Here is a 57,671-nt window from a genome sequence, read left to right on the forward strand (position 1 = left end):
GCAGTGATTCGCACGGGTGAAGCCACCCCATACGCAAACTGCATTCTTCATGCCGGTGTCATCTTTTAAAAGGAGGAGCCACTTATGAACATTGAAATGCATAACATCCATAAGGCCTTTGGAAAAAACACCGTTCTCGCCGGGGTCTCCTTTGACCTCGTCACAGGTGAAGTCCATGCACTTATGGGTGAAAACGGGGCAGGAAAATCAACGTTAATGAATCTGCTGACAGGACTCTATTCCCTGGATCAAGGAACGATTCAAATCGACGGAAAAGAAACCGCTTTCAAAAATCCGAAAGAAGCCGAGCAGAACGGGATTGCCTTCATTCATCAAGAACTGAATATATGGCCTGATATGACGGTACTCGAGAATTTATTTATCGGGAAAGAAATCTATACAAAACTTGGTCTCCTAGACACCAAGAAAATGAAAGCCCTCGCCCAAGCGCAGCTCGACCGATTGTCTGTCAACCTCTCGCTCGATCAAGAGGCAGGAAGCTGTTCTGTCGGACAAAAGCAGATGATTGAGATTGCGAAAGCGTTAATGACCGATGCAAAGGTCATTATTATGGATGAACCAACAGCTGCTCTCACAGACCGTGAGATTGAAAAGCTATTTCAGGTCATTGAATCACTCAAAAAAGAAGGCGTTTCCATCGTCTACATTTCTCACCGGATGGAAGAAATCTTTGCCATCTGTGACCGGATTACGATCATGCGTGACGGAAAAACGGTCGATACGAAAGCGATACCAGACACGAATTTCCATGAAGTCGTCAAAAAAATGGTCGGCCGCGAATTAACCGATCGTTACCCTGAGCGCACACCTTCTACTGGTGATATCGTCCTAGAGGTGAAGCAAGCAACGAGGAAAGGCCGCTTTCAAGATGTCAGTTTTTCCGTCAAAGCTGGGGAAATTGTCGGTGTTGCAGGCTTAATGGGCGCTGGCCGGACGGAAATGATGCGGTCGCTCTTTGGACTCGATCCCCTGGATCAAGGAGAAATTTGGGTTCATGGGAAAAAGGCTGTCATTAAAAAACCAAGTGATGCAGTCAAACTTGGCATCGGTTTTATCACGGAGGATCGCAAAGATGAAGGACTGATGCTGGATGCATCCATTCGGGAAAACATCGGCTTGCCTAACTTAGACAGCTTCTCACCAAAGGGGCTGATCGATAAGAAAAACGAGCAGGACTTTGTTGACCTTCTCATCAAACGACTCACGATCAAAACCGCTTCATCTGAAATCTCTGCACGCAGCCTGTCCGGTGGAAATCAGCAAAAGGTCGTCATCGCCAAATGGATCGGCATTCAACCGAAGGTACTCATTCTAGATGAACCGACAAGAGGTGTCGACGTCGGGGCGAAACGAGAAATTTATCAGCTTATGAACGAGCTGACGGATCGAGGCGTTGCGATTTTGATGGTCTCCTCTGAACTCCCAGAAGTTCTTGGGATGAGCGATCGAGTGCTTGTCATCCATGAAGGAACCATCAGCGGCGAATTAAGTAAAACAGAAGCTACACAAGAACGAATTATGACATTAGCTACAGGAGGGAAGTAACATGAAACCACTTACTTCAAATGGACGATTTGACAACATCATGCAAAAGCTTGGGCCATTCTTAGGACTCATCATCCTTGTTGCCATTGTTTCTATTTTAAATCCGGCCTTTTTAGAACCATTAAACATTTTAAACTTACTCAGACAGATCTCCATTAACGCCCTCATTGCCTTTGGCATGACGTTTGTTATTTTAACCGGAGGAATTGATTTGTCTGTCGGTGCCATTCTAGCGCTGTCTAGTGCTCTGACTGCCGGCTTTATTGTATCTGGTTTGGACCCAATTCTTGCCATCATCGTTGGATGTATCATCGGTGCCATCCTTGGAATGATCAACGGTCTTTTAATCACAAAAGGAAAAATGGCTCCTTTTATCGCAACACTTGCGACGATGACGATTTTCAGAGGATTGACGCTTGTTTATACAGACGGAAATCCAATTACAGGGCTTGGCTCTAACTATGCATTTCAGCTATTTGGCCGTGGATATTTCTTAGGAATTCCTGTTCCAGCGATCACCATGCTTCTCACCTTTATCGTACTTTGGGTCTTGCTTCATAAAACACCTTTTGGCAGAAGAACGTATGCCATTGGCGGAAATGAAAAAGCAGCCCTCATCTCAGGCATTAAAGTACCACGCGTCAAAATCATGATTTACTCATTAGCCGGCTTTATGTCTGCTTTAGCAGGTGCGATCTTAACATCTCGTCTCAACTCAGCCCAGCCAACAGCTGGTACGTCGTATGAACTTGATGCAATTGCTGCCGTTGTACTTGGCGGGACAAGCCTATCCGGCGGAAGAGGACGAATTGTCGGCACACTCATCGGGGTGCTCATTATTGGTGTCTTGAACAATGGTATGAACTTACTTGGTGTTTCATCATTTTATCAATCTGTTGTGAAAGGGATTGTCATCTTGATTGCAGTCCTACTCGACAGAAAGAAATCTGCTTAAGGAGGCAGCTGCTATGAAAAAATATGTAATCCTGATCGTGACTCTCTCATTATTCATGCTCTCTGCCTGCTCGCTTGAACCGCCAGAGTGGGCCAAATCAACAAAGGATGGCAAGAAAAAAGACATTAAAATCGGACTGTCGATCTCGACTTTAAATAACCCATTCTTCGTTTCTCTTAAAAACGGCGTGACAAAAGAAGCGAAAAAGCTTGGCATCGAAGTTGTCATTGCCGATGCACAAAATGATTCAGCGAAACAAACGAGTGATGTAGAAGATTTAATTCAACAAGGGGTTGATGCATTACTCATTAACCCAGCCGATTCCTCTGCCATATCAACGGCTGTCGAATCTGCGAATGCTTCAGACATACCGGTCATCACATTAGACCGCTCCGCAGAAAGCGGAAAGGTTGAAGCGCTCGTTGCTTCCGATAACATCAAAGGCGGCGAAATGGCCGCTAACTTTATCATCGACAAGGTTGGTAAAGGCGCAAAAGTGGCTGAACTAGAAGGTGTACCAGGTGCTTCTGCGACACGTGAACGAGGAAAAGGTTTCCATCAAATTGCAGACAAAAAGTTAGATGTCACAGCAAAACAAGCCGCTGACTTCGACCGGACAAAAGGGCTCAACGTGATGGAAAACCTTCTTCAAGGAAACCCTGACATCAAAGCCGTTTTTGCCCACAATGATGAAATGGCGCTTGGCGCACTAGAGGCCATCCAAAGCTCTGGAAAAGACATTCTTGTCGTCGGTTTCGACGGTAACGAAGATGCACTCAACTCGATCAAAGCAGGAAAACTATCTGCAACAGTCGCGCAGCAGCCAGAGCTGATCGGTCAACTGGCAGTCGGCGCTGCTGACGATGTATTAAAAGGCAAAAAGGTAGAAAAAAATATCGCCGCACCATTGAAACTAGAACAAAAGAAATAAACACTAAACCCCCGATAGCCTCGGGGGTTTTAGATGTTATTCCGGTCTCTTCAGTACAAATGGCGTGCCTAAATGGGCATAATCATTACCTGCTAGGCGCGCGACTGGCTTTAATTCATTCGTAAAAATATATCCTTTTTCCGCATCATAGACAGACTCATCTAAATGCGCACACACCACCCGGCCAATGATATGATCGACTGTGACCTCCCCTTCATCATTTTGAAAGGTCAGATGTCTTTCCAGCTGACATTCAAAGCGAATGCGTGCTTCCTTGATTCCTGGCACTGACACCACGCTGCTCTTCACTTGATGAAGACCGGTACGAGTCAGCTCACTCTCTTCCTCTGGCAAAGTAGCAGCTGTTTCATTAATATCTTCAATCATCGCTTCATCACTCACATGGACAACAAATTCTTCCCTGTCGATGATATGTTTTGCTGTATCTTTCATCTCTCCTTGACGACGTCCAATAGAAACAGCGATCAGCGGAGGATGACCGCTGATGACATTAAAGAAACTAAATGGTGCAGCATTGACGACTTCTTCTTTAGAAAGGCTTGTAATAAATGCAATGGGTCTTGGAACGACGGAACCAGATAATACTTTATATGCTTCTTTTCGTGACAACTGATCCATTTGTAATGTAATCACTTCAGACATGCCTCCTCTTGTATGTAACGACATCATACCATACCCCGTTCTCTCTTCCCTTATTCCGGCTCAGCGCGATGGAGAATATGATGGACAAGATGAAACAATGCCGGATTATGATTTTCTCGTCTATAAGAAATGGTCCATTCCGCGAGTAGCTGCTCACCTTCAATTGACCGATACACCACATCTAAATTAAATAAACGCCGGGCCGATGTTGGAATGATAGCAATTCCGATTCCCGCTGTGACAAGCCCAATGACCATTTGATATTCTGCTGCTTCCTGCACGATATTAGGTGAAAATCCATACTTTTCACAAAGTAGGACAAAATACTGATAAAGGGACGGCCATGATTCCTTTGATAAAGAAATAATCGGCTCATCACGAATATCTTCAATCGTGACCGCTTCTTTTTCCGCCAGCGGATGGTTTTTCGGAATCGCAAAAATACATTCACTTTGCTTCATTAAACGACTGACCAATTCTTCTTGCGGTGATGTAGGATGCAAAAAACCAATATCAATCTCACCATTCAAAAGCGCCTCAAGCTGCTGCGGGACAGAGAGCTGTTGCAGCTCAATACTGACAGAGGGGTACAGCTCTCTGAATTCACGGACAACTGGCGGCAGAATATCATATGTCGCTGTACCAACGAAACCGATGATAATCTTCCCAAGCTCCCCTCTTGCCGTATGCCGGGCATGATCAACGGCTTTATCAAGCTGATGCAGCACCCCCCGGACCTCATGTAAAAAAACCTTTCCAGCAGCTGTTAACTCCACCACCCGTTTAGACCGGTGAAACAAAGGAAATCCCAATTCTTCCTCAAACTGCTTAATTTGCTGACTAAGTGGAGGCTGTGTCATGTTCAATCGTGCGGCCGCTCTACCGAAATGCAGCTCCTCCGCGACTGTGACAAAATACTGCAAATGTCTCAGTTCCATCCTTTCACTCCTCAAACACTTATTCGTGAAACATATTAAAACTACGTTAAACATATATTGGAAAATTTATTTTGTGAAATGTATAGTAAATCATATCATGAAAATATATTTTCATAAAAAATTTTACTTGCCGAAAGGAGTGCGGGGTATATGAATTCTCAAACACAACCCCTAACAAAACGAGGAGCAGAGTTGATTGTCGATACGCTCATTGCCCAAGGTGTGACCCATGTTTTTGCGATTCCAGGTGCAAAAATTGATGCAGTATTTGATGTATTAAAAGACAGAGGTCCAGAGCTTGTGCTATGCAGACACGAACAAAATGCGGCATTCATGGCAGCAGCTGTCGGTCGTTTAACTGGCAAACCAGGCGTTTGTCTCGTCACATCAGGTCCTGGCGCATCCAATTTAGCGACAGGTCTATTAACAGCCAATACAGAAGGTGACCCTGTTGTTGCAATCGCTGGAAACGTCATCCGTGCGGATCGACTCAAACGAACACATCAATCACTCGACAATGCGGCATTATTCAAACCAGTGACAAAATATAGCGTTGAAGTACAAGACGTAAACAATATACCAGAAGCATTAACAAATGCTTTTCGCGCGGCACAAAGAGGTCAAGCTGGAGCAGCATTTATCAGCTTTCCACAAGATGTCGTGACCGAACACACCACACAAACACCAGTGTCTGCTCACCCTTCTCCAGAACTAGGTCCTGCACCGGATGCTCTCATCAGTTCGGCCATCGCCAAAATTCAAAATGCGCACTTACCTGTTGCAATTGTGGGAATGAAAGCTAGCCGTCCAGCTGCGGCAAATGCGACAAGAACATTATTAAAAACACTTGGTATCCCATTTGTCGAAACGTACCAAGGAGCCGGCGTTCTCTCAAGAGAGCTTGAGCCTCAATATGTGGGCAGAATCGGCTTATTCCGTAATCAGCCAGGGGACCTTCTCATTGAGAAAGCGGATGTGATTTTAACTATTGGATTTGATCCAATCGAATACGATCCGAAGCATTGGAATTTGAAACCGCAGCAGCGTCAAATCATTCATGTGGATGACATGCAGGCAGATATTGACCATTTCTATGAACCGACGCTTGAGCTTGTGGGCAATATATCTGAAACGGTGCAACATCTAGCCCACGACAGCGTTCCACTTTCATTATGCAAAAAGAACATAGATCTGGTCACAGAATTACAAGAGCTGTTAAGTGATATCGAAAAAGCACCAGAAAGAGAAAGTCATTTATCACACCCGCTGGATGTCATTCATACGTTGAGACGTATCATCCCAGATGACACGAAAGTGACATGTGATATCGGATCTCATGCCATTTGGATCTCTCGCCACTTCCGTGTTTATGAACCGAACACGTTCCTAGTGAGTAACGGAATGCAAACACTTGGCGTGGCTTTACCATGGGCAATTGCAGCCTCCATATTGAATCCAGATGAAAAGATCATTTCAGTCTCAGGTGATGGCGGTTTTCTCTTCTCCGCCATGGAATTAGAAACAGCCGTGCGCATGAAAACAAATCTCGTTCATCTCGTTTGGAACGACAGCACATACGATATGGTGGCATTCCAGCAGGAAATGAAGTATGACCGTACGTCTTGTGTTGAGTTCGGTCAGATCGACTTAGTGAAATATGCAGAAAGCTTTGGAGCAACTGGATTACGTGTCAACTCACCTGAAGAGCTTTCAACTGTCCTTCAAAAGGGTATAAACATAGAAGGACCCGTTATTATTGATATTCCGATAGACTATCAAGACAACCCAGACCTCGCCAGTCAAAAATGGCCAGAAGTCTTTCGTGAAAAACACACAACGAACGTCAGATAAGACTTCGATACATTACGTTAAAGGAGTGAGCGGATATGGGTATGATGCACCCAATGAATCAACAAAACAACACAATACCGCAGGACAAAAAGCAAGAGGTCTATCAAGTATCAACCATGACCTCCTTGCTGGAAGCCGTATACGATGGAGATTTCTCCCTATCACATATTCCCGAGCACGGTGATTTTGGCATTGGCACATTCAATCAATTAGATGGGGAACTAATCGGCTTTGATGGCGCTTTTTATCGACTGCGCTCTGATGGAACAGCCACACCAGTAACCGATCAAGATTATTCACCATTCTGCTCTCTAGCATTCTTTGAAACGGACATCGTTCATCGAATTGATGCACCGATGACGTCCAAAGAGCTAGAGGAAGAAATCGACCGAATCTTACCGAGCAAAAATGTCTTTTATGCGATCCGCATCGATGGGTCATTCAAAAAGGTTCAAACCCGTACGGTTGAAAAACAGGAAAAACCTTACGTTCCGATGGTAGAAGCAGTTAAGTCACAGCCTATTTTCGATTTCGAGGATATTCGCGGAACTATTGCAGGATTCCGAACACCGCAGTACGCACATGGCATTGCGGTAAGCGGATATCATCTCCACTTTATTGATGATGATCGCAGTGTCGGCGGGCACGTATTTGATTACACTGTGGATCAAGTGACCATCCGAATTTCCCAAAAACGTCACATGAATTTACACCTTCCAAATACGCAAGAGTTCTTCCAAGCAGACATTGATCGTGCTGACCTTGCACAACAAATTGCCAGTGCGGAAAGCAGCCCAGAAAATTAAAATGAACACACCCCGGTGATGCCGGGGTGTTTTTTTATGCAAAAAGATGTTTTATATTCCTTTACCATTTCATTTCGTTACTCAATTGAAAATCAAACATTCTATTCGCAATAAAATATGATAGAATATCAACAGAAGAAAGGTGGTTATACGATGGCACATGAATATCGCATTCCAAACTTAACATTAGATGAAAGAGATAAACAAATTCTTTCCTTATTACACGAGGACGGGCGTATGTCCTATACAGATTTAGGGAAACAAGTCGGCCTTTCCCGTGTTGCAGTACAAGCCCGTATTCAGCAGCTTATTGAAGCAGGTGTCATTGAACGATTCACCGCTGTCATTAATCCAGCAAAGATCGGCATTCATGTCTCTGTCTTTTTTAACGTAGAGGTTGAGCCGAAATGTTTAGAAACAGTCGCCCTTCAGCTTGAGCAGGAAACAGCCGTCACAAGCCTTTATCATATGACAGGACCAAGCAAACTGCATATGCATGGCATTTTTCAAAATGAACAGGAAATGGAGACGTTCCTGACAAAGAAGCTGTACCCACTTGAAGGCGTCGTCAGTGTGGACTGTCAAATGCTCATTAAACGATACAAAAGCCGAATGGGCATGAAATTGTAGATAGGAGTTGAACCACTTGCAATCATATCTTGAACTCATGATCGCCATGGTGCGAACCGGTATTCTGGGATTTGGCGGAGGACCTTCTGTGATCCCGCTCATTCGCCATGAAGCGGTCGTCAAATACAAATGGATCAATGATGACGAATTTGGAGAAACACTCGCCATCGCCAACGCATTACCCGGACCGATTGCTACGAAAATGTCGGCATACCTCGGCTATCGATTAAAAGGTGTATCTGGCGCCATTGTTGCAACAGCTGCACATATTTTACCGACATGTCTCGCTATGGTGGCACTTGTTACACTTGTCAGCGTCTTAAGCTCTTCAGTCATCATTCAAAATATGATCGGTGCTGTGACACCAGTGATTGCCGTTCTGTTAGGAATGATGGCATATGAATTTGGACAAAAAGCGTTGAAGGGCTTCGGCATGATCTTCGGAATCGCCCTATTCCTTTTGGCATTTGTCGGTCTTCAAGTACTCTCGATTCATCCAGGAATCATTGTCATCATCTTTTTATGTTATGGTGCCTTTCATTTTAGACTGAAAGATCGCTGGAATCGAACAAATAAAGAGAAAGGAGTGTCTTCATGATGCTGATTCTCTTTTTATTCTGGGCATTCTTCTTATCCAATCTGTTAGGGTATGGCGGAGGACCTGCCTCCATTCCGCTCAATTATGAAGAAATCGTCAATCATTTTCATTGGATGACGAACGAAGGGTTCTCCAATATGCTCGCATTAGCCAACGCACTTCCAGGTCCAATCGCTACGAAAATTGCGGCTTATGTAGGCTATGATGTCATGGGATGGCCAGGCTTTATCGTTGCACTGCTTGCGACGGTACTGCCGTCTGCGATCGGATTGATCTTACTGCTAAAACTCATTGATCGTTTTCGCCAATCTTCTGTCGTCAAAGGCATGACCCTATCTGTACAGCCTGTCATTGCCATGATGATGCTTTTATTAACATGGGAAATTGGCGGAGATGCCGTGAAAGCCATTGGCTGGACACAATCACTTGCCATTGCTGCCATTTCATTTTTCTTTATGACCAAATTCAAATTGCACCCTGCCTTTCTGATTGTGGCTGCATTTTTATATGGCGGATTCATTCTTCCGCATTAACGCAAAAACCGATAACACGTGAAGTTATCGGTTTTTCTCATTACATATAAATAGGAGAGACAGGCCTGCGCCCAATAGAATGATACTCGACACCAGCTACTTCTGCCGCTTCAAGCGTATGACAATTCCGGCCATCAAAAATGATCGGCTGCCTCATGAAATCTTTATAAGCTGAAAGTGGAAATGACTGAATATCCGCCCACTCAGTTAATATACAGACCGCATCAGCATCCTTGATCGCCTCTTCAATCGTTTGAGCAAAAAGGACTTGATCAGGCAGTTCTTGAGCTGCATTGCGAGCGGCAGCAGGATCATAGGCTACGATCTCCGCTCCTAATTGATGGAGCTGATGAGCGATCGGGATTGACGGCGCCTCTCTCATATCATCTGTATTCGGCTTAAAGGAAAGGCCAAGGAGAGCCATTCTCTTCCCTTCCAAGTTTTCTCCCATCCGCTCCTTCACACTTCGAATAAAACTTGCTCGCTGCTCATTGTTGACTTTGATGACAGCCTTCAATAGCTCAAAATCATGGGACACATGCCCTGCAATTTGGACAAGGGCATTAGTATCCTTCGGAAAACAGGAACCTCCGTAACCAATGCCTGCCCTAAGAAACGAAGTACCAATCCGCTGATCGAGTCCCATCCCTTCTGCAACTCTCTCAACATCAGCTCCTGTTTTTCCACAAATCGAAGCAATTTCATTCATGAAGCTGATTTTTGTGGCAAGAAATGCATTTGATGCGTATTTGATCATCTCTGCGCTTTTCCGATCTGTTCTCACGAATGGAATGTGGAAATCCGCATACATAGACTCTAGCTGATCTAATCCGTTCTTTGTTTCGGCTCCAATCACCAGCCGATCCGCTCGCAACGTATCTGAGATGGCAGAGCCTTCTCGTAAAAATTCTGGATTCGATGCGATAGATAATGGCTCCTTACGACCTAACACGTGATGAATCAAATGATCAATTTGATCGCCCGTTCCGACAGGCACTGTACTTTTCACGACAAGCACTGCGCCTGGCTTTGCTTGTAAGCCCATCTCCTTTGCCGCTTGAAAGACATACTGCAAATCAGCTTGACCGTCTGCCTGCTGCGGGGTACCGACAGCAATCATTAACACGTCAGCCTGCGAATAGGCTGACGCTCCATTAATATGAAAACGAATGCGTCCTTGCTCCATATTCCGTTTGAGCAGTTCTTTTAATCCCGGCTCGTACATCGGAGGATTCCCTTGCTTCAGCTGCATGACCTTCCGCCGGTCAATATCCATACATGTCACATCATGTCCCGCCTCTGCTAAACACACCCCTGTGACAAGCCCTACATACCCACAGCCTGCAATCGCAACCTTCATGACACATCAGCTCCCCATACTCCTTATGCTTGTAATGTCATCGTATGCCGGGGATTTTCGTTCCATTCATAAAAGCATACAAAAACCCCCTGCTGAGAGAGCAGGGGGTTACTTTTATGAAACAAGGCCATTTCGAATATGAGCAATCAGATTTTCAAGCATTTCTTTTGTTGTGACATCATTGGAATTTTCACCAATATCATGAGCGTACATCAAAATCTTTAAAAACTCTTCTTGATTTAAACCCTTATTATCCATGTCTGTATCCTTTCGATTCCACTAATTTCATTATTATATGCTGTATGGTTGGTTTATGCAATACTCTAATACATCATTCGACAGCTTTTGAAATTTATGACCATTTTCATGAAAAACTTTTTTATAAATCACCATTGAGCTATAATAAAAGAATTGGAATCTTTTACTTGGTTAGGAGCGGATCAAATGCTTCAGCACAACATCAACGAAGAAGAAATCAAACAAACAGCCGAACAGATCAAAGAACTTCTTCCTGCAACAGATGAAAACAAGCAACTCATCAAAAAAGCATTGATTACTTATAGACAGGACAGCGTATATCGGCTCAAGCAAGAGTCTGATACCGAATGGTCAGCTTATGTACATGATGTCGTGGCAGCAAGAGTCCACCTTCATGTGCTGTTTCCAGTGAGAAGCAGCTGCTCATGTCCAGCTGATGGACTATGTAAACACATCCTCGCTGTCTTCTTTTCGCTATACGCTCAAGTAGAGAGTGTGACCGGCTTTACAGAAAATTGGTCAGAGAAGGATGAATTACAGCGCAGCAAAGAACTCATTCGTCAGCACTTCCAAGTGAAGCGCCCAGATGAACAATCACTTCAGAGCTGGCTGAATTTTTTCCAGGAGGAATTTCACCTCTGGCTGAAACGGACACCGAAGCACCAGCAAACACCACAGCATTTGTATTACGGCTATTTATCGATCCTGAAAAAACACGCACCCACTTCACCTGAATTCAAGAGTTTATATGCGATTCATACGTCCATCGATGTGTGGTTAAGGCTCCATGAGCTAATCGATCTCGGCCGTCTTGATGCCGAAAAAGACTTTTATTCGATGAATCCATATGTAGAACAGCTCATGAACACCATTTTTGATTCAGTGGATCATTTGAGGACATACGCCCTTTCCTTTTCCCTCGATCCGTTTCTTGAAAACACACCAACTGCCGTTCGGACACTTCTTCAAATCAGCGGACCTTTCCAGCATGAACGAGTTGCGGTCTTTATGGAAATGTGGGGAACTATATTAAATAGAGGGAAATGGGTCAAAAAAGAAACAGAACTACTCAAGAGCGCCCAACAGCAGGAGCAAACGGTTGAGCGCACCATTGGGCTGATGCATATGGATTATTTGCTAAAAGAAGACGAAAGACTCTTCCAGCAATTAAAATTGCTCAATGCAGATATGCTGCCGAATGTGCTCAATTGGCTAAAGGATCTCACAAACCGCAAGGACTGGAAGCGTCTCAAACTTTGGTATCAAGAGATCACATATGTATTAGAAGAATATTGCCAGCTTGACCTATCTTATAGAGAACTGCGTGGAGCCGTCAGCGATTTCTTCTTTTATTTAGACGCGTACTTTAAACAGACGAAAGATCATTTCTTGTATGAACGCTATCTCCAAATCTGTATGCCTTATGCATTTACTGAATATAGTCAGCTCTTATATGCACAAGAACGCTATGCAGAATGGATTGAAATACACAGCCTCGTTGGTTTCTCTATCAGTGAGTTGGAGAAAGAATTAATAAAACAGATTGCAAAGGAAGAGCCTGAAGCACTCATTCCTTCATACCACCGGGAAATCTCACTGCTTCTCGATCAAAAGAATCGAAGTGCTTACCGGGAATCTGTGAAAATGCTCAAGAAACTGCGTACGCTTTATCATAAAACGAAGAAAAACGCGGTGTGGGAAAGATATGTACAGCAGCTGCAAGATTCAACAAAGCGGCTGCGTGCGTTCCAAGAGGAAATGAAGAAAGGAAAATTAATTGATGACACGCCATAAACAAATTGTCATTCATGCAGAACAAACCGAAGATTTCTCTTTCACCATTTCAGCGCAAGCAGAGGACGGACAGCCTGTACCGCTAAATGAAATGAAGAGGCAGCTTTTCCAATGGCACGAATCATCTTTTTACGGAACATTCTTAGAAGATGTGAGCTTTATTGGCACACCTGCCTTCCTGTTAAGTCCTTGGATGACCGTTGAATTGCTAGGGAAAAATTCATTCAATACTTTCAGCCATGTGACGTTAACGGATGAAACAGAGCCGCTTATGAAAACAGCCTCAACCATTTACGAATTCATCGAGGATGAAGATTTTGTCCCAGATTTCGAGGCATGGACAAAAGGAATGCTTCGCTTTAAAGACAAAGAAGGTCTGTTAGATGGCTACACAGCTGATTGGTTCTCCTTTGCCGTACAGGATTACATTCAATATGATGATGCCTTGCAGCACAAATGGAACCGAATGACTGCACAATCGCCTGCTCTTTCCTCCTTCCAAGGTCATTTTTTAGATGAACAGGATTTCTTGGAAACGATCGGCTGGATTGATGATGAGACGCCTTTCACTGTCGGCTTGCGTTTAAATGAGCCTGATTTCGACGGAGATGATTGGAAAATTGAACTGTTTTTGCGTGATAAGAAAAACAGTGATCTGCATTTCTTTGAAGGCATCCGTTCTTTAAAAAAATCATGGCGTCCGTTTCAAGAAAAAATCACCAGAGAGCTGGAGCGGTTCGGTCAGATTGTCCCTTGGCTCTCATTTACATCTGGTACCACCCTCATGTCAGAAGAAGAAGCGTGGCTCTTCCTGTCTGAAGCGAGTGAAACACTTGTGAACATGGGGATTGAGATCCTGCTCCCATCATGGTGGCAAATCGTCAAAGAAAGCACCATGATGCTAAAAGCACGGATTTCCTCCACACCACGAGGCGAATCGCACGTTGGAATGGATGCCCTTATGGACTTTAATTGGCGCTTTGCCACAAACGGGATTGAGCTGACAGAAGATGAATTCAACGAGCTTGTTCAAAGTAAACGTCGTCTTGTCAATATTCGTGGACAATGGATTAAAATCGATCCGACCTTTATCCAGCAAATGAAGAAATGGATGGAGCGCGCTGAGAACGAAGGACTTCATATGTCGGATATTTTGTCACGTGAACTCGCAGACCAAGAGGCCTCTTCTGAGTCGATTCCTGAGCTGCTAGACAGTTCGGCCTTTGCCCATATTCAATTTGAACTTTCGTCTCAATTACGAGGGCTTGTTCATCAGTTAAATGATACACAAGAGCTGCCATCCTACGAGATGAGTGAGTCCTTTAAGGGCACACTGCGCCCGTATCAGCAGCACGGTGTCAACTGGCTTCTGTTCTTAAGGTCTCATGGATTCGGGGCTTGTTTAGCAGATGATATGGGTCTTGGAAAAACGATTCAAATGATCGCTTATTTCACCTATTTGAAGGAGCATCAACAAGACGCCGCTCCATCTCTCATCATTGCACCGACTTCCGTATTAGGGAACTGGCAAAGAGAGCTAGAAACATTCGCACCACATTTGAATGTCGCTCTGCATTATGGACCATCACGTCCACAAGGTGAGAACTTTACAAAAGCGTACGAATCAACAGATATCGTCCTCACTTCGTATGGTCTCTCACATTCTGACCGTGATGAATTAACAGCAGCCAAATGGAATACCATTTGCTTAGACGAAGCCCAGAACATTAAAAATGCCCATACGAAACAATCGAGAGCCATTAGGCAATTAAAAGGACAGCACCACATTGCCCTCAGCGGGACACCGATGGAGAACCGTTTGACAGAGCTTTGGTCTATTTTCGACTTCGTGAACAAAGGATATCTCGGCAGCCTGACCAGTTTTCATAAAAAATTCGTCCTTCCGATTGAAAAAGACCGTGAAGAAAAAAGAATCCAACAGCTGCAGCAGCTGATCAAGCCATTCTTATTAAGACGGACAAAACAAGATGAAGAAGTCGCACTCAATCTGCCAGAGAAACTAGAAGAAAAAGAATTCATCCCGTTATCTGCAGAGCAGGCATCTTTATATGAACAGCTGGTCAAAGATACATTCGAACATATGGCCTCATTAACAGGGATGCAGCGGAAAGCCATCATTTTAAGTATGCTTGGCAGACTCAAACAAATTTGCGATCACCCTGCTCTTTATTTAAAAGAGAGCGGAACAGATGTAAAATTGTTGAAGCGTTCATTAAAAATGGATAAATTAGCAGAGCTGTTAAAAGCCATACACGAACAAGGAGAAAGCTGCCTCATTTTTACGCAGTATATTGAAATGGGCAACATGATCAAACAGCTCGCCGAAAAGATGTTTGGAGAACCAGTTCAATTTTTAAATGGGAGCTTATCCAAACATGATCGGGACAAAATGGTGGAACGCTTCCAGAAAAAAGAGTTCAACATCTTAATTCTTTCTTTAAAAGCAGGAGGAACCGGACTAAACTTAACCGCCGCCAATCATGTCATTCACTACGATAGATGGTGGAATCCTGCTGTAGAAAACCAAGCAACAGACCGTGCTTACCGCATCGGGCAAAAGCGGTTTGTTCATGTCCATAAGATGATCACAACCGGCACGATAGAGGAAAAAATTGATCAAATGCTCGAAACAAAACAAACGTTAAATGATCAAATTATCCAAAGTGAAAGCTGGATTACAGAGCTGTCAACGAACGAACTAGAAGATTTATTCACGTTAAGTGCAGCCGCTCAATCATCTTAATGACAGCAAAAAGAGGACTTTTCTCAAACTTGATGAAAAGTCCTCTTTTTTTAATCTCATATAAAGGAATGCTTAAATTTGTAGCTTTTTCAATGCAGATTTCACATTCATATACGTATTCAACTCACGGAAGTCCTCTCTCATTTCTCCCATTTTCATCGCAAGATTTGGTTTAATACCTGTCACGATCAGTTCAGTGCCAGTCATTAAAATCAAATCGTTCAGCTTAAAGATCGCATCCGCCACAAATGAATCCACCTCTAATAAACCAGACAGATCCACAATGAAGTAATCGTCTTTGGATTGAGAGATATAAGTGGAGACCGTTGAGATGATTTTATCAAATCTTGGCGCTGTTAACGTACCAATGATCGGCAGTACAGAAATACCATCCTTCACCGGAACAATCGGGACAGAAATATTCAATACTTCATCAATAGATTGCTCAAGAAGCTCTTGCTGTTCCTTCTCTTTCGTAACATCCTTTTGCAGACCGACGAAATAAAGGCGTTTCCCTTCATTTTCATCAATCCATAGAGGCGCCACACTTAACTCGTTCCAAAACATTTGACCAGATTTTTTATAGTTTTTCAACTGTACAGTGACAGCCTCTTTGTTTTCAATGGCTGCCCTAATTTGTTTGAGAGCAATCTGTTCAGTTTCATCTCCTTGAAGGAAACGACAGTTCTTTCCTAATACTTCGGTTTCTTGATAGCCTGTCATATCTAAAAAGCCCTTGTTCACATATATTAAAGGATTATCAGGTAAAGACGGGTCCGTCACCGTCAGGCCAACCTGAGTATAGTCTAAGGCTTCCTTGATTAAATGCAGATTGTCGGACTTATAAGATTCCAGCGCCATTCGTTTACTCTCCTTAACTTCCTTACAAGCGGGTTATATTCATAATTAAATTATATGATGTTCCATAGCAGGTGTAAATAGAAGTAGTTCTGAATTCCTCTTTTGTAGAATGCGCTTCATCCTATGTCATTTATACAAATACATACGATTCAATTATTTCAAAAGATGTTGAATCATATGTGCCACACCATGTTCATCATTTGTTAACGTGACGTGATCAGCTAATTCTTTTATATCCTTTCTCGCATTCCCCATTGCAATTCCAACCCCAGCTGCCCGAATCATCGATTCATCATTTAAACTGTCTCCTACAGCCGCTGTTTGGCTTAATGGAATACCGAGCTTTTCCGCCAGCCTGGTTAACGCCTGCCCTTTCGACGCTTCCTTTGCACCAATTTCAAAGTTATGATCAGCCGAACTGACCAATGTTAATTCAGAATCATGTCCAAACGCATCCCATCCGGCTTTCAATCTGTCTTGAAAAAATGAGAAACCTAAGATGTTATAAAATGAAAGCTTCTGATCCTCACGAAACAATTCTTGATATGTATCAATATAAGCAAAACCTGACTGGCTGTATTGAACTTCAGCCGCTTGCTCAAGAACACGCTGATCCGTTTCTGGATTTGCACTCTTTAAGCGGTCCATTTCTATCGCCAGAAGCTCTCTGCCGCGGTTTGGTGTGTAAATGGCTTCATTCGTAAACACTTCATAATAATAATCACGCTCCTCAAGCCATGATAAGATGTGTTTTGCTTTTTCTTCTTCTAGAACAGCCGAATGATATACCTGACCTTCTGGATCATGAATCACAGCTCCATTTGCACTGATGACCCACGTATTCATCCCAAGCTGATCAAAAATAGATTTCACATCAAAATACGCTCTTCCTGTTGAAACGACAACCTCAATCCCGCTCGCTGCTGCTTCCTTTAACGCCTGCTCGTTTTCCTGACTCACTTTGTGCTCACTGTTCAATAAAGTTCCGTCTAAATCCGTTGCGATTAATTGAATGTTTGTCATCGGTCTCTCCTTTTTTGCCTGCATTTTCAGTTGACCTTCCGTTTATCAAATCCATCATCATTATGAAATGAGTATCCACTATTTGCAAGGGATGATCGGCTTATCAATGAATATAAGAGTACCCGGTCACTCTACATGACCGGATACGCATAAGGGGATTCACAGGGGACACATGACTGATACAAATAAACCTTGGTTCTACTATTACGCAGTGAATATGTGTACAAGGCAAAGTCTATCAGCTATAGCTAGAGGGGGGCCGCGAGATGCTAGACCTTTGCCTTTTGCCTCCTTTCCTTTCAGCTAACCCTAGTCTACTGAGAAATAGCACAAGAGACAAAAAACGAAAATGACAAAATCGTTCTTCAAATTCTTTATTTCCTCAATCATTTTTACTTTTTACCGCTTGCGTATAAAACATCATCTTATTTTGTTTGACGAAATACTTATTTTTCATAAATTGATAAAAAACATCTGAATGAATCCAATTACTAGAAGGCATGTGAATATAGTCAGACCCGTCCCACGCAAACCAATAAAAACAAAGCCTTCCATCATGAATGGACAATTGAAATTCAAAACAGTCCATTTGATCGTCTGTCACGTATTGAAAAGTGAGGGACTCCCCTTCTTCCATATACACATCACAAAATGAGAGAATGTCTCCCCATGTATAGACCCTCACATTGCTTTCCTTTTCCTCACCAATATGTATGTTTCGAAGTTGATAGGACTCCATAAAACATCTCCTTTCACTTATATGCAGCTAGTTCTGAGTAGGTAGCGGTTTCATTTATACAGATGTTGTATGCTATAATGATACTTACGAATAATGAACGCTTGTGAGGTGATAAATATGAAAACCTTTAGGCTGATTGATTTAAAAATCGAACTTGATCCAAAGCAAGATAAAATGTCCAGCATTCCCCTTCGTGACGGCTTAATCATTAATAAAGAAGATGGCGAAAATCACTGGATGATCGAGGCACTGATTCCAAAGAAGCATAGACAAGTGTTTGAGGTGCTCTTCCAGCAGCATACAGAAGTAAAGATTCTCGTGACGATTACAAAAGAAAACAACCGCCCTGTTCATCTATCGGTCCAAGTCAAAAACATCGTTGCCTTAGAAGAAAACATATCTGTATTACTCGACGGTAAAATGATCACAAATCGTTACAGAACAGAAACCGAAGAAGTATTAAAAGACCTCGTCAAAGAGGGGCTATCAGGAGAAAAACTGCTGGATGCTTTTAAACAGAACACATAAAAAAAGAGCGGGATGAGCCGCTCTTAGATGGTTGACAAAGGGCTAAAATGAACTTTATTTTAGCCCTTTGTCTTCCTTTTCAGCGTGATAGAAAACCTTTGAAGTCTAGGAAGGGCGAGCACCGGAGCACAGCCCTGACAAAGAATGCGAGGGTTTGTCTACACGCTGAGAGCGGGATGAGCCGCTCTTTTTCTATTGCACATCTTTCGATTGGCTTTGATTTTTCAATAAATCTCTAATCTCGGTTAACAACACTTCCGTTTGATCTGGCGTTTCAACCACTTCCTCTTCCTCTACCTTTTTCCGTTTTAATTTATTTAAATAACGAATAAAGATAAAAATGGAAAAGGAGATAATCAAGAAATCGACCACTGTTTGAATGAAACTTCCATACAAAATTTGAGCAGAACCGATTTTAATAGACAATCCACTAAAATCATGCCCCCCAACAATAATACCAACAAGCGGCATAATTAAATCATTCACAAGAGAAGTGACAATTTTGCCAAATGCTCCCCCGATGATGACACCGACAGCAAGGTCAATCACATTCCCCTTGACGGCAAACTCTCTAAATTCTTTCAGCATTGTTTATCACCTTCATCTTTTTTGTCTAATATGACGTTTTTTTGTCAAAAAAGCAAGTCCTCATCCGCTTTGGCTGAATGTTTCCATATAAAAAACGGTTCATACAAGATGAACCGTCAGACACATTACGATACTTTCGGACCGATAGAAAATGTCAGTTCTGCTTCACATGCCACTTCGCCATCTACTGTTGCAACTGCTTTTCCTTTGGCAACTGGACCGCGAAGACGTGTGACTTCAACCTCTAAACGTAGCTGATCGCCTGGCTTGACCTGTCTTTTGAATCGGCAGCTGTCAATCCCTGCAAACAAACCAATTTTCCCTTTGTTCTCTTCTTTACCTAACATGATGACCCCAAAAACTTGAGCAAGCGCTTCTACAATAAGCACACCCGGCATGACGGGGTATCCTGGGAAATGGCCATTAAAAAATTCTTCATTTACTGTGACATTTTTGATTCCAACCGCTCTTTTCTCACCATCAACTTCTAGAATACGGTCAACCAATAAAAATGGATAACGGTGTGGAATAATGTCTTGAATTTGCTGAGCATCAAGCATATCTTGATCTCTCCTTCTTTTCTATATCGCTGATCTTCATTTGATTCCTATTGAAGTATATTATGAATGCAATCATTTTTCAACGTTCAGCCAACATTTATGGTAAAAAATAGAATCTATCATTACCTATTGTCATGAAATATAATCCACTCTACACTCATCGTTTTTTCACAAATATGGTAATATATATTACATCATTGATTGAATAAGAGGGTAAAAATGAATTTTATAAGCGATAAATCCATTAAAAAACTTCTCCATTCGTGGTATACAATGCTAAAACATCGACATTTTTCGAAGGCTGAAGAGATCAAAACGTCCTTAACCAAATATAAACGTAGATTATCAAAGAAACAGGAGCTTCATTTACATTATCAGCTTATACTTTTTCGGCACCAGCTCTGGATGAACCAAACAGAAGACTTAGAAAAACTGAAGCATGAACTCATGCTCCACAATGATCAAATGAACGATCAACTGCAATATTATTTTTACTTTTTTCTCGGTTTATACGAATCTTTAAAGAGCGATCAAAATGATGCCATTCATTATCTTGAAAAAGCAGAAGAAAAACTTCCCCTGCTAGACGATGAGCTTGAGGAAGCGGAGTTTCATTTCCGTACAAGTGGTGTTTATTATAACAACCGTTATTCACTGTTATCCATTCGACATGTTGAAAAAGCCATGGATATCTTTGCAAAGCACGGGGATATCCACAGCATTTATCGGTGCAAAATTGTGCTCGCACTTAACTTTAGTGATCAAAAAAAATATGAAGAAGCAGAAGCTATTTTTATTGAAATTATCGAATACGTGAAAATGATTGATGACCAAGAACTGCTTGGTATCGTGTATTATGACGCTGGTTTTATCAAGTCGAGACAGAATCGTCATAAGGAAGCACTAGAATACTTTAAAAAAGCGCTTCGGCTCCCAGCATACCGGAAGTCTGCCCACTCCTATGTATCGTGTCTCTATGAAACTGTGCGTTCCTGCTTTAAAGAGAATTTAACTGATGAAGGAATGAAGTATATTCAAAAAGGGCTAAAAGAAGCCGTTGATGCCCAATTTGATCTATTAAGAATCAAGTTCCAAATTTTATTCCTTCTCTACAGCCAAACGCCCAAGGCAGATGAACAGATTGCTACACTCGTCACATGTCTTGAACGAAAAGAAGCCTGGATTGATCTTGAAGATCTGCTTGCAGATGTCTCAGATTTTTATAAAAAAAAGGGCGACTTTGAGCGAGCCGCCTTTTTTATCATGAGAGGCTGACATCCGCCTGCTCATTATCGAATGGTATTAATGAGTCCTAGCATCTGATCGCCCATCGTAATGGTTCTTGAGTTCATCTGATACGAACGCTGTGTTGTCATGAGGTCTGTTAATTCTTTAGACATGTCCACATTCGACGTTTCAAGTGCACCTTGCTGAAGTTGAATGGCCTGACGGTTTGCCCCATTCAGTGCCGTTAAAGCGCCTTGATAGTTGCCGTCGACTGAGAACAAATTTTCTCCTTCAGAGATGAGTGCTGAAGAATTATTCACTTGAACAACCCCAAGATTCACCTGCTGATTCGGTTGATTGCCTCGAGAAATAGCTGTAAGCCGGCCATTTTTATCGATAGAAATATCACGGAAATTCGCATTTAAGACAATCTCATTCCCGTTTTCGTCAAGAATCGGATGGCCTTCGCTTGTCACCAGCTGGACTTGATTCCGATTATTTCCTGGCTGTAAATAAAGAGAGCCATCTCTTGTATACCGGATGTTACCGCCAGCATTGACCTGCAAATACTGAGATGGCGCACCAAATGCAACATCAAGGTCACGGCCTGTTTCTTTAATAGACCCTTGCAATGAGTTAATGGATGCATTAACCATCGTACCAGTTCCAAGCCTTAAACCAGCAGGTGTCAGACGACTGTTTGCCACCTGCTCATTTTTTTCATCTACCTGATTAAACTGTTGTCTGACCAGCTCTGAAAAACGGGTGTTTTTCGCACGATACCCTGTTGTTTCACTGTTTGCGATGTTATTACTAATGATATCAAGCTGCTTTTGCACCTCGTTCATCGACACAGCTGCATTGATCATCGTTCTAAGCATGAGAATCCTCCTCTCTCTTTCATTTCTTCATTAATACACTCTTCCGATTTCATTCACTGCTTTTTCTAAACTTTTATCATATGCCTGAACCACTTTTTGGTTTGTTTCAAATGCGCGGTAGGCTGTTGTCATTTCTGTATATGATTTCGTCACATCAACGTTCGACAGCTCTGATACACCTTGGCTTAATGTATAGGACATTTGACCGTTATTGACCGCACTTGGAAGAGGCTGGTTATCAGCTGTACGGTATAAATCATTTCCTTCACGCGCAAGGTTTCTTGTATCCATTGCAACACGTACATCAATTTGTCCAAGGTTTTGTCCGTTTTCACTCACGGTTCCATCTGCGTTCACTTTGAAATTCTCACTTTGAACGGTAATCGGCTGGCCCGTCACGGAGAGAAGGGCACGTCCATTGATCGTCAGCTGATTTTGATCATTCAATGTAATGGAACTGCTTTTCGTATAACGAACGCCTTCTGGTGTATTCACAGCATAAAAAAGCGCTGACTTTTGATTTGTCTCCGGGTTGATGGGTACATTATTTTCTACTAATGCAATATCAGTTGTTTGATCCGTTGTTTTTAATGTTCCTTGTGTAAATTGAGGAATCAATTCCTGCATGTATGTTCCCGTATTAATTCCGCCAATCGCCGTTTGCTGCGGGATACTAAAGCCTTTGCCTGAAGATGTTTGGAAACGTCCTGATTCCATTCGGCTTAGCAACATTTCTGGAAATGCGCGCATGGCCCCTTCATCTGCTTTATAGCCTGGAGTATTCGCATTTGCGATATTATTTGAAAGCATTTCTGTCCGCCGCTCTTGAGCGATCATGGCAGATGTTGCGGTGTATAGTCCTTTTAACACGTGCTCACCTCATTCAAATTCTTTCACATGACCTAAAATCATCAGTACACAATCTTCTATGAAATATATCGGCATATTGGCAGGCTTCTTTAATAAAAATCCCCCATTCTTTCTAAAAAGAATGAGGGAAATCATTAGCTGAGTTTACGCTTTGGCAGCTTGTCCATATTATCAAGCATCACGCCAGTACCAACTGCTACACAATCCATTGGATTTTCTGCAACGAAAACTGGTACTTTCAGCTCTTCTGCAAGCAATTGATCAAGCCCGTTTAGAAGCGCTCCGCCACCAGTAATGATGACGCCGCGGTCAATGATATCAGCTGATAATTCAGGTGGTGTTCTTTCAAGAACTTGTTTCGCAGCCTGAACAATGGCAGATACAGATTCACGTAATGCTTCTTCTACTTCTTTGCTTGTGACGGTAATCGTTCTTGGTAATCCTGTCACCATGTCTCGTCCACGAATCGAAATCTCTTCGTGACGTGCGTCTGGGAATACCGTTGCAACTTGGATCTTAATGTCCTCTGCAGTTCGCTCACCGATCAACAGCTTGTACTCTTTTTTAATGTAGTTTAGAATTTCCAGGTCAAATTTGTCTCCAGCCATTTTAATAGAAGAGGCGGTTACAATGTCACCCATCGAGATGACAGCGATATCTGTCGTTCCGCCTCCAATATCTACGACCATGTTTCCACTTGGCTGAAAAATATCCATACCAGCACCAATTGCTGCTACTTTTGGCTCTTCTTCAAGAAATACATGCTTCCCGCCGCTTTTTTCAGCAGCTTCTTTGATTGCCTTCTGCTCAACAGATGTAATGTTTGTCGGGCAGCAGATGAGCATACGCGGCTTAGAGAACAGCCCTTTCACATTCAATTTGTTAATAAAATGCTTGAGCATCGCTTCAGTTACTTCAAAATCAGCAATTACGCCATCTTTTAATGGACGAATCGCAACAATATTCCCAGGCGTACGTCCAACCATACGTCTCGCTTCTTCTCCAACAGCTAATACTTTCCCGCTGTTTTTATCAAGAGCGACAACAGATGGTTCATTTAACACAATTCCTTTTCCTTTGACATGAATCAGTACATTTGCAGTACCAAGATCAATTCCAATATCCCTAGCAAACATCTATATATATCCTCCTTGAAAATCTGTTTCCATAGCAAATACCACATTCTGCCCTAATTATATATTCTATCATAATTTGCAGAAAAAAAGATATTTCTTTACAAAAGTCTTTACAAAATTTGTGGTTAGAAACTACCGATAAGAGGAAGATATATATATCATGTTTATGAACAAAGAACTAAAGCTTACTGTTTTACAGGCTCACCTTCTAAAATTTCTTCTTTTTTATACTTTAACTTTGTGGCTTCTCCCCCTCGCAGGTGACGGATTGATTTATGATAATCCAGTATCTCCTTCACTTCGTTAGCCAGATCTGGATTAATTTCTGGCAGTCTTTCTGTTAGATCCTTGTGTACAGTACTTTTAGAGACTCCAAATTCTTTCGCAATTACACGAACGGTTTTCTTTGTCTCCACGATATACTTTCCTATCTTGATTGTTCGCTCTTTGATGTAATCGTGCACACCACTCGACCTCCCTAAAATGGATGTGAGAAGTGTGAAATGAGATCCGTATCAATATTATCCATTTTCAGCGGCGCTTGTTCGTCTTAATTTCTCATCCATTAGGTAGCAAATGCCAAACACGATCCCTCACCTCAAACACTCTCTTTGTCAGGTTTGTAACAGTGTATTAGCATTGCATAGGGAATATGCTAAAAATGAAGATGGGACAAGGGATTTATCAGAAAAGACAAAACAAAAAATCATTTCGAGTGCCGAAAATTTTCACTTTACAAGCATCGGTGTAACACGTAAAATAGGAAAGGTGATTTTATTTACCTAGATAAATAATGAATAAAGGTGAGCCTATGGATACGTTAAACAGAGAGTGTTTACATCAAATACATCAAAGCGCGCGGCTGCTGTCTAAAAAAGCGAACGAAGCGCTTGCTGCTTATGACTTGTACATGTCCCAGTGGACTGTACTTTTTTGTTTGGATACATTCGGTCCTAAAACGCAAAAAGACATTTGGACCTATTTGAACGTCGAAGCACCGACGATTACCAGAACCGTGACGCGTCTAGAAGCAAACGGCTGGGTGAAACGAGTCCAAGGAAAAGACAAACGTGAGAATCTCATCGTCATGACAGACGATGCAAAAGCAAAGTTTAAAAAAATCAAACAGACGATGGAACAATTTGAAGAAGAATGTCTTTCAGATTTTACCTACGAAGAAAAACAACTCCTCCATACACTTTTACACAAATTATCAACTGAATAGGAAGTGACTTACACCATGAACGAACGCATTTGGACAAAAGACTTTATCATGATTGTCCTGGTGAATTTATTTACATTCACCTCTTTTTATGCCCTTTTGACACTACTCCCCATATACACAATGGATGAATTAAATGGAACAGAATCACAGGGCGGCCTCCTTGTGACGGTCTTCTTATTATCAGCAATTGTGACAAGACCATTTTCAGGGGCCATTATTGAGAAATTCGGCAAGAAACGCATGGCGATTTTTTCTTCAACGGCTTTTGCCCTGCTCACTTATTTATACATTCCAATTGATCAATTCCAAACACTTCTCATGTTGCGTTTCGTGCAAGGAATCTTCTTCAGCATTTTGACAACCGTAGCAAGTGCTATTGCAGCTGATATGATTCCGAAACATAAACGAGGAGAGGGTCTTGGATACTTTGTGATGTCGATGAACCTCGCCGTGGTCATCGGTCCGTTTATCGCACTGAATCAAGTCGGAAAAGTAGGATTCCATTCTTTATTTCTGCTCTTTTCCATCATCGTCTCCATCGGCGCAGCTTTCACGATGCTGATTAGACAGCCAGAGCCTGAAAACGGCGGAAGTGTCATCTTTCGATTCACTTTTTCTCACCTGTTTGAAAAAGGTGCTTTAAAAACGGCAGCAGTTGGAATCATTATCTCCTTCTGTTACTCGCCGATCATTTCATTTATTTCAGTCTATGCCAATTCCCTGAACCTAATGGGTGCAAGCAGTTATTTCTTCATTGTTTTTGCAGCTGCAATGCTTGGATCACGTCCATTTACAGGCAGACTGTTTGACCGAGTCGGGCCTCATATTGTGATCTACCCATCTATTGCTCTCTTTGCGATTGGTTTATGGATGCTGACCGCTACACAAACAGCCACCATGCTTCTTTTATCCGGCGCTGTCATCGGCCTTGGCTACGGCTCTTTGGTGCCATGTCTACAAACACTTGCGATACAGCACTCACCAGCACACCGTACAGGCTACGCCACAGCAACTTTCTTTACCTTGTATGATACGGGGATTGCCGCTGGATCCTTTGTCTTCGGACTGCTTGTCAGCTTCACAGATTTTTCAAATGTATATCTCATTGCTGGCGTTGTCGTGTTACTCAGCATGGGCGTTTTTTATTGGAGCGAACGAAAACCGCAAGAAGCAAAAGCACAAAAGGTTTCCCTATCAGAATAGGATACTGTTTTAAACTTCACTGAAAACATGCTAAAATATAGGATATTTCAAATGAACAGATAGGTCTTTTGAAAAATAGTTGGCGTTAAGCGAAAGTATAGGTGATGTTTTGAATTACGAATTGTTTAAAGTCATACACGGGATGGCTCATCATTCTGAGTTTTTAGATCAGGCCATGATTTTCATTACGAAAAAGGCCATTCTCGTATATGCCCTCGTCTTATTGATTTGCTGGTTTTTAGGTAATCACAAATTTAAGAAGCATGTCTTCTTTTCTGGTGTAACAGGCATCGTGGCACTCATCGTCAATTTTGCCATTACGCTGTTTTATTATGAAGAGCGGCCGTTTGTGGCGCACAAAGTCGACACACTCATCCCGCACTCAGCAGACGCTTCCTTCCCAAGTGACCACACAACAGGTGCACTGGCTCTTTCACTAGCCATTCGATCCCGTAATAAAAAACTCGGCAATATTTTGCTTGTTTTTGGATTACTGACAGGGTTCTCCCGCATCTGGGTCGGTCATCATTATCCATTTGATGTATTAGGCAGCTTGATCGTATCGATTGTGGTTGTCTTTATCATGAATAAATTATGGAAGTTCTTTGACTCTCCAATTGACCGTATCGTGACATTTTACGAGAACATTGTGGGCAAAATTTTCAGAAGGAAGCAAAAGGACCAAGGGTCAGACCTGTCCAACTCTTAAGCGGCTTGCGATAAAGTATGGAAGACCTCTCTTCTACTTTATCCCAGCCGCTTTTTTCATTGTTTGTTTTCCTCTGACCATACTCGAAAAATAAAGGCTGACGCTAATGCCGACAAGAGAAATCATGATCAATGTCCAGCCTAATTGGTCAAAATGAGAACCTGCAATTTCCTCACCAAACAGCATGCCAAGCACGGCAGATGATAGAATGGAACCAAGGTACCTGCATGTTTGAAAAAGCCCAGAGGTCGTGCCAATCATTTGTTGAGGGCTCGCTTTTAACATCGCAGCTTGAAGCGCAACATTTCCAATCCCGTAACTGAGTCCAAGCAAAGCAAGAACCAGTCCTTTCCCCCAGAATGGCGCAGGAATAAAAAAGAAAGTCATGGCGGAAGCGCCGGCCAGCATCAGCACAGCACTTGCCAAAACAGGATGCCGTTCATCGCCGCGATCTACCCACTTGCCAGTCAGCGGCGATACCATTATGCTCACGCCAGACATGCAAAGCATAAAGAGGCCCGTCATCTCCACACGCCAGCCCAATTCATCTTGAAAATAACTTGGCAAGCCAAAAAAGAGGCAATAGAAGAAAATATTTAAAATGATAAATTGCACATACACAAGTGAAAGCCGTTTCTCCTGCCTGAACATCCGAATTTGGATAAATGGCTCATCCACCTGATGCTCCCACCATATAAAAGCACCCGCACTCACAAGACAGAGAATGCCCTGCACATACTGAATACCATCAGATAGTGATAATAAAAAAGAAAGCAAAAGGACAATACAAACTGTAAATAGAAACATCCCTGGCAAATCAAGCTTTCGGACAGTGTCTCCAATACGCAATTTTTTCTTCTTCTCCTTAGGAAACAAGGACAGGCCTAGAAAAAAACTAATCAATATGAATGGCAGATTCACTAAAAAGATCGCCGGCCAGCTGCCGATTGTCATCAAAAACCCGCCAAGTGTCGGCCCGAGTGCTGTCATCGCTGAAGCAAAAATAGACAATACCGCTAAAGCAGAAGCTTGTCGTTCCTTCACATGATCCCGAATCAGTCCAACACCTGAAGGATAGATCGCACTGCTTCCAATCGCCTGAAGAAGCCGGATTACAATCAGCAACGCAAAAGTCGGGGCAAACGGCGCACAAATGGCTGAGACTGCCACTAGAACTAGTCCAAATAAAAATAAAGTTCTCCGGCTCATCACATGATCTCCAATTCGTCCACTCACCGGCTGCGTGACCGCGCTGGCCAAATAAAAGGTTGAAATGAGCCAAGATACCGTCGTAAACGACAATCCGAACTCATGCTGAATTTGATGCAAGGCTAAAGAAATCATTGAGGAATTCAGTGGATTTAACATCGTTCCAAAAGCAATCGCCGTTAAAAAGACTTTTCGGTTGTTTTTCCATTTGATCATACACCCGCCCCCTTCTTTTGACATACACGTTCTTTGTCTATCTCCTCGTTATTATGAGATTCATTTCCCTTTTTTACCCTTAGCAATTCAAGTTCTCTCTCCGAAAAGCAAGACATACATTCTAAAAAGGGCAAGTGTTGGAAAAGCGCATATAAAATTGAGAATATGAGGAACAAATGGTAAGATGCTACACATATTTAAAAGCCTACTTTCTCCTTATACGGAGAACGGCTGAAAAGGAGGAGAAGCTTATTATTAAAAAAAGACGGTTTTGGGTCCCAGCCCTTTTCTCGGTTGCAGTATTACTTCTGTCTTCGTGCGGTTCAAATGAAACAAATGGGAACGGAGATAAACGTAATTCTACAGCGAAAGGGTCACCGATTTTGGAGGATGGGAAATTTATTTTTGCAGCATCAGGTGAATTCCACCCATTCAGTTACATGGATGGAAACCAGATGTCCGGCTTTGATATTGATGTCGGCAATGCGATTAGTGACAAGATGGGCCTAGAGCCTGTACAGAAAAAATATAAATTCGCAGGCATCGTCGAAGGCGTCAAAGCAGGCAAATTTGATGCGGCCGTTGCAAGTCATACCATCAACGAGGAACGAAAAAAACACGTCCTTTTTTCTCAACCGTATTACTACTCTGGTCCGCAAATCTTCACAAGACCCGGCGCAGATATTCACAGTGCAGATGACTTAAAAAACAAAGAAATCGCTGTCTCTAAAGGTTCGTCCTATGCGGATCTTGCCAAAGAACATAGCGGGCAGGAACCAAAATATTACGACAGTGATGTTGTCGCTTTAGAAGCACTAGCCAACGGCAAACACGATGCGGTCGTCACTGATTTTGCCACAGGTGCAGAAGCCATGAAGAAAAAACTTAAAATTGAAGCACAAGAAAGACTCGGGCAAAGTGAGCAAGCAATCGCTGTCTCTAAAGACAATAAAAAGCTCATGAAAGAGATCAATGATGCGATTGATGCACTCAAAAAAGACGGAACATTAAGACAAATTAGCGAAAAGTATTTTGACGAAGATATTACCGTCAAACAGGATTAAAACCACGATTGTGCGCCTTTCTCTAGGCGCACTTTCTTCAAATGGAGATGATTGTTTTGCCTACCTTATCACACTTTTTTCAAACGCTGATTGATTCTAGAGGCGTTTTCTTAGAAGGAATGCTGCTCACCTTACAACTCACTGTCATCAGTATTTTCATCGGCATGTTCATCGGGCTTTTCTTTGCCTTACTAAAAATATCCCACGTAGCCGTTTTCGGTTATATCGCAAATGCCTATATCTTCCTTGTACGCGGGACACCACTCATTGTGCAGATTTTTATCCTGTATTTTGGGCTGACAGAATTAAATATACCCGACTTTTGGGCAGCCTCTATTGCGCTTGCCTTCCATAACGGTGCCTATATAGCAGAAATATTTAGAGGTGCGATTCAATCAATCGATCAAGGTCAAAAAGAAGCAGGACGTTCTCTTGGCATGGGGCGATTTCTAACCATGAGACGTATCATTCTCCCGCAAGCGATGCGGCGCGCCCTCCCGCCTCTCGGCAATCAGTTTATTATCGGCTTAAAAGATTCATCACTTGCTGCCTTCATCAGCGTCAATGAACTCTTTAACATAGCCACCACTCAAGGCTCCAACAGTTTTGACAACATGACGTACTTACTTGTCGTGGCTGTCTATTACTTAGTTCTTGTCCTGCTGTTAACATTCGCTGTGCAAACCGTTGAGAAGAAACTTTCAGTCAGTGATCATTAGGAGGAGAAGCATGACAGAATCAAAAGAGATCATTCGTGTTGAAAAACTGAATAAATACTTTGGAGAGCTGCATGTCTTAAAAGATATCGATCTCACTGTATATGAAAATGATGTCGTCGTCTTAATTGGTGCAAGCGGCTCTGGGAAAAGCACCTTGCTCCGTTGTATGAATTTTTTAGAAATAAAAAATGACGGTCAGATCATCATTGATGGCAGTCCCGTTCATCCAAAACGAGATCAATTAAATGAAATGAGGCAGAAAATAGGCATGGTGTTTCAGCATTTTAATCTCTTCCCGCACAAAACCGTGCTTGAAAACATCATCGAAGCACCGGTCATGGTGAAAAAAACAAAGAAAGCACAAGCGATAACTGAAGCCAATGTCTTATTAGAGAAAGTCGGACTAGCGGATAAAGCAAAAGTGTACCCTTCAAAGCTATCAGGCGGTCAAAAACAGCGCGTTGCCATCGCACGAGCTCTCGCCATGAAGCCCGATGTCATGTTATTTGACGAGCCTACTTCTGCGCTGGACCCAGAGCTTGTAGGCGAAGTGCTGCAAACCATGAAAAGTCTTGCCAAAGAAGGCATGACAATGGTCATCGTCACTCATGAAATGGGCTTCGCAAAAGAAGTAGCTGACCGAGTTGTTTATATGCATGAAGGACGAATTGTCGAACAAGGTACCCCATCAGAATTATTTGATTCTCCTCAAGAGGAGCGAACCAAATTGTTTCTCAGTTCGATTTTATAGGTCAAACGCCCTTTATTTTTCGTGATTCATGCACGTTTATTCTCATTTTTTACGAACTTTTCATCCATTTATATTGATAATGACCAAAAAACCATGTTAGATAAACTTACATGAATATGTTATATATGACTTTTCTCTCTATAATGAAGAATTAAGAAATCTATTAATTCTGAATGATTCGGGGGAATGCAGCATGCAAATGGGTGATACAGTATTTATGTTCTTCTGCGCACTACTCGTGTGGTTAATGACACCGGGTTTAGCCTTATTCTACGGAGGACTTGTGAGAAGTAAAAACGTGTTAAGTACGACAATGCACAGCTTAACCTCACTAGCCATTGTCTCTATCGTCTGGATCGTGTTTGGCTATTCACTGGCCTTTGCGCCAGGCAATGCATGGATCGGAGGCTTTGACTGGGTTGGACTAAAAGGCGTTGGCTTTGAACCTGGTTCATATAGTGATACAATTCCACATTCATTGTTCATGATGTTCCAAATGACCTTTGCCGTCCTCACAACAGCCATTATCTCTGGTGCCTTCGCTGAACGTATTCGTTACTCAGCGGTGGTCGTGTTTACACTCCTTTGGGTCACATTTGTATACGCTCCAGTCGCACACTGGGTATGGGGCGGCGGCTGGATTGGAGAAATGGGAGCACTTGACTTCGCGGGTGGAAACGTCGTCCACATATCATCCGGTGTGGCTGGTCTAGTCGTAGCCATTGTTCTCGGGAAGCGAAAAGAAGCGGCAAGTTCTTCTCCGCATAACTTGATCTACACACTTCTTGGTGGAGCTGTGATTTGGTTTGGCTGGTTTGGGTTTAACGTAGGAAGTGCCCTCACATTAGATAGTGTCGCCATGTATGCCTTTATTAACACCAATACAGCTGCTGCTGCAGGAATCATCGGCTGGCTGTTAGTCGAATGGATGATCAACAAAAAACCAACGATGCTAGGTGCAATCTCTGGAGCCATTGCAGGCCTAGTAGCGATTACACCTGCCGCAGGCTTTGTCACACCATTCGCTTCGATCATCATCGGAATCATCGGCGGAATCGTTTGTTTCTGGGGCGTCTATTCACTCAAAGCCAAGTTCGGCTATGACGATGCACTGGATGCATTCGGTCTCCACGGAATCGGCGGTACGTGGGGAGGCATTGCTACAGGCCTTTTCGCCACTACATCTGTCAATGATGGCGGAGCCAACGGCTTATTTTATGGCGATCCAAGCTTACTTTGGAAACAAGTTGTCGCCATCGTGGCCACATACGTCTTTGTTGCAGTTGTCACATATGTGATCATCAAAGTCGTCAACATCTTCTTCAAGATTCGCGCAACTGAAGAAGAAGAATCAGTCGGTCTTGATTTAACGATGCACGGCGAAAAAGCATATCAAGATTAAAGAAAAAGGGGTGTCTCTATGAGCGAAATGTATAAAGTGGAGATTGTCACACGTCCAGCTAATTTTGAAACATTAAAGGTGGAGCTTGGAAAGATTGGTGTCACCTCGATTACCTTTTCCAATGTGCACGGCTGCGGATTACAAAAGGGACATACGGAACTATACCGTGGCGTCAAAAAGGAAAGCAATGTGTACGAACGTTTAAAGATCGAAATCGTCTTAAGCAAAGTACCTGTTGAACAGGTCGTGGAAACGGCTCAAAAGGTACTTCGTACAGGAGAACCAGGGGATGGGAAGATTTTTATATATGAGATAGAAAATACAATCAACATTCGGACAGGTGAAGAAGGACCTGCCGCCTTATAGCATCCCTCCGCCATATGGCGGAGGTTTTTTAAAGACAGAAAAAAACCTCTGTGCATTTATCTACACAGAGGATCTGACATGACATTAAGATTGTTTTGTTTCTTCTGACTGACTGCGGTCTTTAGAGGAATCTGAAGACTTTTCTTGATCAGAGGATTTCCCCTTCTCATCAGACTTATCTTCAGATTTTTCTTCAGTCGGCTCTTTTGCCTTATCGTCAGCAGCAGGTTCCTTCATTTTGTCATCAGCTTTTGGCTGAGCAGGTTCTTTTGCTTCTTCCGTCACTTCTTGCGCTGCTTTTTCAATGGAAGAAACAGGCTTATCAATGAAGCTAAGTGGATTAAGCGCTAAACCTTCCATACGAATTTCAAAGTGAACATGGTTGCCGCTTTCAGCACCATATAGATTCTTACCAGAAGCACCGATGACATCATTCTGTTTCACTTCATCGCCTTCTTTTACACTCACTTGAGACAACGATTGATAAACAGTAGACAATCCATCTTCATGTTCAATTTCAACAACGTGACCGAGAACTGGATCTTTTTTCGCCTGAACGACTGTTCCACTAAGAGCAGCTGTGACATCAAACACTTTGCCATCTTTATCTGCAAGATCAATACCTTTGCTTAAGGTATAGGTGTTATTATAGTTTACAAGTGCTGCTTCTTTTTCTTTTTGATCAGCATCTGCTTCATAGAACTTTTTCACGACAGAAACATTCTCAGAATTCTGGACCGGCATAGCAACATTTTCAATTGGCTTTCCAACTTCAACGGCATCATCACGCTGTTCTTGTCCTGTTTGATTTCCATCAGATAGTTGGTCTTTCACATCTTTCGATACAGCTTGATACCAAAGAACGGCTGTTAACACGACCGCTGCGCTGACCAAGTAAATAGCAGGGAATACCCAGCGCTTACGGAAAAATTGCTGAACTTTTGTGATTTTGGAAGTACGTTTCTTTTCTTCCTCTCTCATTTTTCATCACCTCAGCAACATTCTGAACACTTTTCAAAAAATATATACACACGAAATCATTTTTCTTTTTATTTTGCGCAATCGCATCAATAGTATGTATGATGAATGAAAAAAGATGGGGGTACATATGGTGAAAACTTTCAACCGCATGGCAACAGAAGATGACCTCAAAGAGATCGTCGATATCTACAATTCAACGATTGCTTCAAGAGAAGTAACGGCCGATACAGAACCTGTTACAGTAGAAGACCGCCGTCAGTGGTTTTTGAATCATTCAGAGAAACGTCCTCTCTATGTGAAAACAGATGAGGAAGGAAATATCTACGGCTGGCTCAGTTTTGAAACGTTTTACGGGAGACCTGCATACAACGGTACTGTTGAAATGAGTATTTACTTGAACCAAAACTATCGAGGAAAAGGTTTAGGGTCACTGTTCTTACAAGAGGCGCTCGAATTGGCACCCTCATTAGGCATCCGAACGTTACTTGCCTTTATTTTCGGCCACAACGAAGCCAGCATCAAATTATTTAAGAAGCACGGATTTGAGACTTGGGGACATTTGCCACGCATCGCAGAAATGGACGGCAATCGGTACGACTTAGATATTTTAGGAAAAGAATTATAAACGGAGCGTCTCTTGAAGAAAGAGACGCTTTAGATTGTTGACAAAGGGCTAAAATGAACTTGATTTTAGCCCTTTGTTTTCTTTTCAGCGTGATAGAAAACCTTTGCAGCCCGAGGAAGGACGAGTACTGGCGCGGAGCGAATTTCACATTCGTGAGCACCAGCACGCAGGACTGACAAAGAATGCGAGGGTTTGTCTACACGCTGGAGCGTCTCTTGAAGAAAGAGACGCTTTTTTTATGAAGCATGCACCAACTGCTCAAATTGCTTCGCATTTTGAAGCGATTTTCTTTTCAGAATGATACCATGTTCATCAATCAGAAGCGCTTGCGGAACAACTGTTACTCCATACAACTCCATAATTTGTGATGAGCGCATATAAACAGCTTGCTCCGGCAGCAATTGAAGAAGCGAGGCATCATCGGCTTGTTCATCTCCATTAATAACAATCACATGAGCATCATCATGTGAAGTTTGAGGCTGCACATCAGACAAAATACTTTTACAAGTCATACAAGTAGAATTCACAAATAACAGCATCACAGCTCGCCCATTTTGCAAATACTCCTTCAAGATCACCTTTTCACCTACATGCGAATAACTGCGAAATAACGGAGCCGGGTCACCAATATCCGCTTCCTTCAATTCAATTCCATCAAGAGATTTTATTTTATTCATAAATCTCCCGATAAAACGGGCAAGCAAAAACACGACAGCCAGCTGGGCAATGACAATTAATAACACAATGATTAATAAAATATCTGTCATTTCATTTTATCTCCTTCTATAATTGATCCATCTGCAATCTGGAATGAGTCGATCCACTTTCGCTTCAATAGCACAATTTCTTGGCTGACCGCTATGATCAAACAGACAGCCGCTGCAATGAGAAAACAAATCATTTTCAACCGCAATGAAATCATTTCAACACTAGGATGTACATAAAATAACCCTGCCACAAGAGTAAGCATCAGCAGATTGCGAATCACAATCCCCCAATGCAGGCGATCGTTTTCCAGTAATCCTCCACAACCGCACGAAATATCACGATGCCCCCTCATTAAATTGAACGTAACCGCTCCAGTGTAAATACATAACAGGGCTGTAAGGCCCACTGCAGGCAGGACAGACATGTTCCATATAAACAAATGAATCGTACAAACCAACTCAATCAACAAAAATACATAAAACATGGGTGCCGCGAAAGAAGGCGGCAGCAGCCGATAAGCATTGATCTGCTGGACATGTGCCTTCTGTTTCCTTGCTTTATCGAGCCATGCACCTGCAAAAATGATTCCTAGTAAATAGACTCCTATGAAATAAAAGACACTCACCTTACACCATCTCCTTTTGTTGAAATAGTTGAGATTGTGCCTCGTATAGCCTTCTGTATTCTCCGTGTAATGCCATCAGTTCATCATGGTTGCCCTCTTCAATGAAAGCACCATCTTTCATGACGATGATACGGTCTGCTAAGCGGGCCGCTCCCATACGATGTGTAATAAACAAAACACCTTGATCCTGCGTATGATCGAACAACTTTCGAATGAGTGAGATCTCCGACAATGGATCGAGAGCAGAGGTCGGTTCATCTAAAATAATAAAATCACTTTCTCTAAAGAAGGTTCTCGCCATCGCAAGCTTTTGCCATTGTCCGCCAGACAATTCATGTCCCTCTTCAAAAAAGCGACCTAGCTGCGCATCATATGTGTCTTCCATTTCATTAATTCTTTTCTCTATACCTGCTTGACGGGCGGCTGAAATCAACCGCTCTTCCTCTTCTATATCATCAATACGGCCAAACCCTATGTTTTCTCTCACAGTGAACTCGTACTTCATAAAATCTTGAAAAAGAACAGCCATTCTCGCATGATAGGTCTTTTTATGGATGGTGGAAATATCCTCTCCATTGACTTTGTGCATATTCTGTTGATCTGGATCGTATAAGCCGGTTAAACATTTGATTAAAGTGGTTTTACCGGACCCATTATCTCCTACTAATGCAATTCGTTCACCTTTATTCATATGAAAATGAATATGCTCAATCGCTGGTTTTTTCATATTCGGATAAGTAAAAGAGAGATTGTCTAATGTAATGGACTGGATATGCTCAATTCCCTGAAGCGACGCTGCCTCTTCCGTCTGTTCATGCATTTCCTCTTCTCTCTTTTGAAAAGCTCTCATTTCATCAACATATAGGCTCGTTTCATATAAACTAGAACATTCCCTCGTTAAATCTTGAAACCCACTTTGAATGTTTTGTACAGCTTGTAGCACTGCAACAAACGTACCCGCAGCTAATTTTTTTTGAAAAATAAGAAAGACAATCAATAAACCACAGCACACATAGGCCAATGTCATGAGCAACCCGCCTGCCATCTCCCAGCGCACTTGGCGTTTCAGCAAATTATATTTTTCATCTGCACTTTTAATGTAGTGACCTCTCCACTTTTGAAGAAGATAATTCCCTATTCCATATAAACGAACTTCCTTTAAAGAATCTCGCTGTGCGACGAGATCAGATACATACATTTCTCTTCGATCATTAGCCGTTAACAAACGATTTAATCGATAACGTGCGCCTCCAAAGAAAAGTTCAATCCATAATACAGGCAAGGTAAACAAGAACAATATGACCGCTAAGCCCCAATGAATACCGATCATATAAATAAGAAGTGATACAACAGTAATCAACGCGCTCATCATTGTAAAAATACTTCTCACCATACTGAGAACATGCTGATGACTGTTCATCACACGTTGACTTTCATTGTAAAAGGACGGGTGCTCAAACGTAATAAACGGCAGTCTTATCGCTTTTTGAAGCAATTCACCTTTCAAATGCAGACCAATCAGATTTGTCGCTTTCTGTTGACTAAGCTGAAGAATGAATTGAAGTCCATATCCTAAAATCACAATGACCATTTGCAGTCCAAATAACCACAAAACCTTTTGGATGTCACCTGAAGACGTCATAAATAAAATAATTTCATTAATCAAAGTTTGAATAATCCAGACACTAGCCAAAGGCATAAAACCAACGATCATTTGAATGAACAAAGTTAAAAGAAGATAAGAACGACTTTTTTTCCAAGTATAGGAGATTGCATATAAACAATGGTTCACTGTACTCATGAGATGCTCCACCTTACACCATTTAGTATAATTGACATATTTTTGATATTTGTAATATGATAGCTTTGCGTAACTTCACTTTGAGAGGACGATATACGATGAATTCAATTTTGCTTATGCAGCTCGCTCTTATGATTTGCAGTCTTCTATTAACGGCTGGAATTATCATCTATTTAAAACAACAGATGCAGCTTATCATCTTACCTATAGAACACGTGGGGCAGAAACTTGCGCATCCACTTCTCGAACAGCCATCACCCATTCACATGAATGATCTGCTGCAAACAAATCGTACACAACAATTACTGATCTTCACTGACACAGCATGTCCGCACTGCATTCCATCACTCGAACAATTTCTAGAAACAAAAAAGCAGCGTAAACTAAACGTTTCATTGAGTATTTTGTTGAAAAACGGGCAAAAAAAGGACCAAGAATTATATCGTGATAACGAAACAGACTTGCGAATTATTCCGGTAGACGAACAATTGATAAACGCATTCCAAATTCAGGAGTTTCCGTTCTACATCATGGTAGAAGACAATGATACCATCTCATATGCAGCACCTTTTCCAGACGGTCTTTATTCAAGACTAGCTGCAAACTAAAGATAAATGAGGCATGTGAAGAGCATCAAACACATGCCTCATTTTTTATTATTGTGAATTTGGCTGAACATCCTTCCCTTTTTCCTCTGCAGCGATTTCATTAGCTTCGCTTGAAGCGGATGTTTGTTCCTCAGCTTGTTCAAACTCACTGCGAGCTTCATTTGAAATGTCAACTTGATCACCGTGCTGATTCACAGTAACAGAAGACGACCCCTCTTTTTGAACCTCTTTCTCTAGTTCCTTTAATTTAGAAACATGAAGCTCTAAATCTTTTCCTTGCTGAACTAAAGTCAGTTGTTGAAATAACGCCTTTCTCTCTTCTGGAGAATGGTCGCCTTGAACAATTTGCGCTGCTTGGGTCAAAAAAGAATTTGATGTATGGCCAGCTTGACGCTTATTTGACGTCTGCATAGCATTTGTTACTAATGAAATTGGAGTTATGCTCATGCGTTCACACCCTAATAAATAAGATACTTAAATTTAGCAGCCACATTTAACGCGTTCTTGGCTAGTACAAATCTCACCTGTGTCACGATCCACATAGTAACGGAAAGTTCCAACGCCTTGAAGGAAACAAGTTGGTGCTGATTGGCAAGAAGTTACCAATCTTTGCAAAATACATCTAGCAGCTGCAGGTTGAACATTGGTCATTTTGTTTAAAATTCGATCTAACATATGAATTCCACCTTCCAATTTTTATGGTAATACAATACAATAATAACCAATTGATAGACAACTAACAATATATTTTGATAAATTTTCTAATTACTTCAAACTACTTTTCTTATTTATGACAAAATCTGCAGATTACATTTATAGTAATTGCTACTTTTTTCTTATTCAAAAATAATTCATTTATCCATAAAAAGTAAATGAAAGATAGAAAAAGGTCAATTCACTCTTCCTAAAGTACTACTTGCTCAAGTATGATATAGAGTGAATACATAAAGGAGTGAACACAATTGCAACAAACTGAGAAAATCATTCAATCTCTTCATTCAATAACAAAGTGGGGAAAGGTTGGGAGCATCTTTCTCTATATTTCAGGTGGTCTATCCATCCTCAGTGGGTTTTGGCTTGTTCTTCCTGCTGCCATTGGCGTTTTTCTGATTATGATGGGAATTCATGTCCAAAAATCCGTGAAAGCTGCTGAACAATTGATTCAAGCTCCTGATACTTCTTACGAAGAATTATTGGAACAATATGCTAAGATGATGAAAATGCAAACACTGTTTGCGATTTCAAGTATTGCCGCCGTTATTCTCTCATTCATCGCGATCGTTTTGATGTTTATACTAGGCGGGCTAGCCTTTCTCCAAGAGCTTCCTACCGATGTCCAACAGTACGAAGATTATTACGAAGAAGAACTTGGTGACTTTTATTAATGAAAAGGGGTATCAATGAAATACGATACCCCTTTTTTATTTGAGTTGGCATAGACTTGATACTAAACTTGACAATCAGTCTTTATCATTTTAAAATACAAATCGTAATCATTACGAAATAAAGGAGGGTTATAGCAATTATGCGCGTGAAAATCACCTTAGCCTGTACTGAAACAGGTGACAGAAACTATATCACTACAAAAAATAAACGAACGAACCCAGACCGTTTGGAGTTAAAAAAATATTCTCCACGATTAAAGAAATACACCCTTCATCGGGAAACAAAATAATTTTTAAGATTTAAATCGTAATCATTACTATATAAGTGAGGCGGCATACAAAATGAGCATGTTCAAAAGGACTAAAACAAATGGATAAAAGAATACCTGTCACAGTTCTAAGCGGCTTTTTAGGAGCTGGAAAAACCACGATATTAAATCATGTTCTTCAGAATCGTAAAGGGCTAAAAGTAGCTGTTATTGTCAATGACATGAGTGAAATAAACATTGATGCGGAATTAGTTAAGCAAGGCGGCGAACTCTCTCGATCAGATGAGAAACTGGTTGAACTATCTAATGGCTGTATTTGTTGCACATTGAGAGAAGATTTATTAATTGAAGTAGAACGCCTTTGTAAGGCTGGGAATATCGATTATATTGTCATTGAATCTACAGGTATTAGTGAACCAATTCCTGTCGCTCAAACTTTCTCTTACATTGATGAAGAAATGGGCATAGACTTGACACGTTTTTGCAGATTAGACACGATGGTAACGGTGGTAGATGCAAACCGTTTCTGGACAGATTTCCAGTCAGGAGAAAGTTTATTGGATCGTAAAGAAGCAGTTTCAGATGATGATGAACGAGAGATTTCCGATTTACTTATTGATCAAATTGAATTTTGTGATGTGCTCATTATCAATAAATGTGATCTTGTATCGGCATCAGAACTAGATCGGCTTGAGCACGTATTAACTAAACTTCAACCAGAAGCAACTATTATTAGAACCTCTAAAGGTAACGTACAGCCTAGTGATATTTTGAATACTGGTTTATTCGATTTTGAAAAATCTAGTGCTTCTGCGGGCTGGATCAAAGAAATTAATGCTGGACACTCTCAGCATACGCCTGAAACAGAAGAATACCAAATCTCATCTTTTGTTTATGAAAGAAGGCTCCCTTTTCATACTCGCAGACTGAATGCATGGTTAGATCAAATGCCAGAGCAGATTGTTCGAGCGAAAGGATTTACATGGCTAGCGACACATCATGATTTAACCATTTTAATTTCGCAAGCCGGAAAATCTGTGGCAATTGAACCAATCGCATACTGGATTGCTGCCTTGCCTGAGCAAGAACGATCACGGATCTTAAATCAGGAACCAGACATTCTAGATGAGTGGGATGCAGAGTTTGGTGATCGACATACAAAACTTGTCTTTATCGGTGTAGATTTACCAAAAGCAGATATTATTCGTACACTAGATCAATGCTTACTTACACCTGAAGAATTTGATCAAGATTGGACAACGTTTGAAGACCCCTTTCAATGGAACATACACACTTAAACCAGGAGGGTTTTAAATGGCAAAGAAATCAAAAATAGCAAAAGAAAAAAAGCGGCAGCAGCTCGTTTTGAAATATGCACAATTAAGGAAAGAGCTAAAAGAAAAAGGTGACTATGAAGCTTTGCAGAAACTACCTAGAGACTCTTCACCCACTCGCTTAAAAAACCGCTGTGAATTAACTGGCCGTCCTAGAGGTTACTTGAGAAAATTTAAAATGTCTCGAATTGCTTTTCGTGAGCTTGCCTATAAAGGACAGATTCCAGGAGTGAAAAAATCGAGTTGGTAAAGATTGATTTGATCTTAGCATAGTTCCTGTCAATGTAAAGCATGACAAAATGAATAAAAACCTCTTTTTCATCCTTACTCCGTCAATTTTGAGGTGCAAAATAGCATTTTAAAAAACAGCAGAATCTCTGCTGTTTTTTTATGGGGCCGAGCCTTATAGGAAAGATTGTCCTGATGTTAAAAGAAGATTTTCAACAGTGATTATAGCATTTTCTCTTCTTTTCAAAAATCGATGATCATGATACTTTGTTGTCATTACCCGCCGATGTAGGACATCTCAACTTTTTTCTGATCTTTCTTTTGCTCTCTCTCAGCTGAATATTGATCCTGTCTGTTTGACCAAAGTTCCTTCAATATGTTCACTAGGTATTCATCATTTTCTGAATTACGGATGAATCGTCTCAGATCAAAACCCGATGATGCAAAAAGACAGGTGAATAATTCGCCACGTGCAGATAGTCTAGCTCTATTACACGATCCACAAAAAGCATCTGAAACGGAAGAAATAATGCCAATCTCTCCTGACCCATCCTCATAAAAATAACGATTGGCTACTTCCCCTTGATATCGAGGAGGTTCTGGTTTGATAGGGTATTTTGAATGAATTAGCTCCATAATCTCTTTTTTCGTCAATACATGCTTGAGATTCCATTTGTTCGTATTGCCAACATCCATGAATTCAATAAATCGTAGAATGTGTCCTTCTTTTTTAAAATAGGCTGCCATTGGTAAGATATCTTGATCATTCACACCTTTTTGGACAACCATATTGATCTTAATAGCAAGTCCAGCTTTTTTTGCAGCCTCTATCCCATCAAATACTTTTTGGATAGAGATGTGTCTTCCATTCATCTGCTTAAAACGATCTGGATTTAAAGAATCTAAACTAATGGTGACTCTATTCAAACCTGCTTTCTTTAGCTTATCTGCGTACAAAGGTAACAGCGTTCCATTGGTTGTCATCGCGATGTCTTCAATACCTGGAATTTTTGCGAGTTTTTCTATCAAAACGGGCAAATCTTTACGCATTAAAGGTTCACCGCCTGTAATACGTAATTTCACCACACCTAATTCCTTTGCAAAAAGCGCAGCAAGTCGTTCAATTTCCTCGAAGCTAAGCAGCTCTTCTTTATCTAAAAAAGGATAATCTGGTCCAAAGATTTCAGCAGGCATACAGTACGTACATCTAAAATTACAGCGATCTGTTACGGATATTCTTAAATCGCGCAATGGTCGATGTCTTTTATCCAAAATACTGACCATACTTAGCCTCCTATTCTGTAATACGCTGATGATGAGTATAGATATTAAAAGATTCTCCTCTTACGAATCCAACTGTTGTTATATTTAATTCTTCTGCCATTTTAAGTGCTAACTCAGTAGGAGCTGATTTTGATATGACGATTGATACTCCTAATTTTGCTGCCTTCAACAGAACTTCAGATGATATCCGGCCGCTAAATACAAGGATTTTATCTCTCAGTGGGATTTTATGAAGTAAACAATATCCATAGATTTTATCCAACGCATTATGCCGTCCTATATCCGTCCTAGTGATGAATAGCTTTTCTGTATCACACAGTCCAGCATTATGGACACCACCAGTATGTTGAAATAACTGACTTTCCTCCTGTAAACATTTCATTAAATGAATACAAGTTTCAGCAGAAATACTGATTCGGTCAATGGCTGTTTTTGCCGTCTTCACATCTTGGAGAAAATAAAAATGTCTTCCTTTCCCACAGCAAGATCCGATCACTCGTTTTGTAAAATCTGAGGATTGGAACTGAGTTGTGTGATGTAAGTCAACATATGCAAAACCCATACTTTCATCTATTGTAAACCTTTTAATCTCTTTTTCAAATCGAATGACTCCTTCTGAAGCTAAAAAACCGATCACCAATTCTTTCAAATGATCCGGTGAACAAACGAGTGTGACAAACTCTTCACCATTCACCAGCACGGTTAAAGGGAATTCTTCTACAACTTCATCTGTTTTACATGTCATTTGACCTTTGCGATATTGGTGTATGCGCCGTTTCGTTTTAACAGAAGGATTCATGATCTGATCTTCCTTTCAACACAAATTTAGTTATATGAACCAGACGAATTGTGATATTATTTTAAAAAGTCATAAAAATGTAACATATTTCTATCTTATCAAACTTTTTGTTTGCTTTATATGGAGGGAACACAATGAATAAAACAAAAAATCGTTGGCTGATCGCTACAAGTGCTGTGGGGATTCATTTATCTATCGGATCTGTTTATGCATGGAGTGTTTTTACGAATCCTTTACATCAAACCTTTCAATGGTCATTAACAGAAATAAGCCTGACATTTAGCATCGCTATTTTATTTTTAGGTTTATCAGCTGCCTTTATGGGGCATTTCGTTGAAAAGTATGGGCCGAGGGCATCAGGGCTCTTCTCAGCTATTTTCTTCGGCATTGGGATGACTGGATCAGGGTTTGCTGTCCACATGTCTTCATTACCTCTCCTCTATTTATTTTATGGTGTACTCGCTGGAATCGGATTAGGTGTAGGCTATATTGCTCCAGTATCAACATTAGTCAAATGGTTTCCAGATCGAAGAGGACTCGCAACGGGTTTAGCCATTATGGGTTTTGGATTTGCTTCTCTGATTTGCAGTCCCATTATTCAATTTCTCATTGAAAAAGTTGATATTGCAAATACCTTCTATATTCTCGGAATCTCTTATTTTATCATCATGGTCGTTTCATCTCTTTATTTATCACCACCAACACCTGATGATGTCAAACAATTTAACGTGCTAAAAACAAGCCAAAGGAAAATTCCTCAAGATTTATCACAGCTCACCGCAAATGAAGCCATTAAAACACGGCGTTTTTATTATTTGTGGGTCATGCTCTTTATTAATATCACATGCGGAATTGCTATTATTTCTGTAGCATCACCGCTTGCTCAAGAAAGTGTTGGTTTCACGGCGGGTGCAGCAGCTACTCTTGTTGGAATTTTAGGTGCTTTTAATGGGCTAGGACGGATCGGATGGGCATCCTTCTCTGATTATATCGGAAGGCCAAATACGTATACGATTTTCTTTACTATACAGCTCATTGCTTTTCCCTTACTTCCCTACTTAAAAGAACCGCTCATCTTTTCAATCGTGATGGCGATCATTTATACGTGCTACGGAGGAGGGTTTGCTTCAATTCCAGCCTATATCGGAGATTTATTTGGTACCAAGCAGCTAGGTGCCATACACGGTTATATTCTCACCGCTTGGGCCGCTGCTGGTTTAGCAGGACCTTTATTTTCCTCCTTTATTCGTGACATTACAGGCAATTACACACAAAGTCTCATGGTCTTCTCTGGCCTATTTTTCATTGCGTTTATCATATCTCTTCTCATTCGGAAGGATATTAAACAACTTCGTGAATCAAATCTTACTGCTCCTTCTTCTGTCACGGTCCGCTCTTAATATGAATTTGACAGAATGACAATCTACAGGTAATTTTTAGATATGAAAACGCTTTACAAAATGATAGAAGGGTGACGATATCATGGGAAAAACAAAACACAAGGGGCCTATTAAACTCAACAAAAAACCCTCACCAAAGCTATGGGCCTCTTTTGCTCCTATGGGGCTCGGAAAAGTAAAACCGAAACACATTCGAGACACGATGAAAGTGGCATGGGAGAACAAAGATAACCTCCCCTATGCGTACCGTATATTGACTCAGGGCGTTTGTGACGGCTGTGCTCTTGGTGTATCAGGTTTATACGATCAAACACTAGCAGGACCCCATATATGCACAACAAGACTGAATGTGCTACGGCTTAACACAATGCCAGCTATTGATCCAAAATGGTTCGAAGATATTGAGCGGCTCAAACAAATGGATAGCACGTCCCTTCGAAAACTTGGGCGTATCCCTTATCCCCTGATTCGAAAAAAAGGTGAGAATGCCTTTACACGCATTTCTTGGGATGGTGCATTAGATCAAATCGCCGCTAAAATCAAATCGATTGATAAACGTCAGCTTGCTTTCTATTTAACGGCTAGAGGGATTACAAATGAAGTGTACTATACTGCGGCGAAAGCTGCGCGATATATTGGAACAAATCATATCGATAATGCTTCTCGTATTTGCCATTCACCAAGCAAAACCGCTCTTAAACGATCCCTTGGTATAGGTGCATCCAGCTGTAATTACAGTGATTGGATTGGAACAGATGTATTGATTTTTTGGGGCTCTGTTGCAGCAAACAACCAGCCGGTTTCCACTAAATATATGTACGCCGCTAAAAAGAAAGGAACCAAGATCATTGTCATCAATCCATATAAAGAGCCTGCAATGGAAAAATATTGGGTCCCTTCTATCCCAGAAAGTGCTTTATTCGGCACAAAAATAGCGGATGATTTTTATCAAGTCAATATAGGCGGCGATATTGCGTTTATGAATGGTGTCATCAAACATTGGTTTGAAATGGAAGAGCAAGCGCCTCATTCCGCTCTTGACCATGAATTTATCCAAGCGCATACAACCGGCATAAAAGATGTAAAGCAGCATGTCACTCAGTTAAAATGGTCGGATCTCGAAGCATCGTCAGGCTTATCTAAAGAAAGAATGAAGGAATTCGCTGTACTTCTTTCCAATGCCAATTCAGGCGTGTTTATTTGGAGTATGGGTCTCACTCAGCATCGTTTTGCAACTGATAATATATCACAAGTCGCAAACCTTGCCATGTTACGCGGGTTTATTGGCAGAAAACATTGTGGCGTTATGCCTATTCGTGGCCATAGCGGTGTCCAAGGTTCAGGCGAAATGGGTGCCGATCCATTCGTATTGCCCGGCAGTGATTTTGATGAAGAGAATATTAAAAGAATCGAGAAGATATGGGGATTTGATATTCCAAAATGGCATGGTGACACGATTGGGCAATCATTTGAAAAAATGGCTCTTCCAAAAGAACACCCGCAAAAGCTGAAGATGCTGTTTACTAGCGGTGGAAACTTTTTAGAAACGATGCCTAATCCTGAAGCGATTGAAAAAGCACTATCCGAGCTTGAACTCCGTGTCCATCAAGATATTATTTTGAACACCTCTACACTGGTAGAAGCAGAAGAGACTGTGATTGTTCTGCCTGCAATGACAAGATATGAACAGCCAGGCGGCGGTACATCAACCAGTACGGAACGCATGGTGTATTTCAGTCCGGAAATTGAAGGGCCACGCATTGAAGAAGCCAGAGCTGAATGGGACATTTATATTGACCTAGCAAAAAGGGTTCGTCCAGAAGATGCGAAGCTGATTCATTTTGACCATGCTGAAGACATTCGTCGTGAGATTGCCATCGCAAATCGGAACTATGATGGGATCCAGCATTTGCGTCATAAAGGGGATGTCTTTCAATGGGGTGGCGCATGGCTTTGCGAAGATGGGGTGTGTCCAACACCGGATGGAAAAGGACACCTGCTCCCAGCACAGCTGCCCCAATATCGAAAAACTGAGGGGCATTTCAATATCACGACAAGACGAGGCAAGCAATTCAACTCTATGATTTACAGTGAAAAGGATGCCTTTAATGGCGGAAAGCGGCATTCTATCTTGATGAATGAAGAAGATGCGAAAGAGCTTTACGTCCAAGAAGGCGATCCTGTTGTCCTTTTCAATCAATATGGATCCTACCAAGGAGTTGCTCAATTCGGAGAGCTGAAACGTGGAAATATTGCAGTTTATTGGCCTGAAGGAAACTTGTTAATACCAAAAGGAGTTTACGAAAGCTATTCCCAGATTCCAGAATACAATACCACCGCGATATTAGAAAAAGCCGAAACCTTTCATGCAAGAAAAGATCAGCACTACGTGGAGAAACGAATTGATGAATTAGAAACGACTTTAAATTGATCCTTTATGAAAAAACAGCTGGGGGTTTCTCCCCAGCTGTCTATTCACATCTTATTGACCAAAAGAGTTCGCTTCTTTTTGAAGAATATGATTTAATTCTTCTGCATTTGCTGCTGGTTGATATTGTCCACCACCAGCTTTGGCAACAGATTTTAGACTTTTTGCTTCTTTTTCATTTACATCGAAGCCAATGATATTGACGATTGTGTCAATACCTTCTTCATGTAATTGCTTCGCTGCTTGTGATGGGCTTCCGCCACATGTTTCCTCACCATCGCTGACAACATATACAATATTTTTTCCTTCAGCTTGGTGATCTTCAAAATCTTGTTTCGTATCAGTTAATGCTTTGGCAAGTGGTGTCCAGCCTGTTGGACCATACACATTCAGCGCTTGTTGAAAGGCTGCTTGCTCATATGTTCCAAATCCATAAACTGCTTCGGAACTTGCACAAGAAACGGCTTTTCCTGCATTTTTATTCGTTCCTTCATGACCAAAAACACGAAGCAAGACTTGTGTATCTTCTGATAAAATACTTGCGAAACTTTGGATCGAGCGTTTTGCGATATCAATTTTCTTTTCGCCTTCAACTGATTGTGCCATGCTTCCGCTTAAATCAAGTAAAATCACCACGTGAGCAGGCTCCTTTTTCGTTACAGCATGAGCTGGTGAAGAAAGAAGCAGAACAAGACTCGCTAAAATGGTTAATATAATATTTCTTTTCATTAAAAAATCTCCCTTTTTTTCATTTGTACAGAAAAAGAGAAACGAAAGCATCAATCAATCGTTTCCCTTTTCTTCAGCAAGTTATTCGTGTAGTTTTAATGATTCTGCTGTAAGGATAGAACCCATTTCTTTCCCAGTGCTTGCTTGGTAGTAATGACCTTTACCAGCTTTAGCTACTTGCATCAATTGACCTTCATAGCCATCGTTAAAGTCTAATCCAATCACATTGACTACAGTAGATCCCTTTGAGTTATGAAGCTCTTTCGCTACTTTCACTGGATCTCCACCACAAGTTTCTTCACCATCAGTAATTAAGTACACAATGTGTTTTGTTCCTTTATGAAGCTGCTTATCTGCTTGCTTTGCACTTTCAAGAGCACGTGCAATCGGTGTCCAGCCATTTGGTCCAAGACCGTTTAGAGAGTTTTCGAAACTATCCTTTTCATAAGGCTGAACGCCATAAACGCCTCTAATGACTTCACATGATTGAGCTTTACCTGAGTTTTTGTTGTTTCCTTCAGACCCAAACAAACTCATACGGATTTTAGCATCTTTCGGAAGAGACTGAGCAAATTTAAATACCTCTTGTTTTGCTAAATCGAATTTGCGCTCTCCATCCACTTTTCTTGCCATACTTCCACTTGCATCAAGTAAGATGGTCACTCTTACATCTTTCTTATGTTTTTTGGCTGATGCTGCTTCTGCAAATACTGGTGAAGAGATTGACATTGATAATGTCAATACAGCTAAGGTTACGAGTGTAAATACTTTTTTCAACATGCTTTTCCTTCCTCCTTATGTATTTGATTGAAACATCTTAATCGTAAAATATTCTGTCTTGGAATGGTATAGGACTCGATCCCTTTTTCTCTTTCATCAAAATCACTAAAATTCTGTCAGATGTCTAGATATATTCACCTAAAGACTCTTTTGTCACCCTCGTTTTCTCATTCTTTCGAGGGGCTTTGTATCGGCCATCGGTTCTTGTCGGGATGTAAATGTTTAAGATTTCCTGAGGTGCGTCTTAAGTCGCAATTTGTCACATTCTGTTCAAACCTCTTCACACATAAAAAAAAGATGCCCCCATTTTGAGGCACCTTTGCTTTTATTTCTTAGCCATATATGTGTTCAGAAAGCGATCAGCTGATTCAATTTTTATCCCTTGATAATAATGTTTCACGATCGCCTCTACTTTTTTGCCTGACTGTGCCATATAATGTGCACCATACTGACTCATGCCCACACCATGGCCATACCCTTTTGTCGTAATCACGATTTGCTGACCCTTTCGTTCCCATGTAAAGTCTGCAGAGTGCAATCCTAGTGATTCGCGAATGTCTCTGCCCGACAAAGTTTTTCCGTTAATGACGGCTTTGGCTACTTGATTGCCTGGTGTTCGTTCTACAATTTCTCCCACCTGCTGCTGGCCAAGGGTCACACCCAGTTTTTGCTGAAATTCGCTCACTGTGATGGTTTTCTTGTTTTGGAATTTGGGTGATTTTTCGTCCCATTTGCTTGAGACGCTTTTCAAATAAGGGATTTCATTTTTCCAATAAGCTTCTGCATTTTCGGTTTTCCCATTACTTGTTGAAAAGAAGGAAGCATCAATTGGTTTTTCGTCATACGTCAGTACTTTCCCTTGTGTACTGGCGACCGCTTCTGTAACCTTTTTTAATTTCCAATTGTACGCTTTTCCCCAAATTTTCTTCAGTTCCTGTTTATTTTTGTACACTTGGAACATTTGGGTGTCATCTACAAGGGAACCCTGTGGAGATTTGACGGTTTTATCAATGATCATTTGTCTGACGATATACGTTCTAGCGGCGAGTGCCTGTGCCTTGAGCGCCTCTATTTCAAAATCGGCTGGCATTTCAGAAGCGACGACACCGATCACATACTCTTCTAAGGGGATGTTTTCTACCTGCTGATGCGCTGAACGGTAGACGGGAATGGAGACGGGTGATTGTTTCAATTTGACTGAACCTTTCACTTCTTTTTTAACTGATGGTTCTGCTGCTACGTGTTGGCTGGCTGCTGGTTTTCCTTGGAACGTCGGCAACACGAGTAAGGTTGGAATCATTAAAATGATGATGCAAATTCCTGCGATTGTCCATATCATTGGTTTCATATTGGCTGCCCCCATTTGTCATTGAATCTCTTTTATCCTATGGGCAAGGACAAGCTAATATGACAGCTTCTTTCATTCATTGGACAAGTCTTTTGCTGATATGTTGGTGCTCTTCATCATTTGATTTACTGTTCGTCTTTATGAATAAAATTTAAAATGATTGGATAAACTAATGATAAGCTTTTAAAAATGCAACCAGTCTATGATTCTAAAAAAAATCAGCATGCCCAAATGGACACACTGATTTCTTTTATCATTACGCGTTCAGATCTGATACAACTTGTTCTTGTGTCACATCTGCTGATTCATCATTTACTCTTTCAATGTCTGCACCGATTGCTGCTAGTTTTTGGTGGAAGTTCACATATCCACGGTCAATATGCTTCAATTCAGTGACACGTGTATGACCTTCTGCCACTAATCCAGCAAGTACAAGTGCTGCTCCTGCTCTTAAATCAGTCGCTGCCACTTCAGCACCTTGAAGTTGAACAGGTCCATTGATTATCACAGAGCGACCCTCAATTTTAATATCGCCATTCATGCGGCGGAATTCTTCAGCATGCATAAAACGATTTTCAAACACAGTTTCTGTGATCATGCTTGTTCCGTTCGCACGAAGCAATAGCGCCATCATCTGAGATTGCATATCCGTTGGGAAACCAGGATGCGGCATTGTTTTTAGATCGATTGGCTTGAGCTCAGATGGTCCAATGACTCTTAAACCTTCTTCTTCTTCAATGATCTGAATACCCATTTCTTCCATTTTCGCCACAAGTGAAGTCATGTGCTCAGGCACAGCGCCTTTTACAAGAACATTTCCTTCAGTAATGGCTGCTGCCACCATAAACGTACCAGCTTCAATTCGGTCAGGGATGATGTTGTGTTTTGCACCGTGAAGTGTTTCTACACCTTCGATTTTGATTGTACCAGTTCCAGCCCCGCGAACCTTACCGCCCATGGCATTGATGTAGTTTGCCAAATCAACAATTTCAGGTTCTTTTGCTACGTTTTCTAAAATCGTCGTTCCTTCAGCCAATGCTGCTGCCATGATGATGTTTTCAGTTGCCCCTACACTTGGGAAATCCAAATAGATTTTTGCACCTTTTAAACGGCCATTTACTTCAGCCTCGATGAAACCATTACCTACTTGAATTTTAGCTCCCATTGCTTCAAAGCCTTTTAAATGCTGATCAATTGGTCTTGAACCAATCGCACAACCACCAGGTAATGCAACTCTTGCATGACCTGTTCTAGCTAAAAGTGGTCCCATGACGAGCACAGATGCTCTCATTTTACGGACGTACTCAAACGGAGCCTCAGTTTCTAGTGCATGAGATGCATCTACTGATACTTCGTTATTTTCAAAATGTACTTCTGCTCCTAAATGACGTAACACTTCATTGATTGTATATACATCGGAGAGCGTAGGTACATCACAAATTACGCTTTTTTCTGTACTTGCTAACAAAGATGCAGCGATAACTGGTAAAACGGCATTTTTTGCGCCTTCTACTTTAACTGTGCCGTTTAACTTTTGACCGCCGCGGACGATGATTTTTTCCAAGGTCTTCCCCTCCGCGTCCCAAATTCTCTATATTAATATTCAGTCGTTACGATTGGTGTGCCAACCGTAATCGTATGATTTTCGTTCATTTCCGAACTTCTGATGGCAATTTGAACATTCATTTTATCATTTGAAGTCATAATGAACTGTTCCCACTTCTCTGTGTAAGCGGAAAGCGACACAAAATTAGACTCAACGAGATACTCAACAGGTTTTGCTTGAAATTCATTTGCTATCATTTCAGCTTTTTTTTGCAAAACAACATCCATCATACCATTTACATGACCATCGAGACAAGTAAAAATCACAAATTTTTCTTGTAATATGCTTTTTGCATGACGTACGAACTGATCATATGTATGCTCCCAGGTATTCAGTGGGCGAGCACCTTTTTGCTCATATAATAAATACGACTTTTGGTTTGATTTTGTGTCGGTCTTCACGAGTAAAATTTTCGATAATGTATCATTTTTTTCATCTTTGTAAATTCCTGTGACTTTGGTGACATGTTTCTCTTTTTTTTCGGTCCACTCATACTGTCGTAGTTCGTCTTTCAAACGTTTCACTTTTTTTGAAAATTGTTCGGATGAAATGTTTATATTTGTTTTGGCATGAAGCGTCCATCCACTTACTTCGATTTGCTGGTTTTTCATACCTTCTGCTATTTGGGCGAGCGTCGATGTTTCTTCTGCCCGAACACCTTGAATCATCAGAACAAAAAAAAGAATAAATGCAAATAATGGCCAACCTTTTAAATACTTTCTCACTTGTCATTCCCCCTTGCTACAAGTGTTGCCGCAAGGAGATCAATGCATACGTGGAAAAGTCATCAAAAGCCATATTTTTGACACTTCTTTTTACGTTCCCGCAGAAGGCAGTGACCAAACCTTTTATGTTAAAACATATAAGGGATTTGTCTGGAGAAATTTAAATAATCAAGGAAGAAATTGCTGACTGCTGATGCAATAGCAATCGTGAGCAGCATCATGAGCAATCTAGCTTGAATAATTTTTCCTTTTTTAATCAGTGGATCGATATTCACCGCAAGCAATGCCCACCACGTAATGGCAATAAAAAATAGGTGGATCACAATACTGACAATTGCTTGTTGTCCTACGTCTTCCATACACTTGAATCCTCCTTTTATTAATTTCTGTAAAGGAAAACTCCCTTTCATTATATCCTCCAAAATCGGAAAGATGAATCATTTGGAAAAAAGAGCTACATTTAGAGTGAATCCCCTCTTATTCTGATGCGAAGGAGATGATATACTGCGGTGGAAGGAGCTGATCATATTTGAAAGATTCTTTTCCTGACTTTGTTGATTTGTACGGAGAACTGGTTCCCTCATTTGAACATGAATGGGAAGCCATTGCTTTCTACTTTGATTATAGACAGACACAGCTAGAAGAATTAGCACAATTGTGTCATTTTCATAACATTTCTTTGGATTACTCAGAGGAAAGCCTTTATCAGTTAGAGTCATTATACTTCGATGCCTTCCGTCAGCAGCTTTTTGCTGAGTGGAAAATGCCAATAGATGCATTAGAAGCGATGATGAGTGTGTATTTAGGAGAGGTTGTCATCCGTCATCATTCAGATGCTGACTGGGTCGTGCGGCCTTATATGGATTCTTCGCACCAATATACGCTTGGCTTACGCAGAAACAATAAAACATGGCATTGCAGTACGCAATTTTGCGAGCAGTTATATCTTGAAAAGCAAGCATCTCATCCGTATGTGTCGATGTATCAGTCTCTCATGTCATCCTAAAAAAAATCCTTCTTATCGCAATGATAAGAAGGATTTTCTGTTTTATTTCCCTGCTACATTTAAACGGTTTAATGCCCGTTTTAATGCGAGTTCCGCCCTGCGTACATCACTTTCATTCGGGTGGTTCAAATGCTCTTCAGCACGCTGTTTCGCTGACTTTGCACGATCGACATCAACTTTGTCTGATGTTTCAGCAGCCTGAGCAAGAATGGTTACTTTTTCGGGGCGAACTTCAACAAATCCACCGCTTACTGCAACCAATTCAGTTGATCCACTATGTTTTAAGCGAACTGCACCGATTTTTAGCGGAGCAACCATTGGAACGTGGCCAGCTAAAATTCCAAGCTCACCGCTTTCTGCTCTTACACTGACCATTTCCACATCCGCTTCATACACTGGGCCGTCGGGAGTAACGATATTGACTTGAACGGTCTTCATGCTTTTACCCTCCTAAGGACCAGATTAGGCCTCTACACCCATCTCTTTGGCTTTTTCAACCACTTCTTCAATGCGACCGACTAAGCGGAATGCATCTTCTGGAAGGTGATCGTATTTACCAGATAAGATTTCCTTGAAGCCTTTAACAGTTTCTTGCAATGGCACATAAGAACCTTTTTGGCCAGTAAACTGTTCTGCTACGTGGAAGTTTTGAGATAGGAAGAATTGAACACGACGAGCTCTGTGTACCACAAGCTTATCGTCCTCAGATAATTCATCCATACCTAAAATGGCAATGATATCTTGCAATTCTTTATAACGTTGCAATGTTTGCTGAACTTCACGCGCGATCGCATAATGCTCTTCGCCAACAATCTCAGGTGCAAGGGCACGAGATGTTGAAGCAAGTGGATCTACCGCTGGGTAAATCCCCATCTCTGTCAACTTACGCTCAAGGTTTGTCGTTGCATCAAGGTGAGCGAACGTTGTAGCTGGAGCTGGATCTGTATAGTCATCCGCAGGTACATAGATCGCTTGAATCGATGTAACCGATCCTACGTTTGTAGACGTGATACGCTCTTGAAGCTGACCCATTTCTGTTGCAAGAGTTGGCTGATAACCTACCGCTGAAGGCATACGTCCAAGTAGGGCTGATACTTCAGAACCTGCTTGTGTAAAACGATAGATGTTATCGATGAAGAACAATACGTCTTGACCTTGTTCATCACGGAAATGCTCTGCCATTGTCAAACCAGTTAGAGCTACACGCATACGCGCACCTGGTGGCTCGTTCATTTGGCCGAAGACCATCGCTGTTTTTTCGATAACGCCAGAATCTTTCATTTCGTAGTAAAGGTCATTTCCTTCACGTGTACGCTCTCCAACACCAGCGAATACAGAAATACCGCCGTGTTCTTGTGCGATGTTGTTGATCAATTCTTGAATCAGAACGGTTTTACCAACACCGGCTCCACCGAATAGACCGATCTTTCCACCTTTGATGTAAGGAGCAAGAAGGTCAACAACTTTGATACCTGTTTCAAGAATTTCAACTTCTGTAGAAAGTTGATCGAAAGAAGGCGCTTGTCTGTGGATTGGGTCTCTTTGCGCTTCCACACCAAGTGGCTCATCTAAATCAATGTTATCTCCCAGTACGTTGAATACACGTCCAAGTGTTACGTTACCAACTGGTACTGAAATTGGTTTTCCAAGGTCTACAGCTTCCATACCGCGCTTCACACCGTCTGTTGATGCCATTGCGATGGTTCTCACTGTATCATCACCTAAATGTAGTGCTACTTCTAAAGTTAAGTCGATATCAACTTCACTTTCGCTTTCCGCTTTATGCGAAACTTTGATCGCATTATAAATCTCAGGCAAGTGACCGTCTTCAAAACGAACGTCTACGACTGGTCCCATGATCTGACTGATGCGTCCTGTTTTCATTGCATTCCCTCCTGACAATTATTTCTATTCTAAGGCAGCTGCTCCGCCGACAATTTCTGTAATCTCTTGTGTAATCGCTGCTTGACGAGCACGGTTGTAAGAGAGTGTCAGGCTGTCGATCAATTCTTTTGCGTTGTCTGTTGCACTCTTCATTGCTGTCATCCTTGCAGCATGTTCACTTGCTTTGCTGTCAAGAAGCGCACCGAAAATCAAACTTTCTGCATATTGAGGAAGGAGAACTTCAAGAATTTCTTCTTCAGAAGGCTCAAACTCATAAGATGCGGAACGTTTATTTGGTGTCGCTGCGGCCGAAAGGTCCGTTAGCGGCAATAATTTTTTCTCTGTTACTTCTTGTGAAATGGCACTGACGAAATGGTTATAGAACATGTAAAGCTCATCAAACGCTTCATCAGAGAACATTTGCACTGTACTGCTTGCTAATTCTTTAATATCAGCAAACGCTACTTCGTCTCCAAGCCCTGTTACTTCAGAAATAACTGGAATACCACGCTTTTTGAAGAAGTCGCGTCCGATTTTACCAATCACAATCACCGCATATTCATCAGCAGATTGATGACGAGATTGAATGGCTTGGTAAGCGGCACGTAAAATCGAGCTGTTAAAAGGTCCTGCAAGTCCTCGATCAGATGTAATGACGAGATACCCTGTTTTCTTAACAGGTCTTGAAAGAAGCATTGGGTGCTTAGCACTTGTTCCAGTTGCAATTGCCGCAACGACTTCTTGGATTTTCTCCATGTAAGGAACAAAGGACTTCGCATTATTTTCAGCACGATTCAGTTTCGCAGCTGATACCATTTGCATCGCTTTTGTGATCTGACTCGATTTTTTTGTTGACGTGATCCTTGACTTAATATCGCGTAATGAGGCCAAAGATTTCACCACCTTTTTTCAGGAATCCGTGTTCATTTACGTGAAAAGAGAGAAAAAGAGAATCTTTTTCTCTCGGAAAGATTACTAATTAGTTGCTTGGTGCAAACGTACGTTTAAAGCCATCGATCGCTGTTTTCCACTCTTCATCAGCAGGCATGTTTCCTGTTTGAGAGATTGTGTCAAACAAGTCTTTATGGTTTTCTTCAATGTACATGAATAACTCAGCTTCAAAGCGTTTGACATCAGCAATCGCTACATCATCTAAGTATCCTCTTGTCAGTGCATAAAGAATCGCTACTTGTTTTTCAACTTTCAGCGGTTTGTTCAAGTCTTGTTTTAAGACCTCAACTGTTCTAGCACCACGGTTTAATTTGGCTTGAGTCGCTTGGTCTAGATCAGATCCAAACTGAGCGAATGCTTCAAGCTCACGATAAGAAGCAAGATCCAGACGAAGTGTACCTGCTACCTTTTTCATCGCTTTGATTTGTGCAGAACCACCTACACGAGATACAGACAATCCTGCGTTTACCGCTGGACGTACGCCTGAGAAGAAGAGATCAGATTGTAAGAAGATCTGTCCATCTGTGATTGAGATAACGTTTGTTGGGATATATGCAGAGATATCACCAGCTTGCGTTTCTACGAAAGGCAATGCTGTGATAGAACCGCCACCCTTTTCATCACTAAGCTTCGCTGCACGCTCTAATAAACGAGAGTGAAGATAGAAAACATCACCAGGGAATGCTTCACGGCCTGGAGGACGACGAAGCAATAATGAAAGCTCACGGTAAGCTGCCGCTTGTTTAGAAAGGTCATCATACACAACAAGCACATGCTTGCCGTTATACATGAATTCCTCACCCATCGTTACACCTGCATAAGGAGCAAGGTAAAGAAGTGGAGCTGGCTGTGATGCAGAAGCTGTGACAACGATTGTGTAGTCAAGCGCACCATGCTTACGAAGTGTTTCAACAACACCACGAACAGTTGATTCTTTTTGTCCGATCGCTACATAGATACAGATCATGTCTTGATCTTTTTGGTTAAGGATCGTATCGATTGCAACAGATGTTTTACCTGTTTGACGATCCCCAATGATCAATTCACGCTGTCCGCGTCCGATTGGAATCAAGGCATCAATTGCTTTAATTCCCGTTTGAAGCGGCTCATGTACCGATTTACGATCCATAACGCCTGGTGCTTCACTTTCGATTGGACGTGTTTTGCTTGTTAAAATTGGACCTAGTCCATCAACAGGCTGACCAAGTGGGTTCACAATACGTCCGATTAACTCTTCTCCTAC

61 protein-coding genes (2 of these 61 running past the window's edge) are annotated in these 57,671 nt (G+C 41.5%); 30 read left to right on the forward strand and 31 right to left on the reverse strand.

Annotated elements, in window-relative coordinates; translation table 11 throughout:
- The 4 genes in view from rbsD to rbsB are tightly spaced (at most 15 nt apart) and all read left to right on the forward strand, a layout consistent with a single transcriptional unit that may run on beyond the window.
- A protein-coding gene (rbsD, locus tag LCD32_RS16290; RefSeq protein ID WP_007497529.1) for a D-ribose pyranase crosses the window boundary here: on the forward strand, window positions 1-69 show its final stretch. It extends 324 nt beyond the left edge of the window; 69 of the gene's 393 nt are visible here — the last part of the coding sequence; the start codon falls outside the window, past its left edge; the stop codon is at window positions 67-69.
- A 15-nt stretch (window positions 70-84) separates the two neighbouring features.
- Complete coding sequence (locus tag LCD32_RS16295) at window positions 85-1,566, forward strand: sugar ABC transporter ATP-binding protein (protein WP_035702265.1); 1,482 nt, start codon at window positions 85-87, stop codon at window positions 1,564-1,566.
- 1 nt (window position 1,567) lies between these two features.
- Window positions 1,568-2,521 (forward strand): ribose ABC transporter permease RbsC, encoded by a 954-nt coding sequence (rbsC, locus tag LCD32_RS16300; RefSeq protein WP_007497532.1) that lies wholly within the window; start codon window positions 1,568-1,570, stop codon window positions 2,519-2,521.
- Window positions 2,522-2,534: 13 nt separating this feature from the next.
- A complete protein-coding gene (gene rbsB / locus LCD32_RS16305; RefSeq protein ID WP_017368181.1) occupies window positions 2,535-3,452 on the forward strand; it encodes a ribose ABC transporter substrate-binding protein RbsB in 918 nt (305 codons plus the stop codon).
- A 36-nt stretch (window positions 3,453-3,488) separates the two neighbouring features.
- Here rbsB and LCD32_RS16310 read toward each other — a convergent pair whose 3' ends face one another.
- The gene (locus LCD32_RS16310; RefSeq protein ID WP_211251391.1) at window positions 3,489-4,106 is read right to left on the reverse strand and encodes a flavin reductase family protein; all 618 of its coding nucleotides are present in this window, start codon (window positions 4,104-4,106) and stop codon (window positions 3,489-3,491) included.
- Between the two features lie 59 nt (window positions 4,107-4,165).
- Window positions 4,166-5,053 carry an acetoin biosynthesis transcriptional regulator AlsR gene (gene alsR / locus LCD32_RS16315; RefSeq protein WP_035702272.1) on the reverse strand — a complete coding sequence of 296 codons (888 nt, stop codon included), beginning with the start codon at window positions 5,051-5,053 and terminating at the stop codon, window positions 4,166-4,168.
- 150 nt (window positions 5,054-5,203) lie between these two features.
- Between alsR and alsS the strand changes: the two genes are divergently transcribed.
- From alsS to LCD32_RS16340, 5 genes are all read left to right on the forward strand, one after another.
- The gene (gene alsS, locus LCD32_RS16320; protein WP_035702273.1) at window positions 5,204-6,904 is read left to right on the forward strand and encodes an acetolactate synthase AlsS; all 1,701 of its coding nucleotides are present in this window, start codon (window positions 5,204-5,206) and stop codon (window positions 6,902-6,904) included.
- 44 nt (window positions 6,905-6,948) lie between these two features.
- Complete coding sequence (budA, locus tag LCD32_RS16325) at window positions 6,949-7,710, forward strand: acetolactate decarboxylase (RefSeq protein WP_411859179.1); 762 nt, start codon at window positions 6,949-6,951, stop codon at window positions 7,708-7,710.
- 153 nt (window positions 7,711-7,863) lie between these two features.
- Window positions 7,864-8,340, forward strand: coding sequence for an Lrp/AsnC family transcriptional regulator (locus tag LCD32_RS16330; protein ID WP_017360010.1), 477 nt, complete (start codon window positions 7,864-7,866; stop codon window positions 8,338-8,340).
- A gap of 37 nt (window positions 8,341-8,377) precedes the next feature.
- Entirely contained in the window at window positions 8,378-8,938 is a 561-nt protein-coding gene (locus LCD32_RS16335) for a chromate transporter (RefSeq protein ID WP_041091499.1), read from the forward strand.
- Window positions 8,938-9,471, forward strand: a complete 534-nt coding sequence (locus LCD32_RS16340) for a chromate transporter (RefSeq protein ID WP_007497548.1) — start codon at window positions 8,938-8,940, stop codon at window positions 9,469-9,471. The genes LCD32_RS16335 and LCD32_RS16340 overlap by 1 nt, the downstream gene beginning before the upstream one ends.
- A 40-nt stretch (window positions 9,472-9,511) precedes the next feature.
- Here the strand turns inward: LCD32_RS16340 and LCD32_RS16345 are convergent, their stop codons facing one another.
- Entirely contained in the window at window positions 9,512-10,831 is a 1,320-nt protein-coding gene (locus tag LCD32_RS16345) for a UDP-glucose dehydrogenase family protein (RefSeq protein WP_224564257.1), read from the reverse strand.
- Between the two features lie 114 nt (window positions 10,832-10,945).
- Entirely contained in the window at window positions 10,946-11,089 is a 144-nt protein-coding gene (locus LCD32_RS16350) for a hypothetical protein (protein ID WP_003214884.1), read from the reverse strand.
- A 186-nt stretch (window positions 11,090-11,275) separates the two neighbouring features.
- Between LCD32_RS16350 and LCD32_RS16355 the strand changes: the two genes are divergently transcribed.
- The gene (locus tag LCD32_RS16355; RefSeq protein WP_008343292.1) at window positions 11,276-12,883 is read left to right on the forward strand and encodes an SWIM zinc finger domain-containing protein; all 1,608 of its coding nucleotides are present in this window, start codon (window positions 11,276-11,278) and stop codon (window positions 12,881-12,883) included.
- Window positions 12,870-15,647, forward strand: a complete 2,778-nt coding sequence (locus LCD32_RS16360) for a DEAD/DEAH box helicase (RefSeq protein ID WP_017360014.1) — start codon at window positions 12,870-12,872, stop codon at window positions 15,645-15,647. The genes LCD32_RS16355 and LCD32_RS16360 overlap by 14 nt, the downstream gene beginning before the upstream one ends.
- 72 nt (window positions 15,648-15,719) lie before the next feature.
- Here the strand turns inward: LCD32_RS16360 and LCD32_RS16365 are convergent, their stop codons facing one another.
- The 3 genes from LCD32_RS16365 to LCD32_RS16375 all read right to left on the reverse strand — a co-directional run bounded on the left by LCD32_RS16365 (window position 15,720) and on the right by LCD32_RS16375 (window position 18,270).
- The gene (locus LCD32_RS16365) at window positions 15,720-16,508 is read right to left on the reverse strand and encodes an STAS domain-containing protein (RefSeq protein ID WP_017360015.1); all 789 of its coding nucleotides are present in this window, start codon (window positions 16,506-16,508) and stop codon (window positions 15,720-15,722) included.
- A 153-nt stretch (window positions 16,509-16,661) separates the two neighbouring features.
- Window positions 16,662-17,522: a Cof-type HAD-IIB family hydrolase gene (locus LCD32_RS16370; protein ID WP_208970838.1), complete on the reverse strand. Its 861-nt coding sequence runs from the start codon at window positions 17,520-17,522 to the stop codon at window positions 16,662-16,664.
- Between the two features lie 391 nt (window positions 17,523-17,913).
- A complete protein-coding gene (locus tag LCD32_RS16375; protein WP_008343305.1) occupies window positions 17,914-18,270 on the reverse strand; it encodes a hypothetical protein in 357 nt (118 codons plus the stop codon).
- A 117-nt stretch (window positions 18,271-18,387) separates the two neighbouring features.
- Here LCD32_RS16375 and LCD32_RS16380 point away from each other — a divergent pair, with 117 nt between their 5' ends.
- Complete coding sequence (locus LCD32_RS16380; protein WP_003215215.1) at window positions 18,388-18,798, forward strand: YwpF-like family protein; 411 nt, start codon at window positions 18,388-18,390, stop codon at window positions 18,796-18,798.
- Between the two features lie 192 nt (window positions 18,799-18,990).
- Here LCD32_RS16380 and mscL read toward each other — a convergent pair whose 3' ends face one another.
- A complete protein-coding gene (gene mscL / locus LCD32_RS16385; protein WP_007497563.1) occupies window positions 18,991-19,386 on the reverse strand; it encodes a large conductance mechanosensitive channel protein MscL in 396 nt (131 codons plus the stop codon).
- A gap of 125 nt (window positions 19,387-19,511) precedes the next feature.
- Window positions 19,512-19,946, reverse strand: coding sequence for a 3-hydroxyacyl-ACP dehydratase FabZ (gene fabZ, locus LCD32_RS16390; RefSeq protein WP_007497564.1), 435 nt, complete (start codon window positions 19,944-19,946; stop codon window positions 19,512-19,514).
- A gap of 219 nt (window positions 19,947-20,165) precedes the next feature.
- Here fabZ and LCD32_RS16395 point away from each other — a divergent pair, with 219 nt between their 5' ends.
- Entirely contained in the window at window positions 20,166-21,221 is a 1,056-nt protein-coding gene (locus tag LCD32_RS16395) for a tetratricopeptide repeat protein (RefSeq protein ID WP_060781508.1), read from the forward strand.
- Window positions 21,222-21,235: 14 nt separating this feature from the next.
- Here the strand turns inward: LCD32_RS16395 and LCD32_RS16400 are convergent, their stop codons facing one another.
- The 4 genes from LCD32_RS16400 to spoIIID form a co-directional block, all read right to left on the reverse strand.
- The gene (locus tag LCD32_RS16400) at window positions 21,236-22,054 is read right to left on the reverse strand and encodes a flagellar hook-basal body protein (RefSeq protein WP_007497568.1); all 819 of its coding nucleotides are present in this window, start codon (window positions 22,052-22,054) and stop codon (window positions 21,236-21,238) included.
- Between the two features lie 30 nt (window positions 22,055-22,084).
- Window positions 22,085-22,924, reverse strand: a complete 840-nt coding sequence (locus LCD32_RS16405; RefSeq protein ID WP_017360018.1) for a flagellar hook-basal body protein — start codon at window positions 22,922-22,924, stop codon at window positions 22,085-22,087.
- A gap of 134 nt (window positions 22,925-23,058) precedes the next feature.
- Window positions 23,059-24,060 (reverse strand): cell shape-determining protein Mbl, encoded by a 1,002-nt coding sequence (gene mbl, locus LCD32_RS16410; RefSeq protein ID WP_007497573.1) that lies wholly within the window; start codon window positions 24,058-24,060, stop codon window positions 23,059-23,061.
- A 185-nt stretch (window positions 24,061-24,245) separates the two neighbouring features.
- Window positions 24,246-24,524 (reverse strand): sporulation transcriptional regulator SpoIIID, encoded by a 279-nt coding sequence (gene spoIIID, locus LCD32_RS16415; RefSeq protein ID WP_008343327.1) that lies wholly within the window; start codon window positions 24,522-24,524, stop codon window positions 24,246-24,248.
- A 347-nt stretch (window positions 24,525-24,871) separates the two neighbouring features.
- Between spoIIID and LCD32_RS16420 the strand changes: the two genes are divergently transcribed.
- The 3 genes from LCD32_RS16420 to LCD32_RS16430 all read left to right on the forward strand — a co-directional run bounded on the left by LCD32_RS16420 (window position 24,872) and on the right by LCD32_RS16430 (window position 27,197).
- Window positions 24,872-25,285 carry a MarR family winged helix-turn-helix transcriptional regulator gene (locus tag LCD32_RS16420; RefSeq protein WP_026050165.1) on the forward strand — a complete coding sequence of 138 codons (414 nt, stop codon included), beginning with the start codon at window positions 24,872-24,874 and terminating at the stop codon, window positions 25,283-25,285.
- A gap of 15 nt (window positions 25,286-25,300) precedes the next feature.
- Window positions 25,301-26,488, forward strand: coding sequence for an MFS transporter (locus tag LCD32_RS16425; RefSeq protein ID WP_007497577.1), 1,188 nt, complete (start codon window positions 25,301-25,303; stop codon window positions 26,486-26,488).
- Window positions 26,489-26,597: 109 nt separating this feature from the next.
- On the forward strand, window positions 26,598-27,197 hold the full coding sequence (locus LCD32_RS16430) for an undecaprenyl-diphosphatase (RefSeq protein ID WP_008343330.1): 600 nt from the start codon (window positions 26,598-26,600) through the stop codon (window positions 27,195-27,197).
- A 33-nt stretch (window positions 27,198-27,230) separates the two neighbouring features.
- Here LCD32_RS16430 and LCD32_RS16435 read toward each other — a convergent pair whose 3' ends face one another.
- Window positions 27,231-28,622: an MFS transporter gene (locus tag LCD32_RS16435; protein WP_224564260.1), complete on the reverse strand. Its 1,392-nt coding sequence runs from the start codon at window positions 28,620-28,622 to the stop codon at window positions 27,231-27,233.
- A gap of 176 nt (window positions 28,623-28,798) precedes the next feature.
- On the opposite strand from LCD32_RS16435, the gene LCD32_RS16440 reads away from it, so the two are divergent.
- The 5 genes from LCD32_RS16440 to LCD32_RS16460 all read left to right on the forward strand — a co-directional run bounded on the left by LCD32_RS16440 (window position 28,799) and on the right by LCD32_RS16460 (window position 32,924).
- A complete protein-coding gene (locus LCD32_RS16440; RefSeq protein ID WP_224564263.1) occupies window positions 28,799-29,686 on the forward strand; it encodes a transporter substrate-binding domain-containing protein in 888 nt (295 codons plus the stop codon).
- 41 nt (window positions 29,687-29,727) lie between these two features.
- Window positions 29,728-30,405, forward strand: a complete 678-nt coding sequence (locus LCD32_RS16445) for an amino acid ABC transporter permease (protein ID WP_081832172.1) — start codon at window positions 29,728-29,730, stop codon at window positions 30,403-30,405.
- A 10-nt stretch (window positions 30,406-30,415) separates the two neighbouring features.
- Window positions 30,416-31,156, forward strand: a complete 741-nt coding sequence (locus LCD32_RS16450; protein WP_008343342.1) for an amino acid ABC transporter ATP-binding protein — start codon at window positions 30,416-30,418, stop codon at window positions 31,154-31,156.
- Between the two features lie 193 nt (window positions 31,157-31,349).
- Entirely contained in the window at window positions 31,350-32,558 is a 1,209-nt protein-coding gene (locus LCD32_RS16455; RefSeq protein WP_008343343.1) for an ammonium transporter, read from the forward strand.
- Window positions 32,559-32,576: 18 nt separating this feature from the next.
- Window positions 32,577-32,924, forward strand: coding sequence for a P-II family nitrogen regulator (locus LCD32_RS16460; RefSeq protein ID WP_224564266.1), 348 nt, complete (start codon window positions 32,577-32,579; stop codon window positions 32,922-32,924).
- An 84-nt stretch (window positions 32,925-33,008) separates the two neighbouring features.
- Here LCD32_RS16460 and LCD32_RS16465 read toward each other — a convergent pair whose 3' ends face one another.
- The gene (locus tag LCD32_RS16465; protein ID WP_008343344.1) at window positions 33,009-33,905 is read right to left on the reverse strand and encodes a M23 family metallopeptidase; all 897 of its coding nucleotides are present in this window, start codon (window positions 33,903-33,905) and stop codon (window positions 33,009-33,011) included.
- 127 nt (window positions 33,906-34,032) lie between these two features.
- Here LCD32_RS16465 and LCD32_RS16470 point away from each other — a divergent pair, with 127 nt between their 5' ends.
- A complete protein-coding gene (locus LCD32_RS16470) occupies window positions 34,033-34,530 on the forward strand; it encodes a GNAT family N-acetyltransferase (RefSeq protein WP_008343345.1) in 498 nt (165 codons plus the stop codon).
- Between the two features lie 236 nt (window positions 34,531-34,766).
- Here LCD32_RS16470 and LCD32_RS16475 read toward each other — a convergent pair whose 3' ends face one another.
- The 3 genes from LCD32_RS16475 to LCD32_RS16485 are packed head-to-tail and all read right to left on the reverse strand — an operon-like array spanning window position 34,767 to window position 37,664.
- Complete coding sequence (locus tag LCD32_RS16475) at window positions 34,767-35,297, reverse strand: TlpA family protein disulfide reductase (protein WP_007497592.1); 531 nt, start codon at window positions 35,295-35,297, stop codon at window positions 34,767-34,769.
- The gene (locus LCD32_RS16480) at window positions 35,294-35,863 is read right to left on the reverse strand and encodes a MauE/DoxX family redox-associated membrane protein (RefSeq protein ID WP_017360025.1); all 570 of its coding nucleotides are present in this window, start codon (window positions 35,861-35,863) and stop codon (window positions 35,294-35,296) included. Before LCD32_RS16480 ends, LCD32_RS16475 begins: the two co-directional genes overlap by 4 nt.
- A gap of 1 nt (window position 35,864) precedes the next feature.
- A complete protein-coding gene (locus LCD32_RS16485; protein WP_060781511.1) occupies window positions 35,865-37,664 on the reverse strand; it encodes an ABC transporter ATP-binding protein in 1,800 nt (599 codons plus the stop codon).
- Window positions 37,665-37,762: 98 nt separating this feature from the next.
- Between LCD32_RS16485 and LCD32_RS16490 the strand changes: the two genes are divergently transcribed.
- Complete coding sequence (locus LCD32_RS16490; RefSeq protein ID WP_060781512.1) at window positions 37,763-38,272, forward strand: hypothetical protein; 510 nt, start codon at window positions 37,763-37,765, stop codon at window positions 38,270-38,272.
- A 48-nt stretch (window positions 38,273-38,320) separates the two neighbouring features.
- On the opposite strand, the gene LCD32_RS16495 is transcribed toward LCD32_RS16490, so the two are convergent.
- Window positions 38,321-38,719 carry a hypothetical protein gene (locus tag LCD32_RS16495; RefSeq protein WP_007497596.1) on the reverse strand — a complete coding sequence of 133 codons (399 nt, stop codon included), beginning with the start codon at window positions 38,717-38,719 and terminating at the stop codon, window positions 38,321-38,323.
- Window positions 38,720-39,234: 515 nt separating this feature from the next.
- Between LCD32_RS16495 and LCD32_RS16500 the strand changes: the two genes are divergently transcribed.
- The 4 genes from LCD32_RS16500 to rpsN all read left to right on the forward strand — a co-directional run bounded on the left by LCD32_RS16500 (window position 39,235) and on the right by rpsN (window position 41,510).
- The gene (locus LCD32_RS16500; protein WP_007497598.1) at window positions 39,235-39,657 is read left to right on the forward strand and encodes a DUF5362 family protein; all 423 of its coding nucleotides are present in this window, start codon (window positions 39,235-39,237) and stop codon (window positions 39,655-39,657) included.
- 140 nt (window positions 39,658-39,797) lie between these two features.
- Window positions 39,798-39,947 carry a 50S ribosomal protein L33 gene (rpmG, locus tag LCD32_RS16505; RefSeq protein WP_003214771.1) on the forward strand — a complete coding sequence of 50 codons (150 nt, stop codon included), beginning with the start codon at window positions 39,798-39,800 and terminating at the stop codon, window positions 39,945-39,947.
- An 80-nt stretch (window positions 39,948-40,027) separates the two neighbouring features.
- Window positions 40,028-41,224: a GTP-binding protein gene (locus LCD32_RS16510; RefSeq protein WP_060781513.1), complete on the forward strand. Its 1,197-nt coding sequence runs from the start codon at window positions 40,028-40,030 to the stop codon at window positions 41,222-41,224.
- Window positions 41,225-41,240: 16 nt separating this feature from the next.
- On the forward strand, window positions 41,241-41,510 hold the full coding sequence (rpsN, locus tag LCD32_RS16515) for a 30S ribosomal protein S14 (protein WP_008343369.1): 270 nt from the start codon (window positions 41,241-41,243) through the stop codon (window positions 41,508-41,510).
- A 254-nt stretch (window positions 41,511-41,764) separates the two neighbouring features.
- On the opposite strand, the gene moaA is transcribed toward rpsN, so the two are convergent.
- Window positions 41,765-42,772 carry a GTP 3',8-cyclase MoaA gene (gene moaA, locus LCD32_RS16520; protein WP_045033932.1) on the reverse strand — a complete coding sequence of 336 codons (1,008 nt, stop codon included), beginning with the start codon at window positions 42,770-42,772 and terminating at the stop codon, window positions 41,765-41,767.
- A 10-nt stretch (window positions 42,773-42,782) separates the two neighbouring features.
- Window positions 42,783-43,571 (reverse strand): formate dehydrogenase accessory sulfurtransferase FdhD, encoded by a 789-nt coding sequence (fdhD, locus tag LCD32_RS16525; protein WP_024718748.1) that lies wholly within the window; start codon window positions 43,569-43,571, stop codon window positions 42,783-42,785.
- A 134-nt stretch (window positions 43,572-43,705) separates the two neighbouring features.
- Here fdhD and LCD32_RS16530 point away from each other — a divergent pair, with 134 nt between their 5' ends.
- Both LCD32_RS16530 and LCD32_RS16535 read left to right on the forward strand, forming a co-directional pair.
- Complete coding sequence (locus LCD32_RS16530; protein ID WP_025208127.1) at window positions 43,706-44,971, forward strand: OFA family MFS transporter; 1,266 nt, start codon at window positions 43,706-43,708, stop codon at window positions 44,969-44,971.
- Between the two features lie 82 nt (window positions 44,972-45,053).
- Window positions 45,054-47,402 (forward strand): FdhF/YdeP family oxidoreductase, encoded by a 2,349-nt coding sequence (locus LCD32_RS16535; protein ID WP_224564269.1) that lies wholly within the window; start codon window positions 45,054-45,056, stop codon window positions 47,400-47,402.
- Between the two features lie 51 nt (window positions 47,403-47,453).
- Here LCD32_RS16535 and LCD32_RS16540 read toward each other — a convergent pair whose 3' ends face one another.
- The 6 genes from LCD32_RS16540 to LCD32_RS16565 form a co-directional block, all read right to left on the reverse strand.
- Window positions 47,454-48,128 carry a VWA domain-containing protein gene (locus LCD32_RS16540; protein ID WP_026050166.1) on the reverse strand — a complete coding sequence of 225 codons (675 nt, stop codon included), beginning with the start codon at window positions 48,126-48,128 and terminating at the stop codon, window positions 47,454-47,456.
- A gap of 81 nt (window positions 48,129-48,209) precedes the next feature.
- A complete protein-coding gene (locus tag LCD32_RS16545) occupies window positions 48,210-48,908 on the reverse strand; it encodes a VWA domain-containing protein (protein WP_080934067.1) in 699 nt (232 codons plus the stop codon).
- 325 nt (window positions 48,909-49,233) lie between these two features.
- Window positions 49,234-50,256 carry a stage II sporulation protein D gene (spoIID, locus tag LCD32_RS16550; RefSeq protein ID WP_008343381.1) on the reverse strand — a complete coding sequence of 341 codons (1,023 nt, stop codon included), beginning with the start codon at window positions 50,254-50,256 and terminating at the stop codon, window positions 49,234-49,236.
- A gap of 256 nt (window positions 50,257-50,512) precedes the next feature.
- Window positions 50,513-51,820: a UDP-N-acetylglucosamine 1-carboxyvinyltransferase gene (murA, locus tag LCD32_RS16555; RefSeq protein WP_007497616.1), complete on the reverse strand. Its 1,308-nt coding sequence runs from the start codon at window positions 51,818-51,820 to the stop codon at window positions 50,513-50,515.
- A 32-nt stretch (window positions 51,821-51,852) separates the two neighbouring features.
- Window positions 51,853-52,587, reverse strand: coding sequence for a YwmB family TATA-box binding protein (locus LCD32_RS16560; protein ID WP_048001103.1), 735 nt, complete (start codon window positions 52,585-52,587; stop codon window positions 51,853-51,855).
- A gap of 128 nt (window positions 52,588-52,715) precedes the next feature.
- Window positions 52,716-52,946 (reverse strand): DUF1146 family protein, encoded by a 231-nt coding sequence (locus LCD32_RS16565; protein WP_008343389.1) that lies wholly within the window; start codon window positions 52,944-52,946, stop codon window positions 52,716-52,718.
- A 170-nt stretch (window positions 52,947-53,116) separates the two neighbouring features.
- Between LCD32_RS16565 and LCD32_RS16570 the strand changes: the two genes are divergently transcribed.
- Complete coding sequence (locus LCD32_RS16570) at window positions 53,117-53,593, forward strand: hypothetical protein (RefSeq protein ID WP_045033929.1); 477 nt, start codon at window positions 53,117-53,119, stop codon at window positions 53,591-53,593.
- A 42-nt stretch (window positions 53,594-53,635) separates the two neighbouring features.
- Here LCD32_RS16570 and LCD32_RS16575 read toward each other — a convergent pair whose 3' ends face one another.
- The 4 genes from LCD32_RS16575 to atpA form a co-directional block, all read right to left on the reverse strand.
- Complete coding sequence (locus tag LCD32_RS16575) at window positions 53,636-54,031, reverse strand: F0F1 ATP synthase subunit epsilon (protein WP_008343393.1); 396 nt, start codon at window positions 54,029-54,031, stop codon at window positions 53,636-53,638.
- A 24-nt stretch (window positions 54,032-54,055) separates the two neighbouring features.
- Window positions 54,056-55,477: a F0F1 ATP synthase subunit beta gene (gene atpD, locus LCD32_RS16580; protein WP_008343395.1), complete on the reverse strand. Its 1,422-nt coding sequence runs from the start codon at window positions 55,475-55,477 to the stop codon at window positions 54,056-54,058.
- A 24-nt stretch (window positions 55,478-55,501) separates the two neighbouring features.
- On the reverse strand, window positions 55,502-56,368 hold the full coding sequence (locus LCD32_RS16585) for a F0F1 ATP synthase subunit gamma (protein WP_007497628.1): 867 nt from the start codon (window positions 56,366-56,368) through the stop codon (window positions 55,502-55,504).
- An 88-nt stretch (window positions 56,369-56,456) separates the two neighbouring features.
- Window positions 56,457-57,671: the 3' portion of a F0F1 ATP synthase subunit alpha gene (gene atpA / locus LCD32_RS16590; RefSeq protein ID WP_224564272.1), read on the reverse strand. Its footprint extends 294 nt past the window's final position; the window shows 1,215 of its 1,509 coding nt (coding positions 295-1,509); the start codon falls outside the window, past its right edge; its stop codon occupies window positions 56,457-56,459.

The sequence above is a fragment of the Bacillus sp. RSS_NA_20 genome (assembly GCF_020165915.1).
In the GTDB taxonomy this organism is placed as follows: domain Bacteria; phylum Bacillota; class Bacilli; order Bacillales; family Bacillaceae; genus Bacillus; species Bacillus altitudinis.

Coding starts and splice junctions, on each gene's coding strand:
- LCD32_RS16435 (WP_224564260.1), bottom strand. CDS start 28,622: ATGATCAAATGGAAAAACAACCGAAAAGTCTTTTTAACGGCGATTGCT.
- alsS (WP_035702273.1), top strand. CDS start 5,204: ATGAATTCTCAAACACAACCCCTAACAAAACGAGGAGCAGAGTTGATT.
- alsR (WP_035702272.1), bottom strand. CDS start 5,053: ATGGAACTGAGACATTTGCAGTATTTTGTCACAGTCGCGGAGGAGCTG.
- LCD32_RS16440 (WP_224564263.1), top strand. CDS start 28,799: ATGGTAAGATGCTACACATATTTAAAAGCCTACTTTCTCCTTATACGG.
- LCD32_RS16575 (WP_008343393.1), bottom strand. CDS start 54,031: ATGAAGACCGTTCAAGTCAATATCGTTACTCCCGACGGCCCAGTGTAT.
- fdhD (WP_024718748.1), bottom strand. CDS start 43,571: ATGAATCCTTCTGTTAAAACGAAACGGCGCATACACCAATATCGCAAA.
- LCD32_RS16475 (WP_007497592.1), bottom strand. CDS start 35,297: ATGACAGATATTTTATTAATCATTGTGTTATTAATTGTCATTGCCCAG.
- LCD32_RS16495 (WP_007497596.1), bottom strand. CDS start 38,719: ATGAGCATAACTCCAATTTCATTAGTAACAAATGCTATGCAGACGTCA.
- LCD32_RS16485 (WP_060781511.1), bottom strand. CDS start 37,664: ATGAGTACAGTGAACCATTGTTTATATGCAATCTCCTATACTTGGAAA.
- LCD32_RS16545 (WP_080934067.1), bottom strand. CDS start 48,908: ATGTTGAAAAAAGTATTTACACTCGTAACCTTAGCTGTATTGACATTA.
- LCD32_RS16510 (WP_060781513.1), top strand. CDS start 40,028: ATGGATAAAAGAATACCTGTCACAGTTCTAAGCGGCTTTTTAGGAGCT.
- LCD32_RS16490 (WP_060781512.1), top strand. CDS start 37,763: ATGAATTCAATTTTGCTTATGCAGCTCGCTCTTATGATTTGCAGTCTT.
- atpD (WP_008343395.1), bottom strand. CDS start 55,477: ATGAAAACAGGACGCATCAGTCAGATCATGGGACCAGTCGTAGACGTT.
- LCD32_RS16365 (WP_017360015.1), bottom strand. CDS start 16,508: ATGGCGCTGGAATCTTATAAGTCCGACAATCTGCATTTAATCAAGGAA.
- LCD32_RS16530 (WP_025208127.1), top strand. CDS start 43,706: ATGAATAAAACAAAAAATCGTTGGCTGATCGCTACAAGTGCTGTGGGG.
- LCD32_RS16395 (WP_060781508.1), top strand. CDS start 20,166: ATGAATTTTATAAGCGATAAATCCATTAAAAAACTTCTCCATTCGTGG.
- LCD32_RS16350 (WP_003214884.1), bottom strand. CDS start 11,089: ATGGATAATAAGGGTTTAAATCAAGAAGAGTTTTTAAAGATTTTGATG.
- LCD32_RS16340 (WP_007497548.1), top strand. CDS start 8,938: ATGCTGATTCTCTTTTTATTCTGGGCATTCTTCTTATCCAATCTGTTA.
- rpsN (WP_008343369.1), top strand. CDS start 41,241: ATGGCAAAGAAATCAAAAATAGCAAAAGAAAAAAAGCGGCAGCAGCTC.
- LCD32_RS16330 (WP_017360010.1), top strand. CDS start 7,864: ATGGCACATGAATATCGCATTCCAAACTTAACATTAGATGAAAGAGAT.
- LCD32_RS16445 (WP_081832172.1), top strand. CDS start 29,728: ATGGAGATGATTGTTTTGCCTACCTTATCACACTTTTTTCAAACGCTG.
- LCD32_RS16470 (WP_008343345.1), top strand. CDS start 34,033: ATGGTGAAAACTTTCAACCGCATGGCAACAGAAGATGACCTCAAAGAG.
- spoIID (WP_008343381.1), bottom strand. CDS start 50,256: ATGAAACCAATGATATGGACAATCGCAGGAATTTGCATCATCATTTTA.
- LCD32_RS16345 (WP_224564257.1), bottom strand. CDS start 10,831: ATGAAGGTTGCGATTGCAGGCTGTGGGTATGTAGGGCTTGTCACAGGG.
- LCD32_RS16450 (WP_008343342.1), top strand. CDS start 30,416: ATGACAGAATCAAAAGAGATCATTCGTGTTGAAAAACTGAATAAATAC.
- LCD32_RS16540 (WP_026050166.1), bottom strand. CDS start 48,128: ATGAAAAGAAATATTATATTAACCATTTTAGCGAGTCTTGTTCTGCTT.
- LCD32_RS16420 (WP_026050165.1), top strand. CDS start 24,872: ATGGATACGTTAAACAGAGAGTGTTTACATCAAATACATCAAAGCGCG.
- LCD32_RS16295 (WP_035702265.1), top strand. CDS start 85: ATGAACATTGAAATGCATAACATCCATAAGGCCTTTGGAAAAAACACC.
- mbl (WP_007497573.1), bottom strand. CDS start 24,060: ATGTTTGCTAGGGATATTGGAATTGATCTTGGTACTGCAAATGTACTG.
- LCD32_RS16375 (WP_008343305.1), bottom strand. CDS start 18,270: ATGGAGTCCTATCAACTTCGAAACATACATATTGGTGAGGAAAAGGAA.
- LCD32_RS16360 (WP_017360014.1), top strand. CDS start 12,870: ATGACACGCCATAAACAAATTGTCATTCATGCAGAACAAACCGAAGAT.
- LCD32_RS16355 (WP_008343292.1), top strand. CDS start 11,276: ATGCTTCAGCACAACATCAACGAAGAAGAAATCAAACAAACAGCCGAA.
- LCD32_RS16335 (WP_041091499.1), top strand. CDS start 8,378: ATGATCGCCATGGTGCGAACCGGTATTCTGGGATTTGGCGGAGGACCT.
- LCD32_RS16455 (WP_008343343.1), top strand. CDS start 31,350: ATGCAAATGGGTGATACAGTATTTATGTTCTTCTGCGCACTACTCGTG.
- LCD32_RS16400 (WP_007497568.1), bottom strand. CDS start 22,054: ATGCTTAGAACGATGATCAATGCAGCTGTGTCGATGAACGAGGTGCAA.
- moaA (WP_045033932.1), bottom strand. CDS start 42,772: ATGGTCAGTATTTTGGATAAAAGACATCGACCATTGCGCGATTTAAGA.
- mscL (WP_007497563.1), bottom strand. CDS start 19,386: ATGCTGAAAGAATTTAGAGAGTTTGCCGTCAAGGGGAATGTGATTGAC.
- LCD32_RS16565 (WP_008343389.1), bottom strand. CDS start 52,946: ATGGAAGACGTAGGACAACAAGCAATTGTCAGTATTGTGATCCACCTA.
- LCD32_RS16535 (WP_224564269.1), top strand. CDS start 45,054: ATGGGAAAAACAAAACACAAGGGGCCTATTAAACTCAACAAAAAACCC.
- fabZ (WP_007497564.1), bottom strand. CDS start 19,946: ATGCTTGATGCTCAGCAAATTCAAGACATTATTCCACACCGTTATCCA.
- LCD32_RS16465 (WP_008343344.1), bottom strand. CDS start 33,905: ATGAGAGAGGAAGAAAAGAAACGTACTTCCAAAATCACAAAAGTTCAG.
- rpmG (WP_003214771.1), top strand. CDS start 39,798: ATGCGCGTGAAAATCACCTTAGCCTGTACTGAAACAGGTGACAGAAAC.
- rbsC (WP_007497532.1), top strand. CDS start 1,568: ATGAAACCACTTACTTCAAATGGACGATTTGACAACATCATGCAAAAG.
- LCD32_RS16380 (WP_003215215.1), top strand. CDS start 18,388: ATGAAAACCTTTAGGCTGATTGATTTAAAAATCGAACTTGATCCAAAG.
- LCD32_RS16460 (WP_224564266.1), top strand. CDS start 32,577: ATGAGCGAAATGTATAAAGTGGAGATTGTCACACGTCCAGCTAATTTT.
- rbsB (WP_017368181.1), top strand. CDS start 2,535: ATGAAAAAATATGTAATCCTGATCGTGACTCTCTCATTATTCATGCTC.
- LCD32_RS16425 (WP_007497577.1), top strand. CDS start 25,301: ATGAACGAACGCATTTGGACAAAAGACTTTATCATGATTGTCCTGGTG.
- budA (WP_411859179.1), top strand. CDS start 6,949: ATGCACCCAATGAATCAACAAAACAACACAATACCGCAGGACAAAAAG.